The 43452-nt window shown below is 61.6% G+C and carries 38 protein-coding genes and 1 tRNA gene; 26 read left to right on the forward strand and 13 right to left on the reverse strand.

The genetic code is table 11. The features are described 5' to 3' along the window. From C501_RS12310 to C501_RS14540, 3 genes are all read right to left on the reverse strand, one after another. Window positions 1–2083: invasin domain 3-containing protein (locus C501_RS12310; protein WP_211206337.1), on the reverse strand; the 2083-nt coding region annotated here is incomplete at its 3' end. Between the two features lie 438 nt (window positions 2084–2521). Next, a complete protein-coding gene (locus C501_RS0103000; RefSeq protein WP_245532389.1) occupies window positions 2522–3745 on the reverse strand; it encodes a glycosyltransferase in 1224 nt (407 codons plus the stop codon). A gap of 131 nt (window positions 3746–3876) precedes the next feature. Continuing rightward, complete coding sequence (locus C501_RS14540) at window positions 3877–4176, reverse strand: hypothetical protein (RefSeq protein WP_018134149.1); 300 nt, start codon at window positions 4174–4176, stop codon at window positions 3877–3879. 61 nt (window positions 4177–4237) lie between these two features. Between C501_RS14540 and alr the strand changes: the two genes are divergently transcribed. Genes alr through tsaD form a run of 5 tightly spaced genes read left to right on the forward strand, consistent with a single transcriptional unit; the run spans window position 4238 to window position 8326 of the window. After that, a complete protein-coding gene (gene alr / locus C501_RS0103010) occupies window positions 4238–5434 on the forward strand; it encodes an alanine racemase (protein WP_018134150.1) in 1197 nt (398 codons plus the stop codon). Then, window positions 5431–5919, forward strand: coding sequence for a tRNA (adenosine(37)-N6)-threonylcarbamoyltransferase complex ATPase subunit type 1 TsaE (tsaE, locus tag C501_RS0103015; protein WP_018134151.1), 489 nt, complete (start codon window positions 5431–5433; stop codon window positions 5917–5919). The genes alr and tsaE overlap by 4 nt, the downstream gene beginning before the upstream one ends. A 33-nt stretch (window positions 5920–5952) precedes the next feature. Further along, entirely contained in the window at window positions 5953–6624 is a 672-nt protein-coding gene (tsaB, locus tag C501_RS0103020; RefSeq protein WP_018134152.1) for a tRNA (adenosine(37)-N6)-threonylcarbamoyltransferase complex dimerization subunit type 1 TsaB, read from the forward strand. Further along, a complete protein-coding gene (gene rimI, locus C501_RS0103025; protein ID WP_018134153.1) occupies window positions 6621–7160 on the forward strand; it encodes a ribosomal protein S18-alanine N-acetyltransferase in 540 nt (179 codons plus the stop codon). Before tsaB ends, rimI begins: the two co-directional genes overlap by 4 nt. Next, the gene (tsaD, locus tag C501_RS0103030) at window positions 7157–8326 is read left to right on the forward strand and encodes a tRNA (adenosine(37)-N6)-threonylcarbamoyltransferase complex transferase subunit TsaD (RefSeq protein WP_018134154.1); all 1170 of its coding nucleotides are present in this window, start codon (window positions 7157–7159) and stop codon (window positions 8324–8326) included. Before rimI ends, tsaD begins: the two co-directional genes overlap by 4 nt. Window positions 8327–8370: 44 nt before the next feature. Here tsaD and C501_RS0103035 read toward each other — a convergent pair whose 3' ends face one another. Next, the gene (locus C501_RS0103035) at window positions 8371–9516 is read right to left on the reverse strand and encodes a glutamate--cysteine ligase (RefSeq protein ID WP_026174547.1); all 1146 of its coding nucleotides are present in this window, start codon (window positions 9514–9516) and stop codon (window positions 8371–8373) included. Window positions 9517–9598: 82 nt separating this feature from the next. Between C501_RS0103035 and C501_RS0103040 the strand changes: the two genes are divergently transcribed. After that, on the forward strand, window positions 9599–10426 hold the full coding sequence (locus C501_RS0103040) for a shikimate 5-dehydrogenase (protein ID WP_018134156.1): 828 nt from the start codon (window positions 9599–9601) through the stop codon (window positions 10424–10426). Here the strand turns inward: C501_RS0103040 and C501_RS0103045 are convergent, their stop codons facing one another. Then, a complete protein-coding gene (locus tag C501_RS0103045) occupies window positions 10427–11764 on the reverse strand; it encodes a class I SAM-dependent methyltransferase (protein WP_018134157.1) in 1338 nt (445 codons plus the stop codon). Between the two features lie 247 nt (window positions 11765–12011). On the opposite strand from C501_RS0103045, the gene groES reads away from it, so the two are divergent. Together groES and groL are read left to right on the forward strand one after the other, a co-directional pair. Continuing rightward, on the forward strand, window positions 12012–12305 hold the full coding sequence (gene groES / locus C501_RS0103050) for a co-chaperone GroES (protein ID WP_026174548.1): 294 nt from the start codon (window positions 12012–12014) through the stop codon (window positions 12303–12305). 66 nt (window positions 12306–12371) lie between these two features. Continuing rightward, entirely contained in the window at window positions 12372–13985 is a 1614-nt protein-coding gene (gene groL, locus C501_RS0103055) for a chaperonin GroEL (RefSeq protein WP_018134159.1), read from the forward strand. 129 nt (window positions 13986–14114) lie between these two features. On the opposite strand, the gene C501_RS0103060 is transcribed toward groL, so the two are convergent. Beyond that, window positions 14115–15065 carry a Dyp-type peroxidase gene (locus tag C501_RS0103060; protein WP_018134160.1) on the reverse strand — a complete coding sequence of 317 codons (951 nt, stop codon included), beginning with the start codon at window positions 15063–15065 and terminating at the stop codon, window positions 14115–14117. Between the two features lie 215 nt (window positions 15066–15280). On the opposite strand from C501_RS0103060, the gene C501_RS0103065 reads away from it, so the two are divergent. Then, the gene (locus C501_RS0103065; protein ID WP_026174549.1) at window positions 15281–17359 is read left to right on the forward strand and encodes an acyltransferase family protein; all 2079 of its coding nucleotides are present in this window, start codon (window positions 15281–15283) and stop codon (window positions 17357–17359) included. 35 nt (window positions 17360–17394) lie between these two features. On the opposite strand, the gene C501_RS0103070 is transcribed toward C501_RS0103065, so the two are convergent. Then, on the reverse strand, window positions 17395–18369 hold the full coding sequence (locus C501_RS0103070; protein ID WP_018134162.1) for a DUF389 domain-containing protein: 975 nt from the start codon (window positions 18367–18369) through the stop codon (window positions 17395–17397). Window positions 18370–18613: 244 nt separating this feature from the next. Between C501_RS0103070 and guaB the strand changes: the two genes are divergently transcribed. From guaB to C501_RS0103115, 9 genes are all read left to right on the forward strand, one after another. Beyond that, window positions 18614–20149: an IMP dehydrogenase gene (gene guaB / locus C501_RS0103075; protein ID WP_051064449.1), complete on the forward strand. Its 1536-nt coding sequence runs from the start codon at window positions 18614–18616 to the stop codon at window positions 20147–20149. A 41-nt stretch (window positions 20150–20190) separates the two neighbouring features. After that, a complete protein-coding gene (locus tag C501_RS0103080; protein ID WP_018134164.1) occupies window positions 20191–21318 on the forward strand; it encodes a GuaB3 family IMP dehydrogenase-related protein in 1128 nt (375 codons plus the stop codon). 48 nt (window positions 21319–21366) lie between these two features. After that, a complete protein-coding gene (glsA, locus tag C501_RS0103085) occupies window positions 21367–23202 on the forward strand; it encodes a glutaminase A (protein ID WP_083906516.1) in 1836 nt (611 codons plus the stop codon). Between the two features lie 244 nt (window positions 23203–23446). After that, the gene (locus C501_RS0103090) at window positions 23447–25186 is read left to right on the forward strand and encodes a glycerol-3-phosphate dehydrogenase/oxidase (protein WP_018134166.1); all 1740 of its coding nucleotides are present in this window, start codon (window positions 23447–23449) and stop codon (window positions 25184–25186) included. Between the two features lie 26 nt (window positions 25187–25212). Further along, entirely contained in the window at window positions 25213–25674 is a 462-nt protein-coding gene (locus C501_RS0103095; RefSeq protein WP_406566350.1) for a PTS sugar transporter subunit IIA, read from the forward strand. Window positions 25675–25727: 53 nt separating this feature from the next. After that, window positions 25728–26573 carry an SURF1 family protein gene (locus tag C501_RS0103100; RefSeq protein WP_018134168.1) on the forward strand — a complete coding sequence of 282 codons (846 nt, stop codon included), beginning with the start codon at window positions 25728–25730 and terminating at the stop codon, window positions 26571–26573. Then, window positions 26570–27091 carry a DUF3817 domain-containing protein gene (locus tag C501_RS0103105; RefSeq protein WP_018134169.1) on the forward strand — a complete coding sequence of 174 codons (522 nt, stop codon included), beginning with the start codon at window positions 26570–26572 and terminating at the stop codon, window positions 27089–27091. The genes C501_RS0103100 and C501_RS0103105 overlap by 4 nt, the downstream gene beginning before the upstream one ends. An 89-nt stretch (window positions 27092–27180) precedes the next feature. Continuing rightward, on the forward strand, window positions 27181–28758 hold the full coding sequence (gene guaA / locus C501_RS0103110; protein ID WP_018134170.1) for a glutamine-hydrolyzing GMP synthase: 1578 nt from the start codon (window positions 27181–27183) through the stop codon (window positions 28756–28758). 120 nt (window positions 28759–28878) lie between these two features. Further along, a complete protein-coding gene (locus C501_RS0103115; protein WP_018134171.1) occupies window positions 28879–33024 on the forward strand; it encodes a DUF4011 domain-containing protein in 4146 nt (1381 codons plus the stop codon). Between the two features lie 17 nt (window positions 33025–33041). Here C501_RS0103115 and C501_RS0103120 read toward each other — a convergent pair whose 3' ends face one another. The 3 genes from C501_RS0103120 to C501_RS0103130 all read right to left on the reverse strand — a co-directional run bounded on the left by C501_RS0103120 (window position 33042) and on the right by C501_RS0103130 (window position 34960). Next, window positions 33042–33791 carry an SAF domain-containing protein gene (locus C501_RS0103120; protein ID WP_018134172.1) on the reverse strand — a complete coding sequence of 250 codons (750 nt, stop codon included), beginning with the start codon at window positions 33789–33791 and terminating at the stop codon, window positions 33042–33044. Between the two features lie 106 nt (window positions 33792–33897). After that, window positions 33898–34236, reverse strand: coding sequence for an FmdB family zinc ribbon protein (locus tag C501_RS13880; protein ID WP_026174553.1), 339 nt, complete (start codon window positions 34234–34236; stop codon window positions 33898–33900). Window positions 34237–34333: 97 nt separating this feature from the next. Further along, the gene (locus C501_RS0103130) at window positions 34334–34960 is read right to left on the reverse strand and encodes a 5-formyltetrahydrofolate cyclo-ligase (RefSeq protein ID WP_026174554.1); all 627 of its coding nucleotides are present in this window, start codon (window positions 34958–34960) and stop codon (window positions 34334–34336) included. A 37-nt stretch (window positions 34961–34997) separates the two neighbouring features. Here C501_RS0103130 and galU point away from each other — a divergent pair, with 37 nt between their 5' ends. The 8 genes from galU to C501_RS0103175 all read left to right on the forward strand — a co-directional run bounded on the left by galU (window position 34998) and on the right by C501_RS0103175 (window position 40554). Next, window positions 34998–35897, forward strand: coding sequence for a UTP--glucose-1-phosphate uridylyltransferase GalU (galU, locus tag C501_RS0103135; RefSeq protein ID WP_026174555.1), 900 nt, complete (start codon window positions 34998–35000; stop codon window positions 35895–35897). Window positions 35898–35956: 59 nt separating this feature from the next. Then, window positions 35957–36535, forward strand: coding sequence for a GNAT family N-acetyltransferase (locus C501_RS0103140; protein WP_051064451.1), 579 nt, complete (start codon window positions 35957–35959; stop codon window positions 36533–36535). Window positions 36536–36688: 153 nt separating this feature from the next. Then, on the forward strand, window positions 36689–37423 hold the full coding sequence (locus tag C501_RS12315; protein ID WP_156807601.1) for a PspC-like choline-binding domain-containing protein: 735 nt from the start codon (window positions 36689–36691) through the stop codon (window positions 37421–37423). A gap of 95 nt (window positions 37424–37518) precedes the next feature. After that, window positions 37519–37594, forward strand: a tRNA-Ala gene (locus C501_RS0103150). Between the two features lie 975 nt (window positions 37595–38569). Then, complete coding sequence (locus C501_RS14960; protein WP_483756893.1) at window positions 38570–38767, forward strand: glycoside hydrolase family 36 N-terminal domain-containing protein; 198 nt, start codon at window positions 38570–38572, stop codon at window positions 38765–38767. A gap of 28 nt (window positions 38768–38795) precedes the next feature. Continuing rightward, on the forward strand, window positions 38796–39119 hold the full coding sequence (locus C501_RS13885; RefSeq protein ID WP_083906517.1) for an alpha-galactosidase: 324 nt from the start codon (window positions 38796–38798) through the stop codon (window positions 39117–39119). Further along, complete coding sequence (locus tag C501_RS0103165) at window positions 39101–39307, forward strand: hypothetical protein (RefSeq protein WP_018134179.1); 207 nt, start codon at window positions 39101–39103, stop codon at window positions 39305–39307. Before C501_RS13885 ends, C501_RS0103165 begins: the two co-directional genes overlap by 19 nt. 539 nt (window positions 39308–39846) lie before the next feature. Beyond that, a complete protein-coding gene (locus C501_RS0103175; protein ID WP_018134181.1) occupies window positions 39847–40554 on the forward strand; it encodes a glutamine amidotransferase in 708 nt (235 codons plus the stop codon). 16 nt (window positions 40555–40570) lie between these two features. On the opposite strand, the gene C501_RS0103180 is transcribed toward C501_RS0103175, so the two are convergent. The 3 genes from C501_RS0103180 to C501_RS0103190 form a co-directional block, all read right to left on the reverse strand. After that, window positions 40571–42058 carry a catalase gene (locus tag C501_RS0103180; protein WP_026174556.1) on the reverse strand — a complete coding sequence of 496 codons (1488 nt, stop codon included), beginning with the start codon at window positions 42056–42058 and terminating at the stop codon, window positions 40571–40573. Between the two features lie 173 nt (window positions 42059–42231). After that, window positions 42232–43218 (reverse strand): aminotransferase class III-fold pyridoxal phosphate-dependent enzyme, encoded by a 987-nt coding sequence (locus C501_RS12320; RefSeq protein ID WP_083906519.1) that lies wholly within the window; start codon window positions 43216–43218, stop codon window positions 42232–42234. Window positions 43219–43224: 6 nt separating this feature from the next. Beyond that, window positions 43225–43452, reverse strand: a 228-nt coding sequence (locus C501_RS0103190) for an integrase core domain-containing protein (RefSeq protein WP_018134184.1), incomplete at its 5' end; no start/stop codon positions are given.

The raw sequence follows: 43452 nt of genomic DNA on the forward strand, positions 1-43452 counted from the left end.
TGTTGTTATCTCCACGCATCTGGGTTCCATCGAAGGACACCGTGATGGCCTTTGAACCAGCCGAGGTCGAGGTGACCGGGGCGGTGTACGTTCCATCACCGTTATCAGTCCAGGTACCGATCGTGACACCGTCAGCCGGATCACGGGCACCTGCGAGCTTGCTCAGGTCAGCACCGGAGACCGGGTTACCGTTGGCATCGACCAGGGTAGCGGTGATCGTGTGAGCGTCTTGCCCATCAGCGGTCTTACCACCCTCAGTGACCGTGTACTTCGTGCCCTGGTTCGTCGGATCAGGTACCGGCGGGTTCTCGAAAAGAGCGTTGGAATTCTGCCCATTTGAGGAAAGCCAGATGTCAGTGCCAGATGCCGTCAGTCTTACGGAGACCGGCTTAGAGCCCTCTTCAGTAGAAGAGACAGTAGCGGTATAGACGCCGGGGGTAGAGGTTTCCGTGAATTTGGAGATCTGCCCCCCGCCGATGCCGGGAACGATTGCCTCAACGTCAGTACGTCCGCTCAGCGGTTGATTGTTGTCATCTCGCAATGTCACGGTAATGGTGTGCGTCTGCGTGCCATTCGGGAGCTTGCTGCCGGTGGTGACGCTGTAGCTTGAATACTGCAGGCTGGCATCGCTGATCTGCACGCCTGCGGTCACCATAACTGAGGCGTTACCAACGCGATCAGCTGGTGCAGTGATTTGCTGATTCCAGGTAGCTTCACCCACGTAGTAACCGGGTTGCGCGCCCTGATCGACTACCAGGGTCGGGCGAATACCCGAAGCTGGGCCATTCCCGTAGCCATCCGTTCCCCAGCCTCGGGGTATGCCAACCGGGCAGGTCAGAGTTGATCCTCCATTGGAAACAGTACAAGTGTTAGCCGGCAGAGTGGTCCAGATCCCAATGGAGAGTCCTGGGCCTTCTAATACTGGCACAGCGGGTTGCGGATCTTGGAACTTCGTGCCCTGCGGAGCATTCAGAACCCAGGTCGATGAAGAGTTCGTATAGGCCGGTGTAGGTGCAGCTCCTGGCACGCTGGCCCAGTTGGTGTTCCGTAACCGTTGCGCTGCGTAGTCCAGCTGGAAGACATCCCCTTGCTTCTGGAACTTCATCTTGCCCAGTGAGCGCCAGTTAGTGGTCTCCGGGTTCTCCGTAGAGTCAACGACAACGATCTTTGACTTCTGATTAGAGGTGTACCCACCCATCCGGGTGAATTCGACTCCCCAGTCAACCGAGCCCCAGGCCTCGCCTAAGGGTGCGTCTGCATCGACCGTAACGTTAGCCGCGAATCGGTACCCTTCGGTGAGCCACTGGGTTGTCGTGAGATCAGGTCCGGTACAAGACATTTCCCGGCCATTCTCGCTCACCGTGCACGAGTTCATCAGCTTCCAGGGCGCCCACTCAGCTTCCGCGCTATCCCGGTAGAGCAGCTGCCAGCTGCCTGGCTGGTTAGCGAACTTAACTCCAGGTGGTGCCTTGAAGACCATCGGCAGGCCTTTGCCCTCGCCGATGGTGAACTGCTCTTGGCCCTGGTAGTAAGCACGGTTGAAGTCGAAGAAAGCGGTTGTTGATTCGCCTCGTTTAACCTGGTTGATCTGATAGGTGTCGCGCCAGATCCGGTCGAAAGTGTTGTACTCGCCTACACCGACGGAGGCAACGCCCTTGACCGGGTAGTCACCGGCGCCGTCGCGGAAAGTCATATCGGCCATGCTGTCGGCGTAGAGGCCGTAGGGTGCGTTGGCGTCGACCTTGACCGGTACGGCGAGCCGGATCTGGGATCCTTGCAGCCGTTCGCCGTCGCCTCCGGTAAAGGGGCATGTCGCGGTACGCGGGTCATTCGGGTCGATGGTGCAACGCAGCTGGCCAGGGGACCACGGAGTTTGCCAGCCTATTCTGGGTGCGGGGTTATTGGGGTTCGCCCGGTAGTCCACAAAGACTGTAGCGATATTGCCACCTGGAGCATCCGGCTTGAACTGCATGCGTGAGGGAACCGTGATGGTTCCTCCCAGCCCAGCATTACGTGGCTGCCCCGCTGCGGTCTGCTGCCAGGTGAAGAAAATTCTGGTGTCATCACCGGGCTTAACGTTCATGACACTATTGACTTGCTGGTAATCTTTACCTGTGCCAGCCTGTGCCGGCCCGCCAGCGAGTATAACGCTGCTGAAGGCTAGTAACAGCCCCAGCAAAACTGACATGAACCACTTAACCTTGAACAGGTAAGTCTTCTTAAGCTGATTATTCAAGACGGATCCTCTGGAGATGTAGGTCACCTGAGCGCTTTAAGCTGGTATGATTTGCTGCAGGTTGCCCGTGGGGGGATTGGTCGTGCGTACGCTAACGATAACATCACTGCCGATTCAAGTGCAACACGCGGCTTGCATCAGATTTTCTGATGTAACCCAAAGTTTTTGCCCGGCTCAGGGCGAAGCTTCTGAGCCGGGCCCTGGATTCCGGCGTAGTGAAGACCTCCCACTGAACTGACACATAATCCTTGGTGGCTGGCAAAGTTCACTTCAGGAATCCTGCTGCTAATCTGCTGGCGGTGTGCTTATAACAGATTCTCCCAGGATCTGACGGTATACCTGTTCGGCACTCTCGGCGGTGCGGGTCCAGCTGTATCCAGCCGCATGCCGGGCCGCCGCAGCGCCCATCTCTTGACGTTTACGCGGCCCGAGGTCGTATAGCTCGGCGATGGCTTCGGCCCATAATTCGGGAGTTATCCCGTTGACCAGCAATCCGGTGACTTCGTCCTGTACCGCTTCGCGCAGGCCACCGACCCTCGTGGCCAGGACAGGGGTTCCGCACGCTTGTGCTTCCAATGCGACCAGGCCGAAAGACTCGGATGAGGAGGGCATCGCTACGGCATCAGCGCTGCGGAAGAATTCAGCAAGTTTGGCAGGGGGAATCGGCGGGCTAAAAGTCACGGTGTCTTCAAGTCCGAGCTGATCCCGCAAGTTGGTCAGATCATAATCTTCCGGCCCACTGGGAGACCCGAGGATGCTCAGGCGTAAACGAATGTCCGGCCTATCTGCCCGGAGGCGGTGGATTGCCTCGAGCAGTACATGCGGGCCTTTGAGGCTCTGCAAGCGTCCCGCAAAGACGATATGCAGGGGGGCGCCACCGTGGTCTCCGTCAGCCAAAGATTCTTCAGCCGGATGGAAGACCTGTAAATCTACGCCCGGAGGGATGACCGTGACCCGGGCGGATAAGGCCCCGTAGCAGCGCTCCAGTTCCTCTGACTCAGCGGGGGTGTTGGCGATGATCCGGTCAGCATGCTCGACGATCAGCCGTTCGCGATCAATGCGCTGTTGCGATTCCGGCCTTTGGCGAACACCAAGATTGCGGTTTTTCGTCGTAGCCAGGGTGTGCATGCTGTGCACTAAGGGAACTTGCCACCTTGAAGCTAGCTCTAAACCGGCCAGGCCGGAACTCCAGTAGTGCGAATGCAGTACCTGGGCACCCTCTGAGCCGAGATCCGCCATGGCGTCAACGAGCTGGGGGACGAGTTGCGGCATCGCCTCTTTGCGCCAGGGCTCCTCGGCGGCAGCACCAGGAAGCCGGAGGTGATGCACGGTGAACCCGGGGGTGAGTTCAGTATCTCTGCCTGGCGCCGCAGTGAAAGCTCGCACCCGAATACCGGAACGGGCGAGGTGCACACCAAGCTGCTGGACGTAGACGTTCAAGCCGCCGGCGTCACCTGCTCCGGGCTGGGCTAGCGGAGAGGTGTGCAGCGACAGCATGACGACGTGCACGGTGGCTCCCTTCCGCCCTTTTGCTTCGCCGTGACTCTATCGTAGGAAGGCCTCAGACGAGGTATCGGGATCCGTAATGTGGGGATTGTGGGGATACGGGATGACTGCCGGTGGGAAGCGATGGGAACCGGTCAGGTTGGTGACAGCGTGGTGCTGAAGAGCACTGCTCCGTTGAGGTCCGGGAGGTTCACGGTCATCACATCGTGTTCGTTGAGCTGGACCTGGGCGAGTTCCAGTTCATGGCCCAGTGGTGCCCCGTCGTCACCGTTGCTCACCGATTCCTGGGCTTTGCCGTCCGGCACGTTCAGCCCCAGAGGCAGGTCATTGCAGATGACTTTCCAAGTGGCCCGGTTAGCGCTGCGGATCGCGATGACTCGGGCGGGGGAGCTGCGGTTGTCATGCCGCTGATTTTGCTCACCCTCTGAGGTCACGGGAACCAGCAGTGAGCCGGCGATGAACCTGCCAAGCCTGTCCAGTCCTTAGACTGGATGGGTGGTAGCTGAACACTCTCATGGCGAATGCCGCGTCGAGATCGACCTGGAAGCGATCCGGCACAACCTGCGGACGATCGCCTCAGCGGCTCATCCGGCACAGGTGATGACTGTGGTCAAAGCCGATGGCTATGGTCATGGCATGATCCCGGTAGCCCGAGCCGCGGTCGAAGCCGGTTCTGCGTGGCTGGGAACCGCCCATATCCAGGAAGCTCTCGCGCTGCGCGAGGCTGGCATCCAGGTGCCGATACTCGCTTGGCTGCATACCCCGGCAACTGACTTCGAAGCAGCTATCGTGGCAGGGATCGATATCGGGGTCTCCAGCTGGGAACTAGAGCATGTCATTGCCGCGGCCAGGGCTCAGCAGTGCCCGGCCCGGGTGCATCTGAAGATCGATACCGGGCTGGGGCGCAATGGCAGCACTGCCGAGCGCTGGGATGCGTTACTGGACGAAGCCGTGGAATACCAGGATCAGGGCCTGTTGCGGGTGGTGGGCATCTTCACTCATCTGGCGGTCGCCGATGAACCGAGTCGTGACGAGACAGATCAGCAGCTGCAGCGCTTCCGGGAAGCCGTCGCCATGGCCGAAGACGCCGGTGTCGATCCCGAAGTGCGCCACGCCGCGAACACTCCGGCGATCTTCTCCAGGCCCGATTCTCATTTCGATCTCGTTCGGGCAGGCGTAGCCGTCTACGGCCTTTCCCCTTTTCCGGGCCAGACCTCCCAGGATCTGGGGCTGATCCCAGCGATGACTTTCAAAACCATCGTCGCCAACTGCAAGGATGTGCCCACCGGGCAGGGAGTCTCATACGGCCTGGAGTACCGAACCGCGCAGCCCAGTACTCTGGCGCTTATTCCCGTCGGCTACAGCGATGGCGTGCCGCGCTCGGCCTCAGGTGCTCCGGTGCGGATCGGCGATGAGGTTTTCTCCGTCTCCGGCAGGATCGCAATGGATCAGTTGGTCGTCGATCTAGGGCCGGGGCACGTGGTCGCCGAGGGGTGCTCCCTGTTGGGCCAGGAAGTAACCCTCTTCGGAGCCGACCCTTCGGTAGATCTGTGGGCTGCTGCGGCCGGAACGATCAACTACGAGATTGTGACCCGGGTCGCCTCGAGAGTGCCTCGGGTCTATCTCAATGAAACCCCAGTGATTCCAGCATTCGCAGACGTTGCCCCAGGGGCAACCGGGGAGCCATCATGAAGCTGACAGTCGTGGACCGGGAGGGGACCCGGCGGCTGGCTGGCCGTCTGGCGGAGCTACTCACCGCAGGAGACCTCGTGCTGCTCTCTGGTGAACTCGGTGCGGGGAAGACCACCTTGACCCAGGCTCTCGGTGCGGCCCTGGGCGTGCGTGCGGGAATTATCTCCCCGACGTTCGTGCTCATGCGCCAGTACCCTTCACTGACCGGTGGCCCGGATCTGGTGCACGTAGACGCTTACCGCCTTCATTCCGCCGCCGAAATCGACGATATCGATATTGAGAGCCTCATGGACTCGGCGGTCACCGTAGTGGAATGGGGCGAGGGCCTGGTGGACCATCTCAGCGATTCAAGGCTTCTGATCCGCATCGACCGGGAAGTCATGAAAGCTGAAGAAGCCGATACCGAGGACGAACCGCGGCGGATAGAGATCATCGGCTACGGCCCGCGCTGGGCGGGCATAGAGCTTTCAGCGCTCGCGGACTGACCCGGCCGCAGCTTACTCATCTAGACTTATACGGTGCTTCTGCTCGCGATCGATACTTCTGCCGCCGCCTCTGGTGCCTTGTTCGAGGCGGGTGCCGTGACTGCTGAATTCCTCACCGAGAGTACCCGGCATCATGCCGAAGAGCTCGCAACCGGTATTGCCGGGATCCTTGGCGGCCCGGAACCGGAGCAGCAGCGGTGCCCACAAGCCGTCATCGTGGGAGTGGGGCCGGGGCCCTTCACCGGGCTGCGGGCAGGAATCGCTACCGCCCGGATGCTCAGTTTCACCTGGCAGGTGCCGTTATACGGGGTGATGAGCCTCGACGCTCTGGGCTGGGCAGCAGTCACTGGCCCGGAAAATATTCGTCCCCGCGCCGAATTCCTGGTGGCGACGGATGCTCGCCGCTCAGAGGTCTACTGGGCCCGTTACGATGCCGAGGGCACTCTGCTTGAAGGGCCCTCGGTGGGCTCCGCTCGCGAGCTGCCACCGGACCTGCCGGTCTATGGCGCCGGCGCCGGACGCTATGCCGAGGAGCTTTCTGAGCGCGTCATCCCCGAATTCGCCGAAGCCCAGCCCCGTGCTGCGGAGCTCGCGGCACTGGCGGCGCGGCGTCTCGATCATGGGGAGAGCCTGCTCGACAGCACACCGCTTTACCTCAGGGAATCGGATGCCAAGATTCCGGGACCGCGGAAGCGGGCGTTATGACCGAGCACCTCCTGCCCGAGGGCATCCGGCTCAGGGGCATGACCGCCGAGGATATTGATGCTGTGGCCGCACTCGAGGAGAAGATGTTCCCGCTGGACGCCTGGCCGAAGCAGGCTTTCGTCCAGGAGCTGCGGGAGTCTAATCGGCATTATCTTGTCGCGGCCTTGCTGGTTGGCGAAGGCGCGGAAACCGAAGCGGGGTCACCGGCAGAGCCCATTGCGGGCTACGCCGGTTTGTTCTGCCTGCCGCCCGTCGGCGATATCCAGACCATCGCCGTGGACGCCGAATATCAAGGCCGGGGTATCGGCGCTGCTCTGCTCTCAGGGCTGCTCGACGCGGCCTGGCAGCGCGGCGCACGTGAAGTGCTGCTCGAGGTGCGGCAGGACAACCCCAAGGCGCAGTCGCTGTACCGGGGTTTCGGTTTCGAGCACATCCACACCCGGCCGAAGTACTACCGGGATGGGACGGGCGCATTAGTGATGCGACTGCGGAAAACCACGAAGCATAAGGAAGACGAGAAAGGGACGAGAGGATGAACCCGGTTCGAGTGCCCGGCATCAATCAGGCGGCCCCCATCGTTGTCGGTATCGAATCCTCCTGCGATGAGACCGGCGTCGGCATCGTCCGGGGGACGGAGCTGCTGGCCAATACGGTCTCTTCGTCCATGGCCGAGCACGTGCGCTTCGGGGGAGTGATCCCGGAGATCGCCTCCAGGGCGCACCTCGATGCGATGATCCCCACTGTCCAGGAAGCTCTGCGCACGGCAGGCGTCAGCCTGGACGAAGTCGATGCTCTGGCCGTAACCGCCGGCCCTGGCCTCGCCGGTGCTCTGATGGTCGGGGTCTGCGCCGCCAAAGCGCTGGCCCTGGCCACGGGTAAGCCGCTCTACGCCGTCAACCACCTGGTGTCGCATATCGGTGTGGGACTGCTGGATCAGCAGCTCAGCGATCGGATGGCGGGGGTGCTCGGCGAGCATCCAGCGCCTTCAACGCAGGCAATCGGCGCGCTGCTGGTCTCCGGCGGTCACACGGAGATCCTCAAAGTCCGGAGTATCAGTGGCGATATCGAGCTTCTTGGCGCGACCATCGATGATGCCGCGGGCGAGGCCTTCGATAAAGTCGCCAGAATACTCGGCCTGTCCTATCCCGGCGGCCCGGCCATCGACCGGTTGGCCAGAACCGGTGACCGGAAGGCCATCGCCTTCCCTCGCGGACTGACCGCCCCGAAATACCTCGGCACCCCGGAAGCTCCGGGCCCGCATCGCTACGACTTCTCCTTCTCCGGTCTCAAAACAGCGGTCGCTCGCAGAGTCGAGCAGGAAGAAGCGCGCGGAGCGGAGCTGCCGGAAACGCAGGTAGCGCAAGCACAGATCAGTACCGCCGATATCGCCGCATCTTTCCAGGAAGCGGTGCTCGATGTCGTGACCGCCAAAGCCGTGCTGGCCTGTACCGAGCACGGTCTGCAGACCCTGCTGCTCGGGGGTGGAGTCGCCGCCAACTCGAGGCTCCGGGAACTCCTGGAGGAGCGTACGGCACGGGCCGGAATCGAGTTGCTGGTGCCGGAGTTCTCGCTGTGCACTGATAACGGTGCGATGGTCGCCGCGCTCGGCGCCCAACTGGTCCGTGCCGGGGCCGCGCCCGCGGGGCTCGATTTCGCCCCGGACTCTTCGTTGCCGGTCACCACGGTCTCGCTGTCCGGCTGAGCGTCCCGGAGGCTCCAACCCTATACAGCCCTGTATGGACCTGTTCAGTCCTGGTAACCGTGACGGAGCAATCCGACCAGATCCTGTACCACAGAGCCCAAGTCTCCATCGTGCGCGGCCGCGATCTCGCGCTGCCGCTGATAACCGGCACCGCGTTCGATGATTCTCGCCACATCCGACAACTCGGAGGAACAGCCCAGTTTCGCGGCGACCGGCTCCAAACGATTGAGCAGGTCGTACAGGTCATCGGTGAGCGGGCGCTCACGGGATTGCGCATCCAGGATGACAGTCGTATCGAGTCCGAACCGGGCTGCACGCCACTTGTTCTCCTGAACATGCCAGGGCGGCATAGTCGGGACTGATCTGCCGGCATCGAGTTCATCGGAGAAGGACTGCACCAGGCACTGCGTGAGGGCTGCGATCGCCCCGACTTCTTCGAGGGTGGACAGCCCATCGCAGACCCGCATCTCGATGGTGCCGAGGTTCGCCACCGGGCGGATATCCCAGCGGATCTCGTTGAGCTGCTCGACCGCTCCGGTGGCGAGCATATCCGCCACGCAGGATTCGTACCCGGCCCAATCCGGGAACTGGAAGGGCAGCCCGGCAGTCGGCAGCTGCTGGAACATCAGTGCACGCTGCGAGGCATAGCCGGTGTCCTCGCCGTTCCAGTACGGGGAAGAGGCTGAAAGCGCCTGGAAATGGGGCACGTAGTTCACCAGACCGTCAAGAACCGGCATCGCTTTATGCACGGAGTCGAGGCCGACATGAATATGCACGCCGAAGATCACCATCTGCGCGCCCCACCACTGCGTGCGTTCGATCAATTCGGTATAGCGCTCTTTATCGGTGACGGCTTGAGCCTGCGGATGGCTGAAGGGGTGGCTCCCCGCGCACATCAGCTCCAGGCCGAGCTGATCCGTGGCCCGACGAGCTGTAGCGAGGGACTGGCTGAGGTGCTCGGTGGCTTCGGCAGTGCTCCGGCAGACATCAGTCACGAGCTCGATGGTGTTCAGCAGCAGCTCGCGCTTGATATGCGGATGCTCGTCCGAAGCACCGGCGTGCTCTGATCCTGCGATCACCAGAAGGTCATCGGCCCGAGGCACCAGCTCGCCGCTGGCCCGATCGACGATCGCCAGCTCCCATTCCACCCCGAGGGTTGATTGAGGAGAATCTTCAAACGGGATATTCATGATCTCCCCCACCGTTGTCTGACATGACGACCCATTCTAAGCCACAGCGGCAGTCCGTGATGTGAACTGCGAGAATGGGGGAATGCCGATTCTGAATAAAGAGACCCAGTTGTGCATCTCCTTGGCTGCCCGGCCCAGTAACATCGGCACCAGGTTCCATAACTATCTCTACCAGGAGCTCGATCTTAACTTTGTCTACAAGGCATTCGCTCCGACGGACCTGGCCGATGCCATCCGCGGTGTCCGCGGGCTGCCGATTCGAGGCGCCGCCGTATCGATGCCGTATAAAGAAGCAGTGATCCCGATGGTGGACCATCTAGACGAATCGGCGGCCGCTATCGATTCGGTCAATACCGTGGTTAATGATGGTGGTCTGCTGACTGCCTACAACACCGACTATCTTGCGGTCGCCCGGATCTTAGGGGAGCACGCGCTGCCGGAAGCGTCCGCAGTGCTCCTGAGGGGCTCCGGCGGTATGGCTAAAGCAGTGGTCGCAGCTTTCCGAGATGCCGGCTTCGCCCAGCTCACCGTGGTCTCAAGGAACGAAGAGACCGGAAGGGCTCTGGCTGGACGCTATGGTTTCGAGTGGGTCCCGGAACAGCGGCTGGTCGATGGCGAAGCGCCGCCAGCCGATGTTCTGGTGAACGTGACTCCGCTGGGTATGGCGGGTGCAGAAGCAGATGTCCTGGCCTTCCCGGAGGCAGCGATCAGCGCTGCGCATACGGTTTTCGATGTGGTGGCCTTCCCGGATCGGACTCCGTTGATCCGCCGGGCAGTCGCTGACGGCAAGCAGGTGATCACCGGTGCGGAAGTCATCGCTCGACAGGCCGAGGAGCAGTTCGTGCTCTACACCGGGGTGCGGCCGGATCCTGAGCTGGTGAAGGCAGCTTCGGAGTTCTCCCGGGGCTGATTACCCGACCAGGGATGACCCGGCCAGGGGCTCCACCGCGATCGCATAGCGCTTATCTCCGATCCGGGTCATCACCAGGGTCATTCCCCGTCGCTTTGAGTCGCTGCGGGGTTGGTTCGCCGCTGTTTTTGCTTTGGTCTTCGTCCCCGGCAGCAATTGCTGCCTCAGTTCTTCCGGGGACACAGCGGTGCCGCGTTTCTTGATGTCCAGGATCTCGATCCGACGCTCCCGGAGCCAGCTGCGCAGTGTCTTGAGGTGGTAGGGGAGGACTTCCAGAACCCGGTACCCTCGGGCGAAGGGAGTATCCACTGACGCAGCTGAGCCGAGATAGGCGATCTGCGGATCGAAGAGATGCATCTCTACAGTCCGCGCGAGATCAGCCACCAGACCCGCGCGAATCACCGCTGAATCCGGCTCGTAAAGGTACTCTCCGATCTCGCCGAGCGGTGGATCCTGCTGCCCGGGTTCATAAGGCACAGGGCTGCTCAGTTCAGCACTGTTGAACTCCTGCAATGCAGATACTGCTGAGTTTTTCTTCGTTCCCATGCTGCGCAGCACCAGGGCTGAGCGCCGAACGCCTGGCCGCGCGACCGCGTTGAACCACAGCGTGGCTTCCACCAGCTCTCCATTCACCGATGTCCACTGGGTTTCGGCGGAGTCCGGTAGGGAGGCGTGCGGAATTCCCGGGCCGATTTTCACGCCGGTTGGCAGCCCACGGTCAGCGATATCGGAGGCGAAGGACAGCGACGGTGAGAACGCCTCCGGGTCGAAGAGCCGCTGGGTTCCGGAACTACCGGTGTGTCTGCGGGCGGGGTCCAGCCAGACCGCATCGGCATCGCTGAGGTCGACGGTAGTCGCCTCTGCTTGCTGGACGACCGCGTTTGGAAACGGCATCAGATTGACAGTGGCGCAGGCGGCCGCCAGCTCATCGATATCCACTGCGGTGACATTCAGGTCGAGGGTCGCGAAGGCCAGCGAATCGGCACCGATGCCGCAGCCCAGGTCGACGATACGGCGATTGCCCTGCGGCCCCAGAACCTGCGCGAAGCGCTGAGCATGACGGGCGGCAACCGGTAGCCGAGTTGCCTGCTCGAGGCCTGCCTCGGTGAAGAGCATGTCTTTTGCGAAGTCCCCGAACTTCGTCGCGGCCCGTGCGCGCAGCCGGCTCTGGGTCAGCACCGCCGAAACCACTTCCGGGCAATGGCCGGCGCGCCGCAGCTTGTCGTTGAGTTCGAGAGCTCGATCCGGCTCGTAGGTGTCCAGGGAGTTCAGGAGCGCCCAGCCCTCCGGAGTCAGTAAGGGGGCCAGGGAGTGGGACTCGGAGTGCGGCTCGGGCATGGGTCCAGCCTACTGGCAGGTGCCAGGTCCTTTTCTAGCACTCACCTTGACCGAGTGCTAACCGAGTCAATAGAGTCTGTATTAGCACTCTCGTGACGAGGGTGCTAAGAACTTCCGGCCGTATCCACAGTGCACTTGCCGGCACCGCGACGACGGTTGGCGCCTGTGGCGCGGCCGGCCGCAGCCTAGCTGTGTGATGGTTCCCGTCATGATTAACACAGGATTCAACGAAGAAGGAGAGGTCCGAGTGTCGGTCTCCATTAAGCCTCTTGAGGATCGTATCGTCGTCCGTCAGCTCGAAGCCGAGCAGACCACCGCTTCAGGTCTGGTCATCCCGGATACTGCGAAGGAGAAGCCGCAGGAAGGCGAAGTCATCGCTGTCGGCCCCGGTCGCGTAGCTGACAACGGCAACCGTGTTCCGGTGGATGTCGCCGTGGGCGATGTCGTGCTCTACTCCAAGTATGGTGGCACCGAGGTCAAGACCGGCGGCGAAGAGCTGCTCGTGCTCTCGGCCCGTGACGTGCTGGCTGTCGTCAAATAAGCAAAACCTCTGCCCCGTGGGCCGGCCTCGGTCGGCCGGCGGGGCTTTGGTCTGAAAGGACAGAAGATGGCAAAGCAGATTGAATTCAATGATGCCGCCCGGAAATCCCTGGAGGCCGGTGTCGACCGCCTAGCGGATACCGTCAAGGTGACCTTGGGCCCGCGTGGCCGCAATGTCGTCCTGGACAAGAAATGGGGTGCACCCACGATCACCAACGACGGTGTCACGATTGCCCGTGAGGTCGAGCTCGAGGATCCTTACGAGAATCTTGGCGCGCAGCTGGTGAAAGAAGTTGCAACGAAGACCAATGACGTAGCTGGTGACGGCACGACCACCGCGACCGTCCTGGCGCAGGCCCTGGTCAAAGAGGGCCTGCGCAATGTCGCGGCAGGTGCGGCGCCCGCTGCGCTCAAGCGCGGTATCGAGGTCTCCGTCGATGCGGTCTCCGAGCGCCTGCTGGAGAACGCGCGTCCGGTAGAGGGCCGTCAGGTCGCCGATGTCGCCGCGATCTCCGCGCAGAGCCGAGAGATCGGTGACCTACTCGCCGAAGCCTTCGAGAAAGTGGGCAAAGACGGTGTGATCACCATCGAAGAATCCTCTTCGATGCAGACCGAGCTGGTCATCACCGAAGGCATGCAGTTCGACAAAGGCTACCTTTCGCCCTACTTCGTGACCGACCCGGAGCGCCAGGAAGCAGTTCTCGAAGATCCGCTGATCCTGATCAACCAGGGCAAGATCTCCTCGATCCAGGATTTCCTGCCGCTTCTGGAGAAGGTGCTCAAAGCGTCCAAGCCGCTTTTCATCATCGCCGAAGATGTCGACGGCGAGGCTCTGTCCACGCTCATCGTGAACCGCCTGCGCGGCACCCTGAACGTGGTCGCGGTCAAGGCTCCGGGCTTCGGTGACCGCCGCAAGGCCATGCTGCAGGACATCGCCACGCTGACCGGCGCCCAGGTGATCTCCCCGGAGGTCGGGCTGAGCCTGGATCAGGTGGATCTCGACGCTCTCGGCACGGCGCGCCGGGTGACTGTCACGAAAGACACCACGACCATCGTCGATGGCGCCGGTACGGAGCAGGATGTCGCCGGCCGGGTGGCGCAGATCCGCGCTGAGCTGGATCGCACTGATTCGGACTGGGATCGCGAGAAGCTGCAGGAGCGCCTGGCGAAGCTCTCCGGCGGCATCGGCGTGATCAAAGTCGGTGCAGCCACCGAGGTGGAGCTCAAGGAGAAGAAGCACCGCATTGAGGACGCGGTTTCCTCGACCCGGGCTGCTTTGGAAGAAGGTATCGTAGCCGGTGGCGGATCAGCGCTGGTACAGGCGGCTAAAGCCCTCGATGACTCTGCCGAGGTCTCTGCCCTCGCCGGAGACGCCGCTACCGCGGTGTCCCTGGTGAAGCGGGCCGTCACCCAGCCACTGCGCTGGATCGCGGAGAATGCCGGTTACGACGGCTACGTCGTCGTCAATCGGGTCAGTGAACTGCCTGATGGCGACGGCTTCAATGCGGCTACGGGAGAGTACGAGAACCTGATCGCCGCCGGTGTCATCGACCCGGTCAAGGTGACCCGTTCGGCGCTGCAGAACGCGGCATCGATTGCGGCGCTCGTGCTTACCACGGAAGCGCTCGTGGTTGAGAAGCCGGAGGAAGACGAAGCCGATCACCAGGGGCACAACCACTGAGATGATCGGATCCGCTGGTCCGGCTTGAGGACCGGCAAAGCGATATGAGCAGTAAAAGAGGAGCGGAGTCCAGTAAACACTGGGCCCCGCTCTTCTTTTTATCTCTTCTAACTTTTCCGGTTGAAGAAACTAGCCGCCCAGGGTCTTGAGCATGGTCACGGTCGGCGCGAAGAACGTGGCGCCGGTGACGGCTCGGGAGAAATCCAGGATGTGATCCGGGCTGGATTCCTCAGTGCCGAGGAACATCCGCTCCAGCATCTTGTCCAGAACCCAGAGCTGGCTCGTGTATCCGATGAAATACGTACCGAACTCGCTTTCCCCGGGATGCCCGAAAGGCATATTGTCCCGGAGGATCTTGTACTCCTGACCGTCGCAAGTCGCGATGGTTGCCAGGGTCTTGTGTGAGAGCTGCTTGGGGTCGGCGTCATCGAGTTCCACATTGCCGAGCTTGGTACGGCCGATAATCGCCTCTTGCTTCTCCACGGTGAGGTTCTGCCAGGCGGGAATCTCATGAAGGTACTTCTGGATCGTGATGTAGCTGCCGCCGATGAACTCAGGGTCATCCGAGCCGATCACCGCGGATTCTTCCAGCAGCGGCCCCGTGGGGTTAGCGGTGCCGTCCACGAAGCCCAGCAAATCCCGGTCATCGAAATAGCGGAATCCGCGGACTTCGTCAGAAACGGTCACGCTGGAGCCGAGTTTCTCCAGGATCAGCTTCTCCAGTTCGAAGCAGAAATCCTCCCGGGTCGCCCGAATATGGAAGAAGAGATCGCCGCCCGTTGCCACGGCGGTATGCTGAGCGCCTTTGATCTCCGTAAAATCTTTCAGCTGAGCCGGCCGCCTGGTCGGTTCCAGGCGGTCCCAGAACTGCGACCCCAGGCCTACGACACAGGAGAGCTGAGCACTGATATCACGGAAACCGACGGTCCGGATGAGGCCATCGATGCCACCGAGCAGAGTGCGCACGGTATCTAGCGCCTCCTCGGAACTCTTAACATCTAAGTTCAGGAAAATCGCACTGCGAGAGAGTGGCGCTGTGATGCTTTGCGGGTCAACGGGTACTTCTTTCACAAGATCCATGACAGTACTTTACTTGACTTTATGTGACGTGAATCTGCTTCAGAGGCGGTATATGTGGCTGAATATAACGCCGGAACTCAGGCCCAATACAGCGTTACTTCCGATCAAGCTGGTAACGTTGATGAGGCTTCTGAGGGGGTAGCCACCTGTGAAAACGGGACGAGCATGAATATGGGAATGAACAGTTGAGCGATGGTCTCGGGGTGAACTAGGGTATGTCGAGGCGCTATGAAACGGCGCAGGGCGTATCCCGGCACTACGAGCAACGACCAGAGACTTCGCACTCGGGGCGGCGTTTTCGCCCGGAGGTTGAGGGGCTGCGGTTCGTCGCAGTTTTCTTGGTGGTTGTTTACCATATTTGGTTTAACCGAGTCTCTGGCGGGGTGGATATTTTCCTGCTGATCTCCGCGTTTTTGATGACGTTGCAGTTTGATTGGCGGATTAGTAGTGGTGAGCCGATTCGGCTGGGCAGGCATTGGCTGAAGTTAGCGAAGCGGTTGTTGCCGTTGGCGGCTCTGGTGATTGCCGTGGTCACTTTGCTGAGCTGGTGGATTGTTCCGGGGACCCGCTGGGCGTCGGTGATGTCTGAGGGCTGGGCATCGCTGTTCTATTTCGAGAACTGGGCTTTGGCGGCTAATGCCACTGATTATTACGCTTCCAATTCCGAGGCGAGCCCATTCCAGCATTTCTGGTCGCTGTCTTTGCAGGGCCAAGTGTTAATTCTCTGGCCGCTGATCTTCCTGAGCGTAGCGCTGGTATGTCGGCGTACCGGATGGAATCCGCGAGCGGTGATGGCGGCGGTCTTCGGTACGATCTTCGTGGCCTCTTTGGCGTTTTCGGTCTGGCAGACGCAAAATAACCAGGCGCTGGCGTATTTCGATCTGCGTACGCGGTTGTGGGAGTTCGCCTTGGGCTCGTTGGTGGCCTTGATCATTCCGTTGCTGAGCGTTCCTCGTCGTGCCCGGGTGCTGCTGGGCTGGGCCGGGCTGATCCTGATCGTGACGTGCGGGATGGTGCTTCAAGTGGAGCAGCAGTTCCCGGGGTACCTGGCGCTGTGGCCCACGTTGGCTGCGGCGATGGTGATCGTGGCGGGGGATACGTCCTCGAAGTTTGGTGTGGATCGTTTCCTTTCGGCGCGGCCGGTGGTGTTCATGGGCGGTAATGCTTATGGGCTCTATCTGTGGCATTGGCCGATTCTGGTGCTGTATTTGATTTGGCGGGATCAGGAGGCAGTGAGCTGGTATAAGGGGCTGGCGATGATCGTGCTGTCGCTGGTGCTCGCGGTGGTTACGACTCGATTCGTGGAGCGGCCCCTGCGCCAGATTCCCTGGGTCGAGGCGCGTTGGTACCGTTCCGTGCCGGTGGTTCTCGGTTGTGTGCTTTTAGCTGCGGCGCCTTTAGCCGCGTGGCAGGGGTATGCCCGTGCGCAAATCGAGCGGGTGGCTCAGGCTTCGTCCGAGGACAATCCGGGAGCAATCGCGCTCGTCCCGGGCTTCACGTTCCAAGGCGACCCCAACGCACCTATCAAGCCTGTGCCAACTAATCTTGACAACCAATGGGCCTCGCTTCCTGATGACTGCACAGGGCGCTGGCTCCCTGAAGATCCTGAGGTTGCCCAGGGCTGCAACAGCTTCCAGCCATCAGAGGCGGTCAGCAAGACCGTGATGGTCATCGGTAATTCGCATGCCGGGCAGTGGCTGCCTGCAGTCCGCTATGCCGCCGAGAACCGGGGCTGGGAGCTGATCTCGGTGATCAAAGGTGGATGCCCCTACAGCTACTCCACGCCGGGCCTGCAGAAGGACTGCAATCTGTACAACCAGGAAGTCACGGAGTACATTGAGCAGGCCCGGCCGGATGCGGTCTTCATCGTCGGCACGGTAGCGGCACCTTCTTCACCGCAGGAGACCATTCAGGCAGGTTTCGGTAAGACGGTCAACGATCTGATCCAGCAGGGTATTGACGTCTTCGCGATCCGGGATAACCCACGGTTCAGTTTCAATATGGCCGAATGCGCTATGACCGCGGGCCCTGAAGCCCCGCGTTGCAATCCCGCCCGGAATGGCGTGCTGGCGGAGACTAGCCCCTTCGAGCTCTTATCCAGGGTCCCGGAAGGGCTATATCTGCTGGATATGACCGATTCGCTCTGCACTCCGGAAGTCTGCCCCGCCGTCGTCGGGAACATATTCGTCTACATGGATGACAATCATCTGACCAAGGACTATTCAGCCACTATTGGCCCGCAGCTCTATGAACGCATTCTCGATGTAGTAGGCGAGAAAATAGAAGGCCCCTGACGGAATGTCTGCGGCTGGTGTGGCCTTGGCGCGCTTTAGCGCTGCCGCGGACGATAAGCCCGGTAAGGATTCCTGCTGAAGATCACCGGCTGCTTCCGCCTGCGGACCAGGCGGTAAAACATCAGGACCGCGAACGCCGAGACGACGATGCCCAGCAGATTGAGCAGCAGCTGGATGGCTGATCCAGCAGCCTTCTCGGTCTCGCCGAGGACTAACGCCACGGCAACGAATCCCGCCGCCGGAACCGTTGTGACGGAGATGAAAACCCCGACCAGAACGGTGGAGCGGCGGCTGATGAGCGAAAGCATTCCGGCAGCTCCAGCCAGCATCGCGACGATAAAAGAGTAAGGGCCCGGGTGGTAGATGAACTCCACCGCTGAGTCCCCTTGGCTAATCGATGCCGGGTCGAAGAGCCCCAGGGGCAGCGAGATCCAGACGGCCAGCGCGCACAGTGCCATCGCCACTGGAAATCCCACCAGAAGCGTCACCGCAGCACGCCGGATCAGCGTCCAGCGGCGCTCTGCCAGGCCCAGGGCAAGCCCGGAGAGCGGCCCGAACTCCGGGCCTACGACCATGGCCCCGACGATCACGATAGTGGAGTTCGTGACGATGCCGATCCCCGCGAGCTGCGTTGCGATGACCAGGAACGCCAGAAAGCTCCAGGACAGCCGGGCTTCATCATCGGCGGTAGATTCGACTTCATCCCAGATCACAGCGTCCGCGTCGGCTCCGGGAGTCGCAGCAGCAGCTTCTCGAGCCTTTTGTGAGAGCACCAGCTCCGGGGCGTCGACGCTGATCGAGCCCTCGGTCGTCAGCCCGAGCCTGGCGAGCTTATCGATCAGATCACCCACGCTCTCCCGGGCCACCAGAGCTGTGATCAGATCTCCGGCAGACTCCAAGGCGACGTCGCGGAAAACGGCTAGCTCGGCAGTGCCTGTGTGCGAGTCGATGAGCTCCAGCACCGCATCGGTGGACTCCTCCGGGCTGAACACGCGTAAGCGCAAGGTCATAGCAAGACTCTAGAGCTTCGCCGCTGCGATGGGTGCTCTGGGTGGGAGGGCGGTCGGGAATAGTTGATGCTTGCTGAGCATTGACCCGGTAGAGCAATCCTCGCCCATTGATCTGTATTACTATGAAAAAATCCGTGACTCGGGGGTATCTGCGGCACGACAGCGTCTCAACTGGTGCAGCCGCAACGCCCCGGCCCCGGTGGTCAGCAATGAATCGCCCCGCAACCTCGTCCGAGGAGTTTTCGTGACCCAGACGCCCGCTACGGAACCGGCCGCAAGCCCCGCTGATCCTTTCGGCTTCATCGGCCTGACCTACGACGACGTGCTGTTGCTGCCAGGGCACACCGATGTCATCCCTTCGGAAGCGGATACTTCATCCCGGCTGTCCAAGCGGATCAGCGTCAAGACCCCGTTGCTCTCTGCCGCGATGGACACCGTGACCGAGTCCCGGATGGCGATCGCGATGGCCAGGCAGGGCGGCCTGGGCGTGATCCACCGGAACCTCTCGGTGCAGGACCAGGCCGAGCAAGTGGATCGGGTCAAGCGCAGCGAATCCGGGATGATCACCAATCCGGTGACCATCGGACCGGATGCGACAGTCGCTGAGCTCGATGAACTGTGTGCGCGCTACCGGGTCTCCGGTCTGCCTGTCGTTGACGCGCAGAGTCACTTGCTGGGTATCGTGACGAATCGCGATATCCGCTTCGTTCCCGAATCCGACTTCCCTCGCCGTCTTGTGCGCGAGGTGATGACCCCGATGCCGCTCATCACCGGTCATGTCGGTATCGGCAGGGATGAGGCTTCGAACCTGCTGGCGCAGAACAAGATCGAGAAGCTCCCGCTCGTCGACGCTGCGGGTGTGCTCCGAGGACTCATCACGGTCAAGGATTTCACCAAGGCCGAGCAGTACCCTCTGGCGACGAAAGACGATGAGGGCCGGTTGCGCGTCGGTGCCGCGATCGGTTTCTTCGGCGACGGCTGGGAACGGGCGATGACCCTCATCGAGGCAGGGGTCGATGCGCTTTTCGTCGATACCGCCAATGGCCACTCGCAGGGCGTGCTGGAGATGATCTCCCGGCTCAAAGCCGAACCCGCTGCGGCAGCCGTCGATATCATCGGCGGCCAAGCCGCGACACGGGAAGGCACACAAGCCCTGGTGGATGCCGGGGCGGATGCGATCAAAGTCGGGGTCGGCCCGGGCTCCATCTGTACCACGCGCGTGGTCGCCGGGGTAGGGGTACCGCAGGTCACTGCCATCTACGAGGCCGCTAAGACCGCCATCCCCGCTGATGTCCCGCTGATCGCCGACGGCGGCCTGCAGTATTCGGGAGACATCGGCAAGGCGCTGGTCGCCGGTGCGGACACGGTAATGCTCGGTTCTCTGCTGGCAGGGACGGAAGAGGCCCCCGGGGAGCTCATCTTCGTCAATGGCAAGCAGTTCAAGTCTTACCGGGGAATGGGTTCGCTGGGAGCTATGCAGTCCCGGGGCGAGAACACCTCCTACTCCAAAGATCGCTATTTCCAGGCCGATGTCACGGGGGATGACAAGCTGATCCCGGAAGGTATCGAAGGCCGGGTGGCCTACCGCGGCCCGTTGTCCTCCGTGGCCTTCCAGCTGGTCGGTGGCCTGCGGCAGACGATGTTCTACACCGGTGCCCGAACGATTCCGGAGCTCAAAGTCAAGGGTAAGTTCGTCAGGATCACCGCCGCCGGGCTCAAGGAATCTCATCCGCATGACATCCAGATGACTGTTGAGGCACCCAATTACGGCACTCGCTGAGTGGCGCCGTGCCCGCCGCATCTGCAAGGTAGGCTGGACGGGTGAGTTACGAGATTGAGATCGGTCGGGGCAAACGGGGACGCAGGGCGTACTCGCTCGATGAAATAGCCATCGTGCCTTCGCGGCGCACCCGTGACCCGCAGGATGTCTCGATCTCCTGGCAGATCGATGCTTACCAGTTCGAAACTCCGGTGATCGCTGCGCCGATGGACTCCGCGATGTCCCCGCGGACAGCGATCGCCCTCGGCAGGCTCGGCGGCCTGGGCGTACTCGATTTGGAGGGTCTGTGGACCCGGTACGAGGATCCGGAACCGGTTCTGGCCGAGATCGCTGATCTGGTGGGCAGCGGGGAGAGCCCGGCAGCCACCAAGCGCCTGCAGGATATCTACCAGGCTGCCATCCAGCCCGAACTAATCAGCGCCAGGCTCGCGGAGATCAGGGCCGCTGGAGTGACCGTTGCCGGTGCATTGACACCACAGCGCACCCAGCAGTTCTACCGGACGGTCCTGGAAGCCGGTGTGGATATCTTCGTAATCCGCGGGACCACGGTATCTGCCGAGCATGTTTCCAAAGAAGAGGAGCCACTCAACCTCAAGCGTTTCATCTACGAGCTCGATGTCCCCGTAATCGTCGGCGGCGCCGCCGGTTACACACCGGCTCTGCATCTGATGCGAACCGGTGCTGCAGGAGTGCTCGTGGGCTTCGGCGGGGGAGCGAGCAGCACGACGCGAAGAGCTCTGGGCATCCACGCTCCCATGGCCAGCGCGATCTCCGATGTTGCTGCGGCCCGCCGGGACTACCTGGATGAGTCCGGTGGCCGTTATGTCCACGTCATCGCGGATGGTGGGATGGGCACCTCGGGCGACATTATCAAAGCCATCGCGATGGGCTCCGATGCGGTAATGCTCGGAACGGCGCTCGCTCGGGCTGAGGAAGCGCCCGGAAAGGGCTGGCACTGGGGGGCTGAGGCGCATCATCCGGAGTTGCCCCGCGGGGACCGGGTTCGGGTGGAGACCGTCGGCCCGCTCCAGGAGGTGCTTTTCGGCCCGGCTCATCACACCAACGGGATCTCCAATCTCATGGGTGCGCTCCGCCGGGCCATGGCGACCACGGGATACTCCGATCTCAAAGAGTTCCAGCGGGTGGAAGCGATCGTTTCGCCGTACTAGTGTTTGTGAAGTTTTCTTTCTTCACTGAGTGAGTGACAAACTTGCATTATGATCCTTTCACCTGTTCAGCAGTATTTAGAACGTTTACATGAAACCGCTCAGCAGAACCGATCCGGGGCTCCGGCGGACTACATTCCGCAATTGGGAACGGTGTCCCCTGAACTCTTCGGGATCTGCCTGACCTCGGCCGACGGGTACACCTATGAAGTCGGCGATACGCAGCACACCTTCACGATTCAGTCTATTTCCAAGCCTTTCACCTATGGGCTGGCGCTCATGCAGCAGGGCTTCGACGCCGTGGATGCCAAAGTGGATGTGGAACCCTCCGGCGAGGCATTCAACGAGATCTCGCTGACCCCGGGGACCGGCCAGCCTCGCAACCCGATGATCAACGCCGGGGCGATCACCGCGACCTCGCTGGTCAACGATGACGGTCCCGGCCGTTTCGAGACCATTCGCGCCGTCTACTCCGCATTCGCCGGCCGTGAGCTCGGGGTTGACGATTCGGTGTTCGCCTCAGAGCAGGGTAGCGGGTACCGGAACTTGGCGCTTGCCTATCTACTTCGCTCCTTCGGCATCATCGAAGAGGACCCTGCCCCTATCGTCGATGACTACTTCCGCCAGTGCTCGATCGAGGTCACCTGCCGGGATCTGAGCATGATGGCTGCAACTCTTGCCAATAACGGCGTTAACCCGCTGAGCGGCGAGCGGCTCTTTAGCGCAGATGTCGTAGAGCGAGTGCTGAGCGTTATGGGTACCAGCGGGATGTACGATGGCGCAGGAAGCTGGGTGACCCATGTGGGCATGCCCGCGAAGAGCGGTGTGGGCGGCGGGATCATCGCCGTGCTCCCCGGGCAGGTCGGCATCGCGGTCTTCTCGCCGCCGCTCAACGAGCACGGGAACAGCGTGCGCGGCGTCCAGGTCTGCGAGCAGATGTCCCAGGAGCTTCAGCTCCACTTCGTCCGGGCCATTCGGTCTGGCCGCACCGCGGTCCACGCCTCGCACTCCATCGATCAGCGGCCCTCGGGCGTGCGCCGCAATGATGAAGCCCTGCGGGTGCTTTCCGAGCACGGCCGTAGCGCCTGGATCTTCGAGCTCTCCGGAGATCTGTTGTTCGCGGGTACCGAGACTGTGATTCGCGAGATCTCGAGCCTTCCCGAGGAGGTGCGCTGGGTGGTCATCGATTTTCTGCGCGTCGATGAGGTCTCCGATGTGGCACGGCAGGCGCTCACCAATTTGTATCGCCAGGCAAGGCTCGCCGATATTCAGTTCGTACTGGTGGATCCCCGCGGCCGGCTGCGAGACATGGTTCAGGATCCTGAACTCACCGGAGAGGGACAACCCGGACCGCCGCCCGTTGTGGCGAGCGGCCAGGAAGCCAGGGAATGGTGCGAGGCGCGGGTCCTGGAGGCTTTCGGTGAGAACTTGGAAACAGTGGATCACGGCCGGATCTTCGAGAGCTCTCTTTTCGCCGATCTGGATTCGGAAGAAGCGCGGCAGCTCAGGTCCCTGATGCAGAGCCACACCTACCAGGACGGCGAGGTGGTTCTGGAGATCAACGAGCCCTTCGCTGGAATCTTCTTCATCGTCGAAGGCCGGGTAGTGGCTTTCGGGAAAGGTTACGATGGCGAGCTGGTCCGGCTGACCTCCCTGGGCCCCGGTAACACCTTCGGCGAACTGGCTCTGGCCGTCGGGAAGATCCAGAACACCCGGGTGGTCGCCTCCGGCGCACTGGAAGTGCTGGTTCTGGAAGAATCCACAATGGAGGCTCTGGAAGGGGAGAACCCTGAGCTGGCGCTCAAATTGTGGAAGGCTCTGGCCCGGGGCGGATACGAACTCCTGGACCGCAAGCTCCAGGAGACCGCAGTCCGACTCAGCTGCTAACCGATCACCGATCACCGATCACTGAATGATCCGCTGCTGAGCAGCCCGGCCGGGAAATCCCTCTGGATTTTCCGGCCGGGCTGCTCGGGCTAAGCTGGAAGCATCTGCTTGAGTCGATAGATAACCGCGTCGATACGCCGAGGAGGAGCACGTGGCCACGTCCCGCAGCCGGAATGCCAGTCACCGGAGCGCTGGAGAACCGGGCTCAGCGCCTGACTCCGCCCAGGAGAGTCCGGAACAGCGTATGATCCGGCGTGAAGAAGGGCGGCTCAGCCCCCAGTTCCGCGTTGAATCCATCCGTGCCCTGGCTGAGAGCTCGCAGCCGGGCCAGGAACTGGACGTGCTGATCATCGGCGGTGGCGTGGTTGGTGCGGGCGCCGCTCTGGATGCGGTGACTCGCGGGCTGAAAGTCGGCATCGTGGAGATGGCCGACTGGGCTTCTGGTACGTCGAGCCGGTCCTCCAAATTGGTCCACGGCGGCCTGCGCTATCTGGAGATGCTGGATTTCGCGCTCGTGACGGAAGCGCTCCAGGAACGAGGGCTGTTGATCCAGCGGATCGCCCCGCATCTAGTCCGCCCGGTTCCATTCCTCTACCCGCTAACCAAGCGGCTCCTTGAGCGCCCTTACGTCGGTGCCGGAATCATGCTGTACGACACCCTCGGCCTGACCAGCGGCAGCTCCCGAGGCGTGCCCGGGCACCGGCATCTGAGCAGGCGCGGCACCCTGCGAGCTGCCCCGAGCCTGCGCGATGACGCCTTCATCGGCTCCATCCGCTATTACGACGCCCAGGTGGACGATGCCCGGTTCGTGGTGGATCTGGTGCGAACCGCTGTTTCTTACGGCGCTTGGGCAGCTAATTCGGTCCGCGTAGTGGACTTCCTGCGGGAAGGTGAGCGAGTCGTCGGAGCGAAAGCCAAAGATATGACCGACGGTGCCGAATTCGACATCCGCGCCAAACAGGTCATCAACGCCACAGGCGTCTGGACCGATGAGACTCAGGCGATGGTCACGGACCGGGGCCAGCTCAAAGTCCGGGCGTCAAAGGGCATCCACCTCGTCGTCCCGCGGGACCGGATCCAGTCCACGGTGGGGCTCATCCTGCGCACCGAGAAATCCGTGCTCTTCGTGATTCCTTGGGGCCGGCACTGGATCATCGGCACCACCGATACCGACTGGGACCTGGACAAAGCGCACCCCGCGGCATCGGCAGCCGATATCGATTACCTACTCGAACACGTCAACAAGGTGCTCAAGCGGCCCTTGACCAGAGAAGACGTAGAGGGTGTCTACGCCGGGCTGCGTCCTTTACTCGCGGGGGAGAACGACTCCACCGCAAAGCTCTCCCGGGAGCACGTGGTGGCGCATCCGGTGCCGGGGCTGGTGGTCGTGGCTGGCGGCAAGTACACCACCTACCGGGTGATGGCCAAGGACGCTGTTGACGAGGCCACCCGGACGCTCGACGAGCGGGTGCCCGCGAGCTGCACCGAGACGATTCCGCTTCTGGGTGCGGTCGGCTACCGGGCGGCGTGGAATCGCCGCAGCCGGACCGCCGAGGAGAGCGGTGTGCACGTCGCTCGCGTGGAGCACCTGCTCAAACGCTACGGCTCGACGGCACCGGCGGTACTGGATCTTATAGAGGCAGATCGCAGTCTGGGCGAACCGCTGCCTGGGGCAGATGATTACCTGCGCGCTGAAGTGGTTTACGCAACCGGCCAGGAAGGCGCTCTGACCGTCGCCGATGTGTTGACCCGGCGTACCCGGATCTCCATCGAGGCCTGGGATCGCGGTGTCGCTGCGGCTCCGGTGGTGGCCGAACTGATGGCGCCGCTGCTGGGCTGGTCCAAGGCCCGGCAGGCACAAGAGACCCGGCGCTACCTGGACCGGGTTGAGGCGGAACGGCAGAGCCAGGAGCAGCCCGATGACGCTTCCGCGGATGCTGTGCGGTTGGCGGTCAAGGATGATAAAAAGGATGCTAAAACGTGAGCGATCCTGACTGGGGCCGCTACGAGATGGAGCTCACCACCCCGGAGTTGGTGATCCTGGAGCTGAAAGCTGATTCCCGTGATGATGCCACCTGGCAACTGGCGGAGCGGATGAGCCAGGCCGGGCGAATCTCTGACCTGAACGGATTCCTGGATCAGGTCAGCGCCCGGGAGCATCAGCTGGCCACCGGCCTGCCCGGGGGCATAGGTTTGCCGCACGCTCGGAGCGAATACGTCACCCAGGTGTCAGTCGCGGTAGGGGTCACCGCTTATGGGCATGCCGTGGACTTCGGGGCGAATGACGGCCCGGCTAATCTCATTCTGCTCATCGCGACTCCTGCGGCCTCCTTCTCGGAGCATCTGGAAGTCCTGGCCACGATGGCGCGCTCGCTGTCCAAGGAGAACTTCCGGCAGTCCTTGCGCCGGGCGGGGGATCCGGAAGTCGTCGCCGAGCTGATCAATTCCTCGTTGCTGTTCTTCGAGCACTGAAGATCTGGGCCGCCGGTTAGTTTTTCTACCGGGCTACGAAGTACCGTTAAGGCATGCTGAGGACCGCTCTTAAACCCCGCTGGGTCGCCACTTTGATCCTGGCGCTGGCGGTCTCTACGATTTTCGTGTTCCTCAGCCAGTGGCAGTTCTCCCGTTCCACGCAGAACGTCGACATCCCTGAGGTGACCACTGAGGTCCCGAAGCCGCTGACAGAAGTGCTGCTGCCCGGGGAGCCTATCACCACGACCAATGCTGATCAGATCGTTATGCTGAGCGGCCGTTTCGATCCTGCCCGCCAGGTGGTCGTCACCGACCGGGTGCTCGATGACGTTGAAGGCTACTGGGTCGTTACCGCTTTCATCGTGGATGGCGCCCCGGAGCGCGAAGGTGCCTTGACCACCCCTGAGATCGCCATTCCGGTGGCCCGTGGCTGGGTCGAGAGCCCGGAGCAGGCTGATGCCCCGCCCGCCGGGCCGGTGCAACTGACCGGACGGCTGCTGCCCTCTGAATCCCCGGTGCTGCAGCGAGACCTTCCCGCAGGCCAGGCAGCCGCGCTCTCCGCGGCGGATCTGACCAACTTGTGGCAGATCGATACCTACCGGGGTTTCGTCGTCTCGTTCGCGGAGGCGGGGCCGCAGGGCAGCGAACTCGGTGCGCATGCTGAGGCCGGGGATCTCAAAGGAATCTCGGTGGGCCCGCAGCCAGCAGGGCAGACCTTCAACTGGCTCAACATCTTCTACGCCATCGAGTGGGTCATCTTCGCAGGATTCGCGGTCTTCCTCTGGTGGCGGCTGGTCGCCGATGATTACCAGCGGCAGCAAGAAGCCTTAGAAGACTTGGCAGAGTGGGAAGAAAACCAGAAACGTCAAGCACAAGAGCAGGAAGAAGCCAGCATATGAACCAGACCCCGACCTCTGGTGGCAACTCCCCAGAGTCAGCAGCCGCTGCGAAACCCACCCCGCGCCGACGCTTCGGCGGCACAACACAGCAGATCCGCTCGGCACTGATGGTCTACCGGGTGCTGGCCTATGCCACCGGCATCATGTTGCTACTGCTGACTGCCGAGGTGATCCTGCGCTATGCCTTCGGGCTGGTCCTCGCCGCGGGCGGCACCGACATCATGACCGGTGAGCCCCATTTCTTCGGATTTGTCACCGTGGACCAGGACGGTTCGCTGCCCCTCACCGGAACGTTCAACATCTCCTTGGCGGTGCTCATTGTGCACGGCTGGATGTACGTGCTCTACCTCCTGGCCGATTTCCGGCTCTGGTCCTTGATGCGCTGGAGCTTCGGCAAGTTCATCCTGATCGCGCTGGGCGGTGTGGTGCCGCTGCTGTCATTCTTCATGGAACGCCGCGTCTACGTTGAGGCTCGGGCCGATCTCGCCGCGCACCCGCAGGCCCCCAAACGTTACTGAGCGCTCGGTGCTGTACTGGTGAGCGCTGAAGAAAGCAGACAAGGCATCAAGGGCATAAGAACGGCACAGTGTCAGATAGAATCCTTGTCGTGACCCAGACCGTTTCGCACCGGCCCGTTCTTGTCATCGACTATGGGGCGCAGTACGCCCAGCTCATTGCACGCAGGGTGCGCGAAGCCAATGTCTACTCCGAGATCGTCCCGCATCACATCAGTGTGGAAGCGCTGCTAGCCAAAGACCCTGCCGCGATCATCCTCTCCGGCGGGCCTTCCAGTGTTTACGCCGAGGGTGCCCCTGCGGTCAACGCGGAGCTCTTCGAGGCCGGTGTGCCGGTTCTCGGTATCTGCTACGGGTTCCAGGCCATGGCCAAAGCCCTCGGCGGGGAAGTGGCCCGCACCGGCCTGCGTGAATACGGGGCCACGGCGATGACCATGACTGGCGCGGCGCGCTCCATCCTGAGCACTACACCGGCTCAGCAGAATGTCTGGATGAGCCACGGCGACTCGGTGCAGGCCGCCCCCGAGGGCTTTGAGGTTCTGGCGAGCACCGCGGGTGCTCCGGTTGCGGCTTTCGCCGCCCCGGGACGACGGCTCTTCGGAGTGCAATGGCACCCCGAGGTGAAGCATTCGGATTTCGGACAGAAAGTCCTGGAGAATTTCCTGTTCGAGGAAGCAGGCCTGACGCCGGACTGGACCACGGGGAATGTCATCGAGGAGCAGACAGCCAGGATCCGGGAGCAGGTGGGCTCCGGGAGAGTGATCTGCGGTCTTTCCGGCGGAGTGGATTCGGCGGTTGCCGCGGCCCTTGTGCAGCGCGCCGTCGGCGATCAGCTGACCTGCGTCTTCGTCGATCATGGGCTGCTGCGGGAGGGCGAAGCCGAACAGGTCGAGCGGGACTTCGTCGCGGCGACCGGGGTGAAGCTTTACGTGGCCAGGGAGGCGGATCGCTTCCTCAGCGCACTCAGCGGCGTCACCGATCCGGAGACCAAGCGGAAGATCATCGGGCGGGAATTCATCCGGGCCTTCGAAGAGGCTGAGCGGGTGCTCATCGAAGAGGCCGGCCAGGCCGGGGAACCCATCCGGTTCTTAGTGCAGGGCACGCTCTACCCGGATGTGGTCGAATCCGGTGGCGGCGAAGGAGCCGCGAACATCAAGAGTCATCACAATGTCGGCGGTCTTCCGGAGGATATGCAGTTCGAGCTGGTCGAGCCATTGCGCACACTGTTCAAAGATGAAGTGCGTACGGTCGGCGCGGAGCTCGGCCTGCCCGCCGAGATCGTACAGCGCCACCCTTTCCCCGGCCCGGGCTTGGCGATCCGCATCGTCGGCGAAGTCACCGCGGAACGGCTGGAGCTCTTGCGCAAGGCCGATGCCATCGCTCGGCATGAGCTCACCTCTGCCGGCCTGGATCATGAGGTCTGGCAGATGCCGGTGGTGCTCCTGGCCGATGTCCATAGCGTCGGAGTGCAGGGCGATGGGCGCAGCTACGGGCACCCGATCGTTCTGCGGCCGGTATTCAGCGAGGATGCGATGACGGCAAACTGGTCGCGGCTTCCTTATGATCTGCTGGCGCGGATCTCAAACCGGATCACCAACGAAGTCGAGGGCGTCAACCGGGTGGTTCTCGACGTGACCAGTAAGCCGCCGGGAACGATCGAGTGGGAGTGAACGCCGTGCCGGCGGAACTTTCTGTGACTTGCTGGGAGGAAACGGTGAAACGAGAAGCTTTTTCAGGGGCGCCCGTGTGCCCTCCGGAAGATCAGCACCGAGTCGAGATAGCCTCACACCATGCCGGTTTGGTCTAGACTGCAACGTTCCGCGAAGGGTGAGCCCAACGCGGAACAGCCGGGTGATGCCCGTAAAGATTCTGAGCAGCCGGTTGCCGAGAAGAGCCGTGAGGCCGAGAACGGCGCTCAGAAAAAGCCGAGCAAACGGGCCACTAAATCCAGCCGCTCCGCTGCGGCCGAGGAAAAGAAGAGCGCTGAGGAAGCCCGCCGGGCCGCTACTGCAGAAGAGGCCGAACAGCTGCGGGCCTGGCTTGAAGGCTTCGGCGATTTCGCAGGGCATGACTCCCTGCTCGATTTCGACCCGGAGCAGTCCGGCAATATTGACCTTACCCAGGCCCACCCTTCCGGCTTAGCGCAGCTGCTCGCCGGGCGAAAAACACGCCTGAGCACAATAATCCGCGAGTCAGCGCATTCCGTCCGGGCGATGAAAGCAGCGCGACTTCTACGCGCCAAGAGTATGGAGCTCAGCTCGGAGCGCGGCATCGATGCGGCGCACCTCAGCGCGGGGTTGGTGAGTTGGGGTACCTCCGATCAGGGAGAGCACCGCCAGGTTTGCGCTCCTGTGATGCTCATCCCGCTCATGCTCAGTGCCCGCACGGGTCAGGACGATTACGAACTCCAGCTCAACGGCCAGGCCCGGGTCAACCCCGCTCTGGTGCGCTTATTACGCGAGAACTACGGCATCATCGTGGACCCGCAGGCGATCGCCAGGCTCGCGTACAGCACGGCGCGTTTCGATCCGGCACCGGTTCTGGAGCACCTGCGGGTGCTGACCACCACCATCCCCGCGGTCACTGTTGAACACCATCTGATCGCAGGCACTTTCGCCGATCTTAGCCGGAACCTGCATGATCCAGTGCTCGCTGCCGGCGAAGGCATGGTGCACCAGATCCGCGCAGCTGCGCAGGCGCACGAGAGCGGAGAAGCAGCGTCCCCGCCGGAGGCGCTCTCCAGCCGTTATTATCCCAGCCTCGACAGCCGGAGCCCGCAGGACGAATTCCTGGTCCTGGATGCGGATCCGGATCAGCAGCTGGTGCTGGACGCTATTCAGGACGGCGAGTCCCTCGTGGTCGCCGCGCCGTCGGGCAGCGGCCAGACCCAGACCGTCCTCAATGCTATTTCCGCCCTGGTGTACCAAGGCAAGAGCGTTCTCGTCGTGAGCGAGCGCAGAGCCACGCTTCACGAACTCACCTCGCGGCTCGCCGGCCTGTCGCTGGAGAGCATGCTGCTCCAGCTCAGCGCGCAGGCGGGGCCGCAGCAAGTGCGCTCGCAGATTATCCGCGGGATCAGCCGGAACGAGAAAGCCCAGGAGCCGCAGCTCGACAGCCTGCACCGGACACTCATCGAACACCGGCACCAGCTCGTCGACCACGTGGCCTCATTGCACAACGTGCGCGAACGGTGGGGGTGCTCGCCGTATCAGGCCATGCAGTCCCTAGCGGAGCTGACCTCGATCAACCCAGCCCCCGCCACCACGGTTCGGCTCAAGCGCAGTGTTCTTGACGCTATCCGGGATCGTAGCGAGCTCAGCGCCAAGCTGCGCCGAGCCGCGGAGCTCGGGAGTTTTAGCGACTCCGCTACTCGAAGCCCCTGGTACGGTGCACGCCTGCTCACCAGGAAAGAGACCGAGGAGAAGCTCTCCCTGGCCCAGGACCTCGCGGAGCAGCTCCCAGTCCTTGCGCAGAAGATGCAGGATGTCGCTGAGTATTCGCATATTAAGCAGGGCAGGACCTTCAGCGAATGGGGGGAGCAGCTCGATCTGCTCGTGGCGGTCCGGGGAAGTCTGGACAAATTCATGCCGGATATCTTCGACCGCCCGGTCAACGATCTCATCACCGCCACGGCCCCGTCGGGCTGGCGCCGCGAGCGCAATATCGAGATGCCTGCCATGCAGCGCTCGCGTCTGCGCAGGGTCGCCCGGGAGTACGTCCGCCCCGGGGTGCATATCGAAGACCTCCACGATTCGCTCCGGCTCATTCAGGAGCAGCGGGAGAGCTGGGCGGAGTACGCCACCAGTCAGCGCCACCCGGCAGTGCCCTCCGGCCTGGCCGAGCTGCGGCAGCGCTACCAGGCTTTGGCGGTCAAGCTTGAGCAGCTCTCGGCGGCCCTCGAGCAGACCTCCGACGGTGGGGATCTGGACCAGAGCGATTTCGGCCAGTTGATCCGCCGCCTTGAACTGCTGGCCGCAGATCAGCAGACCCTGGAGCACTTGCCGGAGCGTACGCTGCTGGAAGAGAGCATGCGCGAGCGGGGTCTCGGCGAGCTCCTGGAAGATCTGGCCGTGCGGCAGGTCTCCCCGGCCCAGACTCGTGCTGAGCTGGAGCTGGCCTGGTGGCAGTCCGCTCTGGAGGCCATGATCTCCGGGGATGAGTACCTGGCCATGTCGGATGGCGAGAGCCTGCGCAAACTGGAAGCCGAGTTCCGCCTGGCGGATCAGGCCCATGTGCTTTCCGGGGCCTCCCGGCTGCGCTGGAAGCTGGCGAAGAAGTGGCGCTCGGCGGTCTCCGGTCGATCCCGGAGCGCGGAGTTCCTGCGCAGCACCATTAAGGACGGCCGGGTCACCCTGGAGGCTCTCGAAGCGAATGCCGCCGAACTGCTGAAGCTCCTGGTTCCGGTGTGGACCATGAGCCCGCTCATCGCTCCGGCTGTCCTGCCGGACTCGAAGCGTTTCGATGCGGTGATCCTTCTGGACGCCGAGTCGATGTCCTTGCCTTCTGCGCTTCCGGTGATCGCCAGGGCCAATCAGATCCTCGCTTTCGGCAATGAAACGCTTCCGGGGCCGCGGACTCTCTCCGTGAGCACCGAATCCCTTCGGAGTGCCGAGAACGAGACCACGGTGCGGCCACGAGGCGAAACTCCGGCGCCGGCACCGAGCATCATGAGCGTCCTCGGGCGGATCCTGCCGACCCAGCGGCTGGGGTATCTCTACCGTTCGATCGATGAGGAGCTGAGCAGGCAGCTGAGCGAGATCTGCTCCGACGCCGGGCTCGCTTTCATTCCCGAGGGCCAGGCCGTAACCGGAATAGATCGCCGCCTGCACGTCGAATACCTTCCCGATGGAACCGGACTGCCGGGCAGTGATGGCGAAGGCGTAGAGTCTGTAGTGGCTGAAGTCGACCGGGTGGTGAGCGAAGTGCTGGAGAGCGCCCGTTCGCATCCGCGTTCTTCGCTGGCTGTGGTCACTGCGAGTCCCAAGCATGCGGCCCGGGTTGCTGCCGCCGTCCGGATCAGCCTTGCCAATCATCCGGACCTTCGAGAGTTTTTCCAGGGCGAGACCGAGCCTTTCCGAGTGGTCAGCCTGGACCGAACCGCCGGTTTGGTCCGTGACCGGGTGATCTTCTCGCTCGGCTACGGCCGCACTCCGCATGGCCGTGCGCTGCATAATTTCGGCTCCTTGTCTCAACCGGGGGGCCGAGGCAAGTTCGTCCTGGCGATGACCCGGGCCAGGGAGCACTTGACAGTGCTGAGCTGCTTCAAGCCGGATGATCTGGATACCGGCAAATTGAGCTATGGTGCCCGGGACTTCTACGACCTGCTCGAACGGGAGCTGAGCTCCGGGATCCGCGGGAAAACCCCGGTGAGCGCCGGCGGAGGCATTGAAGAGGATCCGCTGGTCGCCGACCTGGCGGATCGGCTGCGGGCCCGGGACACCAGGGTCTGGTACAACTACGAGGGTATGCTCGACATTGTGGTCGCGCCGGATCCTTTGCGGTATCTTGATGCGGCCCAGGAGGATGCTCCTGCTCCGGTTGCGGTGGAGTCGGACGGTTCCCAGCGGTACCGGGGCAAAAGCGTTCGTGAGCGCAGTCGGCTGCGGCCGCAACAGCTCGAAGCGCACGGCTGGCGCCATATGTCCCTGTGGACCATCGAGGTCTTTACGGACCCTTCGGCCTGCGCCGACCGCATCGGTGGTTATCTGGGGGTGGATACTTTGTCTGCGGGGACGTTGCCGAGCCTGTATTCCACTGTTGAAAACGTTGAGCAGTCCGGCCAGGGGCCGGAAACTACCGGCGTTCCCGGGGATGCCGAGCCTGTTATCCCGCGCCGTGCCGGCGAGGACGAACCACGTGGTTGGGGCGACCAGGAAGGCCGAGAAGACAGTCACGACGCGTGGGTCCGTGAGCAGCGGCCCCCGCATTGGGAGTGAGCTGAGCCCCCCGCGCTTCAAGGCGAGCTGACCAGGACCACGGAGACCCTGCCGGGAGTAGTGGCTAATCGTCGGGCCTGTGTAGCGTCCGCCGCCACCACGATCAGTCCCTCATCGCCCGAACCCGACCAGGGAGTATTCGCAGCCCCGCTCTGCTGCACCCAGAGCACCGGCACGGCACTGGCAAGAGGGGGTAGAGCCGCTTCTTTTGTCGATCCTGGATGTTCCGGGCCATCATTCGGAGCGGATGCATCTGCTCCGCCCCCGGGGTCGATAAGCGTTGTTCCGCTCATTCCGGTCGATGTGATGAAAACATCCACCGGCTGGCCGGCGCTCAGGAGCCGTGCCGACCCCGGGTCGGCTAAGCGCAGCGGAACGGCGGAGACCCCTGGCTCCATTCCGGCGAGCAAATGCTGACCAGCCAGGAGGTTCTGCCGGATTTCCTGCCCCCGGTTCACGGGAACAGCCAAGGTCGCGCCGATGAAGTCTTCTTTGACCGCTTCCGCAGCTGGCGGGCTGATGTCCGGCAGCAGCGGCACTTCCAGGACGTGCAGATCCTCTGCAGAAAGCACGGTGCCCAGAGGCAGATCGACGCCGGCTGCCACTATGCGAGTGGTGGCGGTAGACGCTGGTGTCAACCGTTCTTCGATGAGGACCACTGCGAGGCAGAGCAGCAGGGCGATGGCAGTGCGGCGCCAGCGGCGCAGCAGCCGATAGCCTCGGGAAGACCAGGAGGGGCTGCGAGAAGGGTCTAAGCGGCTGAGCATAGGCCGAGCTTAGATACTCTGCCCGGAACCCTTTAGGTTGTTGTCCGGAATGTGGAGAGATCCTGCCAACGACCAGGCTGTGCGGGAACGCTCTGTGCAAGAATAATCAGGGCTTCGGAGCGGAGGAAGTCGACGAGGAAGAGCTAGAAGACGTGCTCTGCGATGACCCGCTGCCCCCTGAAGAAGAAGCTGCTGATGAATCGGATGAGCCGGTGCTCTTGGAGCTCGATTCGCTACGAATCGCAGATTTTTCGCCGGAACTCTTCGACGCGCGGGAGTCGGTGCTGTAGAAGCCGGAACCCTTGAAGCTCACACCCACGCTGTTGAACTTCTTGCGCAGTGTACCGCCGCATTCCGGGCACACCGTCAGCGCATCGTCAGTGAAGGCCTGATGAATATCGAAGTCGTGGCCGCAATCTTTGCAGGCGTAGGCGTACATGGGCATAGCGAATCTCCTTGGAGCTGTGACAACCGGGCAGCGCCTCGGTGCATTCATCAGTGCATGCACTGGAGTCGGCACCCGCTGAACCCAAGTGCTGATTCTAGTCGATATCGCCCGGGGTGCCTGCTGAACCCAGAGAAGCCGTGAAGCCGGGGCAGAGCATATGCTCCACGGCTTGGTCGCGGCTATCGGTGGGAATCGCGCCGGCAGGGAGGACTTCCTCATCGAAGACCACGGCGCAGCGCAAGGGCCCCCGGGACAGTTCGGCGAGGAACCGGTCATAGTAGCCGCCGCCCTGCCCGAGCCGGGAACCATCCCGGGACACCGCAAGAGCGGGAATGAAGATCACCGCCGCATCGGCCATCATCCGGCTGCTATGGCGCTCACCCGACGGTTCCATCAGGCCCGGCAACGGCCCGGGGAGCAGCTCAGCCCCGGGTTCCCATAAGACCCAGTTCATAACCCTGCCGGGCTGGCAGACCGGAACGAATACCGAATGATCGGAGGCGAGTTCGCTGAGCAGCGGCAGTACCGGCGGCTCGCTGCCGAAGGGCAGGTAAGCGGCGATGATGCTCCCGGGCGACAGCTGCTCGTGGACAGGCGCGCCAGTGCTCCTCAGGTCCGCTGCGCTCTGCCGCAGGGCTTCGGTGCTCAACCCGGCTCTCCGCTTCCGGATCGTCTGCCGGAGCGAGGATTTTGCGGCTGCTATCTCTGCTGTTCCGGCCATTGCTAACTCCTCAAGCTTTTTCCAGTAGCCTAGGACAATGAGCAATGCGCAGACTAAGCCCATCAGGAAAGCCGTGATCCCGGCAGCCGGACTGGGGACTCGCTTTCTTCCCGCCACGAAGGCCATGCCCAAGGAAATGCTGCCCGTCGTCGACCGGCCGGCTATCCAGTACGTGGTGCAGGAGGCCGTGAATGCCGGCCTCGAAGATGTTCTGATGATCACGGGCCGCAATAAGCGTGCACTGGAGGATCACTTCGACCGGGTCCCCAACATCGAGCGTCTCCTCGAAGACAAGGGAGACACCGCCAAACTGGACGCCGTCCAGCACGCTACATACCTCGGCGACATCCACTATGTGCGCCAGGGTGACCCCAAGGGCCTCGGCCATGCGGTCCTCCGGGCCAAGACGCACGTCGGCGATGAGCCCTTCGCCGTTCTGCTGGGTGACGATCTGATCGATGAGCGGGACGAACTGCTCAGCACGATGCTCCAAGTCCAGCAGCAGACCGGTGGTTCGGTCATCGCCCTGATCGAGGTGGAGCCAGAGCAGATCAGTGCCTATGGAGCGGTGGAGACGGCAGCCATCGATGGCCAGGACTACGTTCAGGTCAGCCGCCTGGTGGAGAAGCCACCGGTGGACGAGGCGCCATCGAACCTCGCGGTAATCGGCCGGTACGTGCTGCACCCCCGGGTCTTCGAAGTGCTGGAGCAGACCCCGCCGGGCCGTGGCAACGAGATCCAGCTGACCGATGCCCTGCAGACTCTGGCGACAGCCGATGGCGAAGGCTCAGGTGTGTATGGTGTGGTCTTCTCCGGGCGTCGTTACGATACCGGGGATAAGCTCAGCTACCTCAAGGCAGTGGTCACGCTCGGCTGCGACAGTGACGAATTCGGCAGTGAGCTGCGTGGCTGGCTGACGGAATTCGTCGCAGAATAGCCTTTGCGGTGAAGCCAGTGGCACGGGAGTGGCCAGTCACTCTCGAAGCCGGAACAGTGATGATCCGACCGCTTCGGCGCAACGATAAGAAGTCCTGGACGGAAGTCCAGCAGCGCAACCGGGATTGGCTGAGCCCTTGGGACGCCAGTAGCCCGGTTGCTGCGGTGCAGTTGCCGAATTTCGGGCAGATGATCCGCATCCTGCAGCAGCGTGCGCGGGCGGGGGCGGTCATGCCCTTTGCCATCATGCACCAGGGAGCGCCGGGGAGCCGGAGTCTCGCCGGGCAGCTGACCGTGGATTCGATCATCTGGGGTTCAGCCCGAACCGCAACCGCCGGCTACTGGGTGGATCAGGACCTGGCGGGTCGGAACATCGTGCCCACCGCGCTTGCGCTGGCTACCGACCACTGTCTCACCGGGATGGGCCTGCATCGGATGGAAGTCAATATCCGTCCGGAGAATGCGCCGAGTCTCCGGGTCGTGGAGAAGCTCGGCTTCCGCTATGAAGGGCTGCGGGAACGCTATCTGCATATCGACGGAGCCTGGTCGGATCACAGCTCTTTTGCCCTGACCTCTGACGAGCTGCCTCCGGGCGGCCTGATCGGCAGGCTCAGGGAGCAAGGGATGCTCGCTTCCTGATGCTGGGCGGGATCGACGGGTAAAAGCGCCCTGAACTGCGACACACCGGGGCCAATCCGGCCCCTGCGCGGTTGCCGATTTTAAGGTTGAGACGTGGAACCCTCAAACAGCGCATCAGCACAGGCCGCTCAGGATCATCCCCAGGATGTTTCTGTGCCTCCTGTCGCACCGGCTGAGTCAGCTACCCGAGGAGAGTTCCGGGTGCGTTACGACCGCCTGGCCCTAGCGCTTGCAGGGCTGGCGGCCAGTGTCACCTTCGTGGTGTCTCTGATTTTTTTGGTCTTCGGAACCGGTGTTCTGTGGCTTCCCATCAGTGCTGTGCTGATCGGCGCCGCCAGTGTTGCGAGTCTGCGGATGCTGGCTCTGCGGGATGCTCAGCAGCGGCGGGCTCAGGCAGGGGAGCCGTGGATTCGGGTTGCGGTGCCGGTGGAAGCCCCGGTGGCGGCTCCGGAAGGGGCGGCTGCTCCTGTTTCGGGGAAGAGCGCTGAGGTTTTCGATAGCCAGGACGGGCAGCGGAATCAAGAAGCTGCCAAGCCTTTTACCGCGGAGGAGCTGCGTCAGGCCGCCCTTGATGTGGCGCGGGAAGCCGAGCAGAAAGCCGCGGAAGCGGGCGACGCTGAAGCGCGGACTTCCGGGGATGCCTGGGAGCCGGCAGAAGTGCCCAAGCCGAGCTATGTGGATGCGGCCAAAGCCGAGCGCCCCATGCCGGAGCCGCTGGCTCTGCCGGAGCAGCCCAAGCCCACGGTAAAGACCAGCATCAAAGCCGACCAGGCCTCGGTGAGCAGGCCGATCATGACGAACCCGATGCTGCGCAAGCCCGTGAAACCCGGAACGAAGCGTGCCGCGCAGAACAACCTCGACGACGTCCTGCAGCGCCGCCGTGCCTGATCAGCCACTCTCTTTCCATCTTGAAGTTTTGCACCCCTGAAGGCTTGGCGGTAGGCTGAGGAAGCTTGATATTCCTTGGAAGTCGAGCTGGATCAGGGGCATTGGCGCAGTTGGTAGCGCGCTTCGTTCGCATCGAAGAGGTCAGGAGTTCGAATCTCCTATGCTCCACCATCGAATAAGTATTTGTCGTCTGATTCTTCCTGCCGTGATAAATTTCCACCGGAACGGTTATTAAGATCATGCGTCTGCGGCAATCCTCGCAGAGCTGCTTGGATGGCGATGGCGGAAGCCCCGGACTCACACCCGCACCGATCTGCGCCGCGCGAGTCCAGTTCCGCAACATCTCGAGATTCACGCCCAGCTTGCCAGCCACATACGTGAACGCCGCCCAATCAGAGGAATAATCGGACCTCACCTCAGCTAGCAGCCGCAGCGCTCGTTCCCGAAACTCGGGCGGATATATTCGTGCCATCGTCAAAATTCTCACAGGTAGAAATGTCGGAACAAAACCCAAAGCGAATCAATTTACCTATAGAAGTTTTCTTATTTTTATAGTGAAATTAAAGAGTATCGACTTGCATCACTGAAGATCATGTTCCCCTGAAACCCGGTCAGGCTGTGCTGGAGAGCGGCCAACGGGCGGGAGCGGTCCAGCAGGCAATACATTTGCGTCAAAATGGTGCGAGCTCCTTATCCCCGCAGAGCAACGCCAGCGCGTTTCAGGCGGTATGGACCTAGCCCGTATCTCGGCGTTATCTCCACCCCAGCTGCGGGGTGGCTCGGCACTCCCACGGTTGAAGACCACGCAATGGAACACACTTGCCATTCATTTGACCTCGACGAGCATCGAGCACACCGATACAAGGGTTCAACTCGGCTATCGCGATGAAGGGATCGGTCTCGAAGCCAGCGCGATCCTCAGTCACGGAAAAATCGGGCTACTACGCCAGCGGATCAGCATCCGTATGCTCAGGATGGCGTTTTTCATATCAATAACCTCAGCGTGGCGCTTCCCATCCCGGGGGAGGATACTGAAATTCTCGATACCACGGGACGTCATCTCAAAGAACGCACACCGTAGCGGCATGAACTCACCTTCAGAACCTATCTTTGTGAGAGCCGGCGGGGTGACTGGGAGCCGATGACATGGTTATTCCTGCAGCGAGAAGTCCCAGATTCGGATTCGAAGAGGGGCTGGTGCATGCCATCCATCTAGCCTGGATTGGCAACCATCGTACCGCAGCGGAGTGCAGTACTGGCGGTGATGGCCTTTTCTGGGCTGGTGAGCTTTTCCAACCCAGTGAAATAATTCTGTATCCTGACGAGAGCCTCGGAATCTCTTGATCTTTCGGTTCCTGGGGTTGCGGCCTCTATGAACTTTCCGCGCGGTTCCACGATGAATGGCGCTCGCACCGCAACATCCGAGAACGCCACGGGCGGTCACGCCAATACCTGGGAAGCCGTATATTTCGACCACGATCTTCCCAAGCTTTTAGAACTCGCAGAGATAGCAGCAGAGATTGGTGTAGAGAGATTCGTTCTGGATGACGGTTCGCTCCGGCACCGCAAAAATCACGATGCAGGGCTAAGCGATTGGTGTGTTGATGCTGCTGTATGGCCGGAGGGGCTGCACCCTTTGACTGATCGTGTTACCGAATTGGGAATGGAGTTCCGGTTATGGGTGGGCTTGAAATGATCAATCCAGAAATCGACATGGCGATTTTCTTCTACGCTGTTGCAGAAAATCTAGGTAACATAATTCTTGTCTCCGGGGTAGACGTTGTGGTGACGATATCTAAAGAGTCACCGAAACAAGAAGCTGCTCTCACCTTCATCAATTTCCTCTTCCGTAAAGACATTATCGGACAGTTTGCAGCTGTGTAGACCATGATTCCGGCTGTCGAGGGCGCACAGCTAGCAGATGATCCGGCGCTTCAGTCTGTTGCACTTTAAGTTTATTATTCCAGTTTCCTTTTGGCTATAACTGCGACTTTTCTGACGAACATTATCGCTCTTACTATTGCACCGGGGCTCAACGCTCGGGTGTGATCCCGGAATTTTTTCGAGGAATGCTTGTTCCCTATATACTTGCTATTCTTGTATCTGGTTACATTTTCCAGGAGCAATATAACACCGATTATCCGGTTGCGTTCGCATTCTATCTCATGGCAATGGCGCCGTTACTGATCGTATACATCTTCTCGTAGCGCTGGGTGATCTCCGGAGTTGTTCAAGGATTTATTAATTAGTTTTACGACTCCACCCTTCCGTTTGCAAAAATATTCTCGAGCGGGTAAATGCCTTCGAATGCTCTGCTTTATAATCCGACAATTTCTTGGTAAAGTATTCAGAGTGCTTCGCGGAAATTTTCAGATCAATGGTGCATTAAAGTGTGATGATGCTTGACCGATTGGGGTAATGTAATGACTAGAGATGTGATCGCCATTAGGCATGTACTATTTGAGGATCTCGGACTGCTGGAGCCGTTACTTGAATCGCGGGGCTACCGCATTACGTACCTGAATGCCGGTGTTGATAAGATCAGCGCCGATACCGTACGCCGAGCAGACCTTCTAGTCGTTTTAGGAGGTCCGATCGGGGTTTACGATATCGATCGATACCCATTTCTTCGCGTCGAAAAGGAAGCTATCTCCGCACGACTGACTGAAGGCTTGCCGACGCTGGGCATCTGCCTTGGCGCGCAACTGCTCGCCGCCGCTCTGAGCGCACCAGTCAACGCGACCGGCCGCAAAGAGATCGGTTATGCGCCGCTCAGCATTACCGGAGAAGGCCGGAAGTCGGTTCTTGCGCCCTTGGATGGTGTTCCGGTATTGCACTGGCATGGTGACCAATTCCAGATCCCGGACGGCGCCCGCCGGCTCGCAGAGACATCAGGTTTCCCGAACCAGGCTTTCGATCTCGGCCCGAACGTACTCGGTTTACAGTTCCACCTCGAAGCCGATCACAGGAAGCTCGAGCAGTGGCTTATCGGGCACGCACATGAACTTGCTGCTGAAGACATCGACCCTCGGCGGATCAGGGACGAAGCAGAAGCGTATGGTTCAGTGCTGGCCGAGGCCGCGCGGGGAGTCCTGGGTGATTGGCTGGATCATGCACTGGCAGGCTGGTAGCAGCTCCCGCGCTGCGCTATTCAGCCGCTGCCGGGCGGTCTTCATCGCTCGGTTTTACAATCTGGGCCACGCGGTCACCTGTGGCCGGATCGATCTTGCGCCAGTACTCAACAGCTCGACCTAACACCCCGTCATGACGAATGCGTCCTAAGGCTCCGGCAACGGTATAGACGAGGTCTTCGCGCTCTTCAGCGGTAAAAATATCTCGTACAAGGGTGCCTGCTTGACCGAAGTCATCGTCTTCGCTGTGCAGCTCGTACGCGGCTCGGACTATTTCGGTGTCGGTTGCCCAGGATTCCTCAAGATCAGCGCCCTTATCCGACCAGGGGCGGTCGAAAGAATTGGGTGCGTACCGGGGAAGGTCACGCGTGTGATCGTACGTCATGGGCCCATCGAATTGATAAGTCTGCACGGGCGCTACGGGGCGATTGACGGGTAGTTGCATGAAGTTCGGGCCGATTCGGTAGCGTTGCGCATCACCATAGGCGAAGACCCTGCCCAGGAGCATTTTATCCGGTGACAGCCCGACGCCGGGCACGAGGTTGGCCGGGGAGAAAGCAGCCTGCTCGATTTGTGCGAAATGGTTTTCGGGGTTGGTGTCCAGGATGAGTTCACCGACGGGTATCAGCGGATAATCACGATGCGACCAGGTCTTGGTGAGATCGAAAGGATTGAACCGGTAGGAAGCAGCTTCTTCGTCAGGCATCACCTGGACGCTGAAACTCCACCGGGGTGCATCCCCGGCTCTAATCGCTTCGAATAAATCGCGGCGGTGGAAGTCACTGTCTGTTCCAGAGAGCGCTTCGGCTTCGGAGTTACTTAGGTATTCCATCCCCTGCTGGGTGTGGAAATGGTATTTGATCCAGAAGCGTTCCCCACCGGCGTTAACCCACATAAAAGTATTGGAGCCGTATCCGTTCATATGCCTCCAGGTTCGCGGTAGTCCGCGTGGTCCCATGATGTAGGCGACTTGATGCGATGTTTCAGGGCTCAAACTGCAGAAGTCCCATTGCATAGTGGCATCACGTAACCCGGTATCGGGCTGCCGCTTCTGGCTTCGGATGAAATGCGGGAATTTCATTGGGTCGCGGACGAAGAAAATCGGCGTGTGATTTCCGACGATATCGAGATTTCCCTCGGAAGTATAGAATTTCATAGAGAAGCCGCGGATATCGCGCCATGTGTCAGGGCTGCCGAGCTCTCCGGCTACGGTGGAGAACCGTACAAGGGCTTTTGTCGTGGTGTTCTTCTGGAAAACGGCAGCCCTGGTGAATGCTGAGACGTCTTCAGTGATAGTCAGCCTACCGAATGCGCTTGAACCTTTGGCATGGGGGAGTCGTTCCGGTACATTTTGCCGGTTGAAGTGAGCCATCTGGTCCACGAAATGTCCATCGTGCAAAAAGATAGGCCCGTTAGGCCCCGCCGTGAGCGAGTTCTGATCGCTAGGAGCTGGTGCGCCCCATCCGGTAGTTGAGCCCGATTCTTCGGGGTGCATGCTGGGCATGTATTTCTCCTTAGTAGTAGCGTTCAATTCTTGGTAGTTCTCGAAGCGGATCTTGTCGAGGCAGAACCACTATGTTCAAGACCTGCGTATACGGCCTTGCGGGCCGCAACCTATCCCTCGGTCACTCCACCGAATGGCCTCGCAGGATGGCGAGGCAGGGGGCTCAGGCGCGGTCAGAGGCGAACGCGCAGAGCATCATCGATCACAGAAACCGTGTAACGGATATGTTCGTCGGTAGTCTGCAGAGTCGGCAGGAACCGGATCACATTTCCATCGCTCCCGGCAGTGAGCAGTAAAACACCGTGCTGAGCAGCACGCTCAGCGATCGTGGTGGCCAGTCCGCTCAGCGGCTCGGCAGTACCAGGGGCGCTCAGCTCGAAAGCGATCATTGCGCCCCGGCCTCGGATATCACCGATCACTGAATGAACTGCAGCGAGCCGTTCGAGTTCTGCCCGCAGCGTGGCACCGATCCGGTTTGCAGCAGTGAAGTATCCGCCGTGCTCCAGTTCATCGAATACCGCCAGAGCGGCCGCGATAGCGACAGGGTTCCCGGCAAATGTACCTCCGAGACCACCGGCATGAGCAGCATCCATCATCTTGGCTCGCCCGGTAACGCCGGCTAGAGGAAGGCCGCCGGCTATACCTTTGGCGGTCAGGATCAGATCGGGCACCAGCCCGAATTGCTCGGAGACGAACCAGCTCCCAGTACGGGCGATTCCGGTTTGAATCTCATCGGCTATGAATACCACCCCATTTCGTGTAGCCCAGTCCTGGATCATCGGTAAATAACCATCGGCGGGCACGATAAAACCGCCCTCGCCCTGGATGGGCTCGGCAATGACCGCAGCGAGATCTGCAACTCCGATGCGTTGCTCGAGATATCCGATGGTGCGTGCAGCAGCTTCTGCGCCGCTCAGCTGGTCCCGGTAGGGGTAGGAATTCGGCACACGGTATACATCGGGGGAGAACGGCCCGAAACCGCTGCCGTAGGGAATGGTTTTATGGTTCATGGCCATAGTGAGGTTAGTGCGGCCGTGAAAGGCATGATCCAGGGCAGCTACGGCGCGGCGGCCAGTGCTTTTACGGGCGATCTTGATCGCGTTTTCGACTGCTTCAGCACCGGAGTTGACGAAAGGGTCTGCTGCACGGATAGGTGACAGTCTCGGTTAGGCCGCCTTGGTGGCGGTTGGTGTCATGATCATCTCGTATTCGACGGGGGTCAGTCGGCCGAGGCTGGCCTGGCGTCGACGGCGGTGGTAGGTCCGCTCGATCCACTTCACGATCGCTGTCCGCAGTTGCTCACGGGTGGCCCAAGGGCGGCGGTCGAGGACGTTCTTCTGCAGCAGGGCGAAGAACGACTCCATGGCGGCGTTGTCGCCGGCGGCACCAACGCG

It is taken from the genome of Acaricomes phytoseiuli DSM 14247 (assembly GCF_000376245.1).
Lineage (GTDB): Bacteria > Actinomycetota > Actinomycetes > Actinomycetales > Micrococcaceae > Renibacterium > Renibacterium phytoseiuli.

What these genes read in the sequence shown, in the direction of transcription:
- C501_RS0103035 (WP_026174547.1), bottom strand. Translation starts at nt 9,516, where the DNA reads ATGAATATCCCGTTTGAAGATTCTCCTCAATCAACCCTCGGGGTGGAA.
- C501_RS13885 (WP_083906517.1), top strand. Translation starts at nt 38,796, where the DNA reads ATGAACTTTCCGCGCGGTTCCACGATGAATGGCGCTCGCACCGCAACA.
- groL (WP_018134159.1), top strand. Translation starts at nt 12,372, where the DNA reads ATGGCAAAGCAGATTGAATTCAATGATGCCGCCCGGAAATCCCTGGAG.
- C501_RS0103065 (WP_026174549.1), top strand. Translation starts at nt 15,281, where the DNA reads ATGTCGAGGCGCTATGAAACGGCGCAGGGCGTATCCCGGCACTACGAG.
- C501_RS0103115 (WP_018134171.1), top strand. Translation starts at nt 28,879, where the DNA reads ATGCCGGTTTGGTCTAGACTGCAACGTTCCGCGAAGGGTGAGCCCAAC.
- C501_RS0103100 (WP_018134168.1), top strand. Translation starts at nt 25,728, where the DNA reads ATGCTGAGGACCGCTCTTAAACCCCGCTGGGTCGCCACTTTGATCCTG.
- C501_RS0103090 (WP_018134166.1), top strand. Translation starts at nt 23,447, where the DNA reads ATGATCCGGCGTGAAGAAGGGCGGCTCAGCCCCCAGTTCCGCGTTGAA.
- galU (WP_026174555.1), top strand. Translation starts at nt 34,998, where the DNA reads ATGAGCAATGCGCAGACTAAGCCCATCAGGAAAGCCGTGATCCCGGCA.
- C501_RS0103060 (WP_018134160.1), bottom strand. Translation starts at nt 15,065, where the DNA reads ATGGATCTTGTGAAAGAAGTACCCGTTGACCCGCAAAGCATCACAGCG.
- C501_RS0103070 (WP_018134162.1), bottom strand. Translation starts at nt 18,369, where the DNA reads ATGACCTTGCGCTTACGCGTGTTCAGCCCGGAGGAGTCCACCGATGCG.
- C501_RS0103045 (WP_018134157.1), bottom strand. Translation starts at nt 11,764, where the DNA reads ATGCCCGAGCCGCACTCCGAGTCCCACTCCCTGGCCCCCTTACTGACT.
- tsaE (WP_018134151.1), top strand. Translation starts at nt 5,431, where the DNA reads ATGAAGCTGACAGTCGTGGACCGGGAGGGGACCCGGCGGCTGGCTGGC.
- rimI (WP_018134153.1), top strand. Translation starts at nt 6,621, where the DNA reads ATGACCGAGCACCTCCTGCCCGAGGGCATCCGGCTCAGGGGCATGACC.
- C501_RS0103175 (WP_018134181.1), top strand. Translation starts at nt 39,847, where the DNA reads ATGACTAGAGATGTGATCGCCATTAGGCATGTACTATTTGAGGATCTC.
- C501_RS0103040 (WP_018134156.1), top strand. Translation starts at nt 9,599, where the DNA reads ATGCCGATTCTGAATAAAGAGACCCAGTTGTGCATCTCCTTGGCTGCC.
- C501_RS0103140 (WP_051064451.1), top strand. Translation starts at nt 35,957, where the DNA reads ATGATCCGACCGCTTCGGCGCAACGATAAGAAGTCCTGGACGGAAGTC.
- C501_RS14960 (WP_483756893.1), top strand. Translation starts at nt 38,570, where the DNA reads ATGGTTATTCCTGCAGCGAGAAGTCCCAGATTCGGATTCGAAGAGGGG.
- C501_RS13880 (WP_026174553.1), bottom strand. Translation starts at nt 34,236, where the DNA reads ATGCCCATGTACGCCTACGCCTGCAAAGATTGCGGCCACGACTTCGAT.
- C501_RS0103120 (WP_018134172.1), bottom strand. Translation starts at nt 33,791, where the DNA reads ATGCTCAGCCGCTTAGACCCTTCTCGCAGCCCCTCCTGGTCTTCCCGA.
- C501_RS0103095 (WP_406566350.1), top strand. Translation starts at nt 25,213, where the DNA reads ATGGAGCTCACCACCCCGGAGTTGGTGATCCTGGAGCTGAAAGCTGAT.
- C501_RS0103105 (WP_018134169.1), top strand. Translation starts at nt 26,570, where the DNA reads ATGAACCAGACCCCGACCTCTGGTGGCAACTCCCCAGAGTCAGCAGCC.
- C501_RS0103165 (WP_018134179.1), top strand. Translation starts at nt 39,101, where the DNA reads ATGGGTGGGCTTGAAATGATCAATCCAGAAATCGACATGGCGATTTTC.
- glsA (WP_083906516.1), top strand. Translation starts at nt 21,367, where the DNA reads ATGATCCTTTCACCTGTTCAGCAGTATTTAGAACGTTTACATGAAACC.
- tsaD (WP_018134154.1), top strand. Translation starts at nt 7,157, where the DNA reads ATGAACCCGGTTCGAGTGCCCGGCATCAATCAGGCGGCCCCCATCGTT.
- C501_RS0103180 (WP_026174556.1), bottom strand. Translation starts at nt 42,058, where the DNA reads ATGCCCAGCATGCACCCCGAAGAATCGGGCTCAACTACCGGATGGGGC.
- C501_RS0103130 (WP_026174554.1), bottom strand. Translation starts at nt 34,960, where the DNA reads ATGGCCGGAACAGCAGAGATAGCAGCCGCAAAATCCTCGCTCCGGCAG.